The sequence below is a fragment of the Candidatus Frackibacter sp. WG13 genome, assembly GCF_900114655.1.
GTDB lineage: Bacteria > Bacillota > Halanaerobiia > Halobacteroidales > Acetohalobiaceae > Frackibacter.
Genome location: NZ_FOTT01000008.1, coordinates 1 through 57671 on the forward strand (window position 1 = coordinate 1; position 57671 = coordinate 57671).

Annotated in this window: 50 protein-coding genes and 1 riboswitch (1 of these 51 running past the window's edge); of the genes, 45 read left to right on the plus strand and 5 right to left on the minus strand. The window is 33.5% G+C overall.

Annotated elements, in window-relative coordinates:
- Positions 1–99: 99 nt before the first annotated feature.
- Positions 100–1338: an IS110 family RNA-guided transposase gene (locus BM077_RS05690; protein ID WP_089748655.1), complete on the minus strand. Its 1239-nt coding sequence runs from the start codon at positions 1336–1338 to the stop codon at positions 100–102.
- Between the two features lie 393 nt (positions 1339–1731).
- Here BM077_RS05690 and BM077_RS05695 point away from each other — a divergent pair, with 393 nt between their 5' ends.
- From BM077_RS05695 to BM077_RS05700, 3 genes are all read left to right on the plus strand, one after another.
- Positions 1732–3180 carry a Na+/H+ antiporter NhaC family protein gene (locus tag BM077_RS05695; protein WP_090003478.1) on the plus strand — a complete coding sequence of 483 codons (1449 nt, stop codon included), beginning with the start codon at positions 1732–1734 and terminating at the stop codon, positions 3178–3180.
- Positions 3181–3235: 55 nt separating this feature from the next.
- Positions 3236–3367: a P-type ATPase actuator domain-containing protein gene (locus BM077_RS14195; protein ID WP_445082263.1), complete on the plus strand. Its 132-nt coding sequence runs from the start codon at positions 3236–3238 to the stop codon at positions 3365–3367.
- Positions 3368–3485: 118 nt separating this feature from the next.
- A complete protein-coding gene (locus BM077_RS05700) occupies positions 3486–3986 on the plus strand; it encodes a tetratricopeptide repeat protein (RefSeq protein WP_089748657.1) in 501 nt (166 codons plus the stop codon).
- Positions 3987–4046: 60 nt separating this feature from the next.
- On the opposite strand, the gene BM077_RS05705 is transcribed toward BM077_RS05700, so the two are convergent.
- A complete protein-coding gene (locus BM077_RS05705) occupies positions 4047–5255 on the minus strand; it encodes an MFS transporter (RefSeq protein WP_176941640.1) in 1209 nt (402 codons plus the stop codon).
- A 263-nt stretch (positions 5256–5518) separates the two neighbouring features.
- On the opposite strand from BM077_RS05705, the gene BM077_RS05710 reads away from it, so the two are divergent.
- From BM077_RS05710 to BM077_RS05850, 30 genes are all read left to right on the plus strand, one after another.
- Positions 5519–8572 carry a DMSO/selenate family reductase complex A subunit gene (locus tag BM077_RS05710; protein WP_089748659.1) on the plus strand — a complete coding sequence of 1018 codons (3054 nt, stop codon included), beginning with the start codon at positions 5519–5521 and terminating at the stop codon, positions 8570–8572.
- Between the two features lie 60 nt (positions 8573–8632).
- Positions 8633–9121, plus strand: a complete 489-nt coding sequence (locus BM077_RS05715) for a 4Fe-4S dicluster domain-containing protein (RefSeq protein WP_089748660.1) — start codon at positions 8633–8635, stop codon at positions 9119–9121.
- Positions 9122–9272: 151 nt separating this feature from the next.
- Positions 9273–10007, plus strand: coding sequence for an AzlC family ABC transporter permease (locus BM077_RS05720; protein WP_089748661.1), 735 nt, complete (start codon positions 9273–9275; stop codon positions 10005–10007).
- The gene (locus tag BM077_RS05725) at positions 10007–10318 is read left to right on the plus strand and encodes an AzlD domain-containing protein (RefSeq protein WP_255361567.1); all 312 of its coding nucleotides are present in this window, start codon (positions 10007–10009) and stop codon (positions 10316–10318) included. Before BM077_RS05720 ends, BM077_RS05725 begins: the two co-directional genes overlap by 1 nt.
- Positions 10319–10694: 376 nt before the next feature.
- On the plus strand, positions 10695–12281 hold the full coding sequence (locus BM077_RS05730) for an ATP-binding protein (RefSeq protein ID WP_177188340.1): 1587 nt from the start codon (positions 10695–10697) through the stop codon (positions 12279–12281).
- Positions 12282–12527: 246 nt separating this feature from the next.
- Complete coding sequence (locus BM077_RS05735) at positions 12528–14573, plus strand: thioredoxin domain-containing protein (protein WP_089748663.1); 2046 nt, start codon at positions 12528–12530, stop codon at positions 14571–14573.
- A gap of 73 nt (positions 14574–14646) precedes the next feature.
- Complete coding sequence (locus BM077_RS05740; RefSeq protein ID WP_089748664.1) at positions 14647–15753, plus strand: DUF362 domain-containing protein; 1107 nt, start codon at positions 14647–14649, stop codon at positions 15751–15753.
- Positions 15754–15791: 38 nt separating this feature from the next.
- Positions 15792–16457, plus strand: coding sequence for a hypothetical protein (locus tag BM077_RS05745; protein WP_089748665.1), 666 nt, complete (start codon positions 15792–15794; stop codon positions 16455–16457).
- 256 nt (positions 16458–16713) lie between these two features.
- A riboswitch (glycine riboswitch) is annotated at positions 16714–16814 on the plus strand.
- 340 nt (positions 16815–17154) lie between these two features.
- On the plus strand, positions 17155–18258 hold the full coding sequence (gene gcvT, locus BM077_RS05750; RefSeq protein WP_090095169.1) for a glycine cleavage system aminomethyltransferase GcvT: 1104 nt from the start codon (positions 17155–17157) through the stop codon (positions 18256–18258).
- A gap of 179 nt (positions 18259–18437) precedes the next feature.
- Positions 18438–18824, plus strand: coding sequence for a glycine cleavage system protein GcvH (gene gcvH / locus BM077_RS05755; protein WP_089748667.1), 387 nt, complete (start codon positions 18438–18440; stop codon positions 18822–18824).
- A gap of 3 nt (positions 18825–18827) precedes the next feature.
- A complete protein-coding gene (gene gcvPA / locus BM077_RS05760) occupies positions 18828–20174 on the plus strand; it encodes an aminomethyl-transferring glycine dehydrogenase subunit GcvPA (RefSeq protein ID WP_089748668.1) in 1347 nt (448 codons plus the stop codon).
- Entirely contained in the window at positions 20171–21631 is a 1461-nt protein-coding gene (gene gcvPB, locus BM077_RS05765; protein WP_089748669.1) for an aminomethyl-transferring glycine dehydrogenase subunit GcvPB, read from the plus strand. The genes gcvPA and gcvPB overlap by 4 nt, the downstream gene beginning before the upstream one ends.
- On the plus strand, positions 21613–22494 hold the full coding sequence (locus tag BM077_RS05770) for a radical SAM protein (protein WP_090003477.1): 882 nt from the start codon (positions 21613–21615) through the stop codon (positions 22492–22494). The genes gcvPB and BM077_RS05770 overlap by 19 nt, the downstream gene beginning before the upstream one ends.
- Entirely contained in the window at positions 22491–22868 is a 378-nt protein-coding gene (locus tag BM077_RS05775) for a hypothetical protein (RefSeq protein WP_090095171.1), read from the plus strand. The genes BM077_RS05770 and BM077_RS05775 overlap by 4 nt, the downstream gene beginning before the upstream one ends.
- Before the next feature lie 105 nt (positions 22869–22973).
- Positions 22974–23453 (plus strand): hypothetical protein, encoded by a 480-nt coding sequence (locus BM077_RS05780; protein WP_090095173.1) that lies wholly within the window; start codon positions 22974–22976, stop codon positions 23451–23453.
- The gene (locus BM077_RS05785; protein WP_089748737.1) at positions 23446–24273 is read left to right on the plus strand and encodes a lipoate--protein ligase family protein; all 828 of its coding nucleotides are present in this window, start codon (positions 23446–23448) and stop codon (positions 24271–24273) included. Before BM077_RS05780 ends, BM077_RS05785 begins: the two co-directional genes overlap by 8 nt.
- A 24-nt stretch (positions 24274–24297) precedes the next feature.
- On the plus strand, positions 24298–24453 hold the full coding sequence (locus BM077_RS13700) for a hypothetical protein (protein ID WP_176941642.1): 156 nt from the start codon (positions 24298–24300) through the stop codon (positions 24451–24453).
- Positions 24454–24594: 141 nt separating this feature from the next.
- Positions 24595–25971, plus strand: coding sequence for a dihydrolipoyl dehydrogenase (gene lpdA, locus BM077_RS05790; protein ID WP_089748672.1), 1377 nt, complete (start codon positions 24595–24597; stop codon positions 25969–25971).
- 214 nt (positions 25972–26185) lie between these two features.
- On the plus strand, positions 26186–28003 hold the full coding sequence (locus BM077_RS05795) for a sigma-54 interaction domain-containing protein (protein ID WP_089748673.1): 1818 nt from the start codon (positions 26186–26188) through the stop codon (positions 28001–28003).
- Between the two features lie 476 nt (positions 28004–28479).
- On the plus strand, positions 28480–29112 hold the full coding sequence (locus tag BM077_RS05800; RefSeq protein ID WP_090003476.1) for a corrinoid protein: 633 nt from the start codon (positions 28480–28482) through the stop codon (positions 29110–29112).
- A gap of 93 nt (positions 29113–29205) precedes the next feature.
- Entirely contained in the window at positions 29206–30666 is a 1461-nt protein-coding gene (locus tag BM077_RS05805) for a trimethylamine methyltransferase family protein (protein ID WP_255361572.1), read from the plus strand.
- Between the two features lie 29 nt (positions 30667–30695).
- The gene (locus BM077_RS05810; RefSeq protein WP_090003475.1) at positions 30696–31328 is read left to right on the plus strand and encodes a corrinoid protein; all 633 of its coding nucleotides are present in this window, start codon (positions 30696–30698) and stop codon (positions 31326–31328) included.
- Positions 31329–31414: 86 nt separating this feature from the next.
- Positions 31415–32872 (plus strand): trimethylamine methyltransferase family protein, encoded by a 1458-nt coding sequence (locus BM077_RS05815; RefSeq protein ID WP_089748676.1) that lies wholly within the window; start codon positions 31415–31417, stop codon positions 32870–32872.
- 104 nt (positions 32873–32976) lie between these two features.
- Positions 32977–34947: a hydantoinase/oxoprolinase family protein gene (locus BM077_RS05820; protein WP_089748677.1), complete on the plus strand. Its 1971-nt coding sequence runs from the start codon at positions 32977–32979 to the stop codon at positions 34945–34947.
- Positions 34944–35588 (plus strand): DUF1638 domain-containing protein, encoded by a 645-nt coding sequence (locus BM077_RS05825; RefSeq protein ID WP_089748678.1) that lies wholly within the window; start codon positions 34944–34946, stop codon positions 35586–35588. The genes BM077_RS05820 and BM077_RS05825 overlap by 4 nt, the downstream gene beginning before the upstream one ends.
- Positions 35589–35615: 27 nt before the next feature.
- On the plus strand, positions 35616–36413 hold the full coding sequence (locus BM077_RS05830) for a methyltetrahydrofolate cobalamin methyltransferase (protein ID WP_089748679.1): 798 nt from the start codon (positions 35616–35618) through the stop codon (positions 36411–36413).
- A 210-nt stretch (positions 36414–36623) separates the two neighbouring features.
- The gene (locus tag BM077_RS05835) at positions 36624–38183 is read left to right on the plus strand and encodes a glycine betaine uptake BCCT transporter (protein ID WP_089748680.1); all 1560 of its coding nucleotides are present in this window, start codon (positions 36624–36626) and stop codon (positions 38181–38183) included.
- Positions 38184–38310: 127 nt separating this feature from the next.
- Positions 38311–39300: an ABC transporter substrate-binding protein gene (locus tag BM077_RS05840; RefSeq protein ID WP_089748681.1), complete on the plus strand. Its 990-nt coding sequence runs from the start codon at positions 38311–38313 to the stop codon at positions 39298–39300.
- Between the two features lie 13 nt (positions 39301–39313).
- Entirely contained in the window at positions 39314–40081 is a 768-nt protein-coding gene (locus BM077_RS05845) for an ABC transporter ATP-binding protein (RefSeq protein WP_089748682.1), read from the plus strand.
- Positions 40068–40916 (plus strand): ABC transporter permease, encoded by an 849-nt coding sequence (locus BM077_RS05850; protein WP_255361568.1) that lies wholly within the window; start codon positions 40068–40070, stop codon positions 40914–40916. The genes BM077_RS05845 and BM077_RS05850 overlap by 14 nt, the downstream gene beginning before the upstream one ends.
- 24 nt (positions 40917–40940) lie before the next feature.
- Here BM077_RS05850 and BM077_RS05855 read toward each other — a convergent pair whose 3' ends face one another.
- Positions 40941–42548: a thiamine pyrophosphate-binding protein gene (locus BM077_RS05855; protein WP_089748683.1), complete on the minus strand. Its 1608-nt coding sequence runs from the start codon at positions 42546–42548 to the stop codon at positions 40941–40943.
- A gap of 248 nt (positions 42549–42796) precedes the next feature.
- Here BM077_RS05855 and BM077_RS05860 point away from each other — a divergent pair, with 248 nt between their 5' ends.
- The 3 genes from BM077_RS05860 (at position 42797) to BM077_RS05870 (ending at position 48921) form a co-directional block, all read left to right on the plus strand.
- A complete protein-coding gene (locus BM077_RS05860) occupies positions 42797–44302 on the plus strand; it encodes a DUF445 family protein (protein ID WP_176941643.1) in 1506 nt (501 codons plus the stop codon).
- A gap of 151 nt (positions 44303–44453) precedes the next feature.
- Positions 44454–45716, plus strand: a complete 1263-nt coding sequence (locus tag BM077_RS05865; RefSeq protein ID WP_089748685.1) for a metallophosphoesterase family protein — start codon at positions 44454–44456, stop codon at positions 45714–45716.
- 1 nt (position 45717) lies between these two features.
- Positions 45718–48921: an AAA family ATPase gene (locus BM077_RS05870; RefSeq protein ID WP_089748686.1), complete on the plus strand. Its 3204-nt coding sequence runs from the start codon at positions 45718–45720 to the stop codon at positions 48919–48921.
- Positions 48922–49063: 142 nt separating this feature from the next.
- Here the strand turns inward: BM077_RS05870 and BM077_RS05875 are convergent, their stop codons facing one another.
- Entirely contained in the window at positions 49064–49351 is a 288-nt protein-coding gene (locus tag BM077_RS05875) for a hypothetical protein (protein WP_089748687.1), read from the minus strand.
- A 159-nt stretch (positions 49352–49510) separates the two neighbouring features.
- Here BM077_RS05875 and BM077_RS05880 point away from each other — a divergent pair, with 159 nt between their 5' ends.
- Entirely contained in the window at positions 49511–50392 is an 882-nt protein-coding gene (locus tag BM077_RS05880; protein ID WP_176941644.1) for a diacylglycerol/lipid kinase family protein, read from the plus strand.
- Between the two features lie 123 nt (positions 50393–50515).
- Here BM077_RS05880 and gloA read toward each other — a convergent pair whose 3' ends face one another.
- Positions 50516–50899 carry a lactoylglutathione lyase gene (gene gloA, locus BM077_RS05885; RefSeq protein ID WP_089748689.1) on the minus strand — a complete coding sequence of 128 codons (384 nt, stop codon included), beginning with the start codon at positions 50897–50899 and terminating at the stop codon, positions 50516–50518.
- Between the two features lie 161 nt (positions 50900–51060).
- On the opposite strand from gloA, the gene BM077_RS05890 reads away from it, so the two are divergent.
- The 8 genes from BM077_RS05890 to BM077_RS05925 form a co-directional block, all read left to right on the plus strand.
- The gene (locus BM077_RS05890; RefSeq protein WP_177188341.1) at positions 51061–52377 is read left to right on the plus strand and encodes a glutamate--cysteine ligase; all 1317 of its coding nucleotides are present in this window, start codon (positions 51061–51063) and stop codon (positions 52375–52377) included.
- On the plus strand, positions 52378–53730 hold the full coding sequence (locus BM077_RS05895; protein ID WP_089748691.1) for a circularly permuted type 2 ATP-grasp protein: 1353 nt from the start codon (positions 52378–52380) through the stop codon (positions 53728–53730). It abuts the gene before it with no gap.
- Positions 53731–53804: 74 nt separating this feature from the next.
- Positions 53805–54197, plus strand: coding sequence for a 6-carboxytetrahydropterin synthase QueD (gene queD, locus BM077_RS05900; RefSeq protein ID WP_218124653.1), 393 nt, complete (start codon positions 53805–53807; stop codon positions 54195–54197).
- 3 nt (positions 54198–54200) lie between these two features.
- Positions 54201–54851, plus strand: coding sequence for a radical SAM protein (locus BM077_RS05905; RefSeq protein WP_218124654.1), 651 nt, complete (start codon positions 54201–54203; stop codon positions 54849–54851).
- A gap of 39 nt (positions 54852–54890) precedes the next feature.
- Positions 54891–55559, plus strand: coding sequence for a 7-cyano-7-deazaguanine synthase QueC (queC, locus tag BM077_RS05910; RefSeq protein ID WP_089748693.1), 669 nt, complete (start codon positions 54891–54893; stop codon positions 55557–55559).
- A 174-nt stretch (positions 55560–55733) separates the two neighbouring features.
- Positions 55734–56843 carry a P-loop NTPase gene (locus BM077_RS05915; protein WP_089748694.1) on the plus strand — a complete coding sequence of 370 codons (1110 nt, stop codon included), beginning with the start codon at positions 55734–55736 and terminating at the stop codon, positions 56841–56843.
- Between the two features lie 137 nt (positions 56844–56980).
- Entirely contained in the window at positions 56981–57304 is a 324-nt protein-coding gene (locus BM077_RS05920) for a YkvA family protein (protein WP_089748695.1), read from the plus strand.
- A gap of 20 nt (positions 57305–57324) precedes the next feature.
- A protein-coding gene (locus BM077_RS05925; protein WP_089748696.1) for a hypothetical protein crosses the window boundary here: on the plus strand, positions 57325–57671 show its 5' portion. Its footprint extends 352 nt past the window's final position; only the first 347 of its 699 coding nucleotides appear in the window; it begins with the start codon at positions 57325–57327; its stop codon lies off the right edge, out of view.

Here is a 57671-nt window from a genome sequence, read left to right on the forward strand (position 1 = left end):
AAAAAATGGAAACTAATTTAAGCTAGAGATCCCCTAATGCATATGTATGAAATTTTTAAATAGTTAAAAGCAAGACCAGTAGTTACCAAGATGAACTTATTAACCTGCTTTATTTAAGACATCGTAGTCTGGAGTTTCAGGCAATTTATAAGCTGTTTTATCTCTCATCATAGCAAAAATAATATCAACTAAGCGACGTTGTAAGCAGACTAAAGCAGATTTGCCAGATTTACCTTCGGCTAATTTTTTTTGGTAGTAGTTATAAGCAACTGGATTTTTGGGTTTACCATTTCTAGTAGTACTGATTTGTTGTAAGGCCAGCATATAAAAGGCATTGTTAAGATTACGACAACCATACTTTTTACGAGATGTGTGGCTTGATTTACCTGAACTGTGTTCAGTCGGTGCTAAGCCTGAATATCTAGCTAACTGATTGGCTGAATTAAAGCGGCTAATATTACCGATTTCAGCAATGAATTGAGCCGCCAGGTTATAGCTAATGCCAGGCATGGTAGTAAGTTGATAAGGACTGTTATCAACCGCTTCTTGAAGCTCAGTCTTAATCTTTTCTAGTTGTTGGTTAATTAGCCGAAGTTGTTCAATTAGCATAACAATAAGTTTATTTCTAGCTCTTACAGAAACATCTTGTTCTTGGTCTTTATCAACTAACGAAAGGATTTTACTAGCTTTATCATTGGATATGTTTTTGGTCTGTTTTTTAAGGAATTTTTGTAATCTTTTTTCACCGTAATGCTTAAGTTTATTGGGATGAGGGAACTTTTTCCAAAAAGCTAAAGCAGTCTTTACCTTAAAAGGGTTGCTAAAAAACTTCTCATAGTTAGGATATTGTTGATGAATTAAGTTATGTAATTGATTTTTAATCTGAGTTCGTTGCTTAACTAGCCCACGAAGATGATTATTTAATTGCTTAATAGCTTTATGATTACCGTCTTCATGAATGGTGGGTAACTTATCCCATTGAGCTAGTAATACGTTGGCGATGGCTTCGCCATCAACTTGATCAGACTTATCAGGATTAGGACTATGTTGTCTTTCTCGTTTAGTTAAAGCAGGATTAACTTCTTTAACTTGATAATCCCTTTTAATTAACCATTGAGCTAAAGAGCGGCCTAATCCCTGGGTGTCTTCTAGACCAAAAACTAAAGTTTCCTGATTAGGAGTAAGAGTTTCAAGTTCTTTAATAAGTTCGTCAAAATTACTAGGGTTATTATGTGTTTCAACTACGCCAAGTTTTTGATGAAAGCAATTGATGACCACAGCAGTATGTTGATTCTTATGAGTGTCAACACCAACGAAGAGATAGTCTTGATAATTCATGAAAATCAACTCCTTTAAAGATTATTTATTAATAATCATCAGGCGAGTCCTGTTGTAGAAGCGTTGGTTCGCAGCGTCCTATCTATCGTCTCTGATGATTAAAAGGAGTGGGAGCCAGTCTTAATAAAAGCGTTACTTCAAAATCAATTGAAGCCGCAAGGAGGGATAAAGACTAACCCACTCCCTATTGATTGACTTTTTCAAAAATTAAAAAGCGAGTTGGAGTCCTCAATGGTACGAGCGTTACTCCTTGAAAAAGGAGTCGCAGAGGTACTCCACCTCGCTTCAGGGTAATTATAACAAAATTTTAGACAAATGTTAAGGTGGAGTACAATTATTTAACTTATTAGTAAGATTTCTTACTAATAAAATATCACAACAGGAGGGGTTAATATGCCAACAGAAATAGTAGCAGTGTTACCACCATTAATAGCAATTATCTTAGCTTGGATTACCAATCAGATTATTCCTGCTTTATTACTAGGATTGTTAGCAGGTTCATATATAATCTCCCCGGGAATAATTTCAGGAATTGCTAAGATGGTTGAATATATTGAGACTACACTTCTTGATCAAGGAAACTTAGATGTATTGTTATTCTTATATGTTTTTAGTGGTTTTGTTGGACTTTTAAAGATGTCAGGAGGAATTGAAGGGTTTGCTAGACTATTAGATAAGAGGACTAAGACTAAGAAGGGAACTTTATTGGCAATGTGGGCCATAGTACCTATAACATTTTTAGATTGTGCTTATCGGGTAGTAGCTACTGGTTCAATCTTTAAGCCTTTAACTGATAAACAAGGAGTGTCTAGAGAACGATTAGCATATATGCTGAATAATTCAGCTAGTCCAGTAGTGATTATGATTCCAATTGCTACGACTTTTGTAGGCTTTTTAGTAGGCACAGTTGGCAGTGGTTTAAAAGCTGCTGGTTTGGAAAGTTCGCCCTATATTACATTTCTAAGAAGTATTCCATTTAATTTTTTTAGTATTACATCAATTATAATTGCATTAGGCTCAATTCTTTTTAATCTAAATTTTGCAGCAATGGGTGCCTTGGAAGATGAAGGTAAGGAGGTAGAAAGGAATCAACATTTACGCCCTGCCCTAGATATGGAAGCAGGAACAATGGAGAAAGTAATGAAGCAAGATGATAATAATCAAGCAGGGAAGGCTTATAATCTAATTATTCCTATTTTATCATTATTGTTTTTAAGTGTTTATTTGATGTGGTGGACAGGACAAGATGAGCGAAGTACTTTTTGGCAGGCAATTATGAATGCCGAAGCTTCACGGTCTATGTTCTTAGCATTAGTTATTACGACTGGTATAGCTGCAATAATGTATCTTAGTCAGGGGTTTTCGTTAAAAGAATTGACCGAAAGCTTTTTTGAACAAGGTAATCAGATCATTCATACTATTGCTATTTTGGCAGTAGCTTGGCCTATTGCTGATATTACTAATGATTTGGGGTTATCAGAATTAATTACATCTACATTAGGCGATAGTTTACCTAATACATTAGTGCCAATCATTATTTTCTTAGTTGCTTCGTTAGTTTCGTATTTTATTGGCTCCTCTTGGGGAACGTTTGCTTTATTAATGCCGATTGCTATTCCGTTAGCTGCTATCACTAATGCGGCAATTCCTATTACTATTGGGGCAGTCTTCGCAGGTGGTACATTTGGAGATGTAACTTCTCCTTTATCAGGAATGACGGTGATGGCTGCAGATGCAGCAGAAGCTAAACATATGGAATACGTCAAGGCCCAATTGCCATATAATTTATTCGCTTTTGGTTTAGCCGCTATTCTATTTACAGTTGCTCCTTTGATTATTTAAATTTGTTTTCTAAAAAGAGTAATTTAAATTAAAGAAATGGTTAATAAACAAGATTATCGGTTGGTATGTAACTACAGGTAATCTAACGATAGCAATTTTAAATATGACTGCAGTCTTAGTAATCGCCTGCCCATGTTCGTTAGGCTTAGCTATGCTAATAGCAATTATGATGGAAACCGGTAAATGAAAAGGTGGAATTAGAAGATCTATAATATTAAATCATTTTAGCATTGACAAATTGGAAAAGGAATGTTATAATTTGGTTAATATACCATACTGGGGTACGATATAAGGAGATGGATTATATGTATAAATGGTTAAATATACTTAAAATTGCTTCTTTTACAATTTTAATTCTTGGTTTAATTAAACCAAGTTTAGTCATATGGGGGGAGCAAAAGCAAAGAACAAAAGTTTTACAGTTTTATGGTTTGGCTTTCTTATTTATTATTGCTATATCAGGGATATTAGCACAAGAGGCAACAGTAGGGAATATGGTTCTTAAGGCTAGGCATGATGTTAAAGAAAGTAACTACAAAAGAGCAGTAAGTTATTATGAACAAGTTCTTGAAAAATGGAGTAATAATAAGGAATATCAATTTAATAAGAAAGAGATTAATCAAGAATATATTAATGCTAAGAGAAATTATGTAGATGCATTAATACTTAATGCGGAGGTAGCTATCAAAAATAGTAATTTGGAAAAAGCAACAAAGTTGTTAAATGAAGCTAAAAAGTATGATAAAGATAATAGTAAGATTAAAAGATTTGAATCGCAGTTAAATGGTTCAATGAATAGGAATTAAGGATATATAGAATTGATATTGAGATGACTCCATGAAACAGGAGTCATCGTTTTTTATTATTTAAGACTTTTCAGTCTCTTGGATAAAAATTAGAGCGATAGGAATCGCAATAAGTGTAACTATAAAAGTAAATAGGTATGTATAGTTAGCTCCACCTAACTCGCCTAATATGCCAGATAGGGCTGTCTGGATGATCATTCCAATACCCATACAAAATTCAGAAAAACCTAAAGAAAAACCACGATATGCTTCGGATGCAGAATCAGAAATTAAAGTAATATTAACTGGTAGTATAATTCCTGTGCCAATACCTCCCCAAATAGCAGCAAAGATTAAGAATTCAAAGTTATTAGCAATTAAGAAGATTCCGGTAGCTAAAGTACTGCAGCCAAGACCAATGATAAGTAACTTCTTTCTTCCTATTATCATGGCAATTTTATCAGTAGTTAAAACTGTAATTAAACGCATTACCCAGAATAAGGAAAAGATGATACCTATTCCCCATAATGATACTCCAAATATATCTGCTACCTTAGATAATAACCCCCAGATTGAATATAAGAATCCTGAATAAGCAAAACCTACATAGCACATAGGCCATATTTTCTTTATTTCTTCGATAAATGCATTAGAATTTATAGAGTCGGTGTCTATGGTATGCATATTACTTTCAGTTTTCATTTCGGTAACTCCAGCCATGACTATAATAAGAGCAATAATACTTAAAATTGGATAAAAAGGAAAGACAGCAGTAAGATCAATGAACTGCATAATATAGCCTCCTGATAAGGTACCGACAGTTACTCCAGCACCATAGGCAGCGGTGAACCGGCCTATGGCTTTTCCTCTATCATCATAGTTAGTATTATCTGCTACTATCGTTTCAGCAATTGGCCATAAGATACCACGGCTCATACCTTCGAGAGTACGGAAGATAAGGAGGGTAGATGGCAAATTAGAATAATAGTAGCCAGCTGAAGCAATGACTGATAAAATAATACTCAGAAGCAAGAGATATTTACGTCCTATTTTATCGGAGATTCTGCCTGCAGTTACAGTCATGAATGTAAAAGCAATTGAATATCCTGTCATTAAGAAGCCGAGTTGTTTGTAAGAAGAACCTAAAAGATCACCATATAGTGGAATAGCTGGTGCAGTTAAACCTTCGCCAATAGACATTAGAAAGATAAATATACTCATTGATAATAATGTTTTAGATTGAGTTTCTTTATTGATTTTTCTTTGTTCTAATTTATTAATTGGTTGCATTTGATTACTCCTTTGCAATATTGATACAATTATGAAGACTATTGTATAAATTAGATATAAATTTTAATTACCCTCTTTAATATTGCGAAAATTGAGTTTTTCAGCATTAATTATTAAGGAAATTATAATCTCTTATAAGTTATCTATAACATATAATAACTTTATCTTGACAAGGGATTTTAATTCTGCTATCCTTTTCAACAAGAGTTGAGACTAATTATGTAGATTTTAATAGAAAATTGCAAGGAAGAGGATTGGTATTTATGGATAGTGCTAAACAACAAGTATCTTTAGAAAGTATATTAGAGATTAGACAGTGGTTTTATCATATTTTAAGTAAGTATTTCTATCAAGAACCGACTCAGCAGGAATTACATCAGTTAGGGCAAACTAACTACTTTTGTGAGCTAGCTAAAATTCAAGATGAAAGTAATAATGGAGTAAGATTAATAGCTGATTTTATTAAAAGCTTACCTAACTTATCGGAATCTAAATTAAATAAGATTCAAGAAGAATATCAAAGAATATTTATAGGGACAATTCCTTCATCTCCTTTCCCTTGGTCATCGGTTTATTTGAATGGAGATGGAACTATCTTTAATGAATCTACTTTAAAAGTAAGAGAATTTTATCGACAATGGGGTGTGGAGTTAGATAGTGATTATAAAGAGCCAGATGACCATATTGGCTTAGAATTAGAATTTGTAGCTTTATTAACTAAAAGGCTCTTAGATTGTGAACAAAATGATGAGGCTAAATTATTAAGGTTAATGAAAGCACAAAAGGAATTTTTAGAAGTCTATTTAATTAGTTGGGTGGAAGAATTTGCTAACAAGTTAGTTCAAAGTACAGAGACTAATTTTTATAAAGGGTTAGCCCTATTTATGCCTAACTATCTAAGGATGGATTTAGATTTATTAGATGACTTAATTTTAAATTTAGAGACTTCGAATGAGCTTGATTTATGTTTAAAACAAAATATTAAGTATGATTCATTGTTGAAATTGAGTAAGAAAATCGATGGAAGTATTTCGTTTAATAACTATAAGAAGATTGGCTTACAGGAAGTAAAGGATAAAAAGAGAAATTTAAAAATAGAAGAGAAGGTTATTCCTACAGGTGGTACTAATAACTGCGGAGGGCGTTGTGTAATTAAAGCTCATGTTAAAGATGATATTATAACTAGATTGAGTACTGATAATAAAGCTGATTCTTTTGAAACTCCGCAGATGAAAGCTTGTGTTAGGGGCAGAGCTTATCGACAAACTTACTTTAAAGCAGAACGTTTAAAGTATCCATTGAAAAGAATTGGGAAGCGTGGAGAAGGAAAGTTTAAGCGAATCTCCTGGGAAGAAGCTATTGAGACAATTGCTAATGAACTAAATAGAGTGAAGGAAGAGTATGGACCTAGTAGTCGTTATGTAAATTATGCTTGGGGTTATAATGCTCAAATTCAAGCTATGAAGCTAGCTGAAAGATTACTTGCTTTAGATGGAGGCTATTTAGGTAGATATAACAGTTATAGCAGTGCTTGTACTAAGTACGCTACACCTTATACTTATGGAACAAAGGATACAGGCAATACTCCTGATGATTTGGTTAATTCTGAATTGATTATTCTTTGGGGACATAATCCAGTGGAAACTCAATTTGGGACAATGCTACATTATCTACAAAGAGCAAAGGAAATGGGAGCTAAGATTATAGTTATAGATCCTAGGTATAGTGATACTGCTGCTGCCTTAGCTGATGAGTGGGTTCCGATTTTACCTACTACAGATAATGCAGTAATGGATGCAATGGCTTATGTAATGATTACTGAGGATTTATATGATAAAGATTTTATTGATAAGTATTGTTTAGGTTTTGATAAGAATAATATGCCAGAAGGAGTAGTAGATGAAGAATCATACAAGGAATATATCTTAGGTAAAAGTGATGGAGTAGCAAAGACTCCTGAATGGGCTGCTGAAATTTCTAAAGTAAGTGCAGAGACTATTCGAAGATTGGCTAGAGAATATGCAACGACTAAACCAGCGGCTTTAATTCAAGGTTGGGGGCCACAGCGTCATGCTTATGGAGAACAGCCTGTTCGTGGAGCTACTGTATTAGCAGCAATGACTGGTAATATAGGCATTAATGGTGGCTGGGCTTCTGGAATGGGGAGTGTTAGTCGGCAGTCCATTCCTAGTGTGCCGATTCCTCAAAATCCATTTCCGGGAAAAATCCCGTCTTTTTTGTGGACTGATGCAATTGTACGAGGAAAAGAGATGGGAGGAGAAGATGGAGTTAAAGGGGTTAAAAGTTTACCTAGTAACATTAAATTAATTATGAATTTAGCTGGTAATTGTTTAATTAACCAGCATGCTAATTGTAATAAGACAGCAGAGATTTTAAAAGATGAGGATAAAATAGAGTTTATTGTGGTTAGTGAGATCTTTATGACTTCTAGTGCTAAATTTGCGGATGTTTTATTGCCAGGAGATACATTCTTTGAGCGAAATAATATTTCTACTCCTTGGGCTTACGGAGACTATGTTATCTATAATAATAAAGCAGTTGAACCTCCGTTTGAATGTCGCAATGAGTATGATTGGTTAAAAGATGTGGCTGATAAATTAGGAGTTAAAGCTGAATTTACTGATGGTAAAGAGACAATGGAAGATTGGTGTAGGTGGATTGTAAAAGAGATTCAACAAAATCACCCTGAATTTCCAAGCTATAAAGAGTTTAAAGAGCAAGGGATCTATAAATGGTCTTATGATGAGCCTTATGTAGCATTTAAAGACCAGATTGAAGATTTAGAAAATAATCCGTTTCTTACACCGTCAGGTAAGATTGAGATATTTTCTAAAAGATTATATGATCTAAATAAGCCAAGTGAAATTCCAGCAGTGCCTAAGTATATTGATGCTTGGGAAGGGTCTAATGAGTCTTTGCAAGAAGAATATCCTTTACAATGTATTGGTTGGCATTCAAAACATCGCTGTCATTCCACTCATGATAATAATGTTTGGTTAAAAGAGGTGGTTCAACAGACAGCATGGATGAATCCAAAAGATGCTGATATGAGAGGAATAGCTGATGGTGATAAAGTGAGAGTTTATAATAGTCATGGGGAGATGATTATTCCAGTCAAGGTGACACCACGGATTATACCAGGAGTAGTTGGAATTCCACAAGGTGCCTGGTGGCAGCCCGACGAAGATGGAATAGATAAACGAGGCAATATTAATACGCTTACTAGTCAAAACCCAACTCCACTAGCTAAAGGGAATGCCCAACATACTAATTTAGTTGAGATATCTAAAGTATAATAAATAGTAAACCATTATTGAATAAATTAAAGAGTATATAATTAAAGGAAGGAAAGAAAAATGGACCGACGACTAAAATTTGATTTTGAACAGAATAAGTGTATTGGTTGTAAGACTTGTCAAATTGCGTGTAAGGATAGGAATGGGTTACATGCCGGAGAGCTTTGGCGTAAAGTTAGTGAATTTACTAGTCACAAGTATAAGGAATATAATGAAAAAAAAGAAAGAAAGAATTTGCAAGTTGATGTCTATTGGATAAGTAAGAGCTGTCATCATTGTAAAGAGCCAGCTTGTAAATCAGTTTGTCGGTTTGGTGCAATAACTAAGACTGAAGAAGGGATTGTGCTTATAGATAGTGAAAAATGTACTGGCTGTCGTGAGTGTGAGAAAGGTTGTCCGTATGAGGTATTACAATATAGAAGCAATAAGAATAAAATGAGCAAGTGCAATTTTTGCTATGATTTAATACAACAAGGTGAAGAGCCTGCTTGTGTAGCAGCTTGTCCTATGTATGCTTTAGATTATCATGGTGTTAAGAAAATAGATTAATTATTTTTTAAGAAGTAAAGTTCAATTTATTGAACTCTGGATTTGAATCCAGAGTTCTTCTTGTATGCTATAATATATTCTGTTATAATTAATCACGTGATTTAATAATAATTCGTAGGATGTGAGGTACTATGGGAGGATGGATATTAAAATGGAAACAGCAGATGTAAAAACAAATGCAGCCAAAGATTTATCATTTTTTGCAGGAACTAAAGAAGGAATTCCGATAGCTTTAGGTTATATACCGATAGCAATCGCTTTTGGTTTATTGGCAAAGTCGGTTGGGCTCCCAAACCGTATTAGTATTATCATGTCATTATTAGTCTTTGCAGGAGCTAGTCAATTTGTAGCCGTAAATCTATTAGCTTTAAGTAGTAGTTCTTGGGAGATTATATTGACTACTTTTATCGTTAACTTACGTCACTTATTGATGTCAGCATCTATTTCACAACGAATTGAGAATAGGGTTACAAAGGGATGGCGATTTTTATTATCTTTTGGAATTACTGATGAAACTTTTTCCATTGCATCATTACGTCCAGAAGAAAAGTTAAGTCCAAATTTTATTTTGGGTTTAAATTTAATAAGTTATAGTGCTTGGGTAGGTGGGACAGCAATAGGAGTCTTTTTAGGTGCAGGGCTGCCAAAAGTTGTACAGAATAGTATGGGAATTGCTCTTTATGCTATGTTTATTGGGTTACTAATACCAAATACAAGAGATTCCCGACAGGTATTTATTTTAGTAGTGTTAGCAATGATGATTAATTCGTTATTAAACTGGGTATCATTATTTAACTTTTTATCTGCTGGTTGGAATATTATTATTACTACTATCGTAGCTGCTATGTTGGGGGCAATATTTTTTCCAGAGGATGGTGAAGAATAATGCAAAATATGAATCTGTGGTTAATTATAATTGGAATGGCAATTGTAACTTATATTCCACGTATGTTACCTATGGTTCTGCTACAAGAGATAAAATTGCCTCCATTAATTAAGAGATTTTTAGAGTTGATTCCGTTTGCAGCTTTAAGTGCACTGATTTTTCCAGGAATTTTATCATCGACAGGCTCTACTACTTCTGCAGTTATAGGAGGAATTATTGCTGTTCTTTTAGCATTTTTTCGTTTGAATTTAATAGTAGTTGTTGTTGGGAGTATATTAAGTGTATTTTGTTGGGAAACTCTTTTAGTTTGAGCTCATTAGTAAATTTAATATTAAGCTTCTTAAAAGTCATCTAGTATATTATAATTAGATGACTTTTTAATTGAATGAGTTTCATAATTAAATTTCAAGCATAACTATTTAGCGATTTATTATGCAAGAGCCTTAATTATTAAAAGTGATATTAACTATAGTTATATGTGAATATCATTCTCAATATGCAATAATGTTAAAATTAGTCATATAATATAGTTTTATTTTATAATAGTGTTAATATTAAGAATTAATAGCATTCCTCTTATTATATTTACATTTGTTCCAAAATATGTTAATATAATAAGAGTTGACTTAATGATAGATGTTAATTCACAATCTTAAGTTGAGTTTTAAAGTGAAGGGGAGGATGATAGTGGATGATATTTTAAAGACTTTTATAGACCAGTTTTCAGGAGCAGTTAATATTGTTAATAGTAACAAAGAAATTTCTATATTTAATAAAAAATTCTGTGAGTACTTTCAACTGTCGGTAGATGAATTGAAAGGTAAGAAAGTTTTTGATATTTTTCCTGAATGTGAGGAAGAATATTCTCCAATAACTTATGCTTTAGAAAGTGGTAAGCCTATTTCTAATTATAAATATTTTAACAGAGGTAAATATAAGTTTGGTTATGTGTGTTGCAATATTCCTACCATTTTGAATGATGGACAATATGGAGTAGTTTCACTAGGCTTTAAGTCGAATAAATCACTTGGATTAATGACTTGTCAGACTAAGAAAGAATACGTATTAGAAACGATTAAGAAACGTTTTATAGATTCCGATACTTTGATGGTAAGTGTTGTAGATAAAGAAGGTAAAATATTAAATATAAATTCTATTGCTTTAAAACAATTTAATCTAAAAAAGAATGAAGTACTTGGTAAGAGTATGACAAAAGTTTTACATAATAAATTAGGGAAAAATATTAAACCTTTAGAATTAAATGTTATGAAAGAAAAAGAGATGATTCATACACAAAAATTATTTGAATTCGAGAAAAAGAAGAAATATTTCGATATGATCGCTTTACCGATAATAGTAGAGCAAGAAGTCATTGGGGCAATATGTTTGTCTATAGATAATACTGAAAAGATGCGATTAAATAAGTATTTAGAGCGTTCTGAAAAGATAAAGAATGCTGGAGAGATGGCATTTAGAATTATACATGAAATACGCAATCCTTTACAGTTAGTTAAAGCTTCAGCTCAATTAGGAAAGAATACGATCGAAAATAAAGAAATTAATCTATCCAAATTGGAGCAATATTATCATAAAATTGATCAAGGTATAGAAGAAGTTATGAATGTTTTAGATGAAGTATTAAAACTCTCTAAGATGGAAAAACCTAATCTGAAAGTTGTTAAAATGAATGATTTACTGACAGAAGTAAAAGATTTGATTGCTTATTATTGTGTTGAAAATAATATAAGATTAAAAGTAAATATAGAGCAAGAATTAAAAGGTTTAAATTTAGAGTTAGACCCTAAATTAATTAAAGAAGCCATTTTAAATGTAATTCAAAATGCTATTGAACAGTTAGAAGTCTGTAGAGTTCAAAAGATGCAAAGTAATGAAATAGATGCAGGACAAGCAGATGTATGTTGTAAAGGCTGTCAGTGTGAAATAACTATTAGATCATGGATTAATCAAAGAAATTTATATATAACGATTAATAATAATGGCCCTGTTATTTCTCGTGAGATTAGAGAGACACTTTTTGACGTCTTTACTTCTACAAAAGGTCAGAATGGGACAGGCTTAGGGCTTTCAATTGTACATCATATTATCCATCATTTACATCACGGTAAAGTATGGTTTAATTCTAATTTTGAGGAAGGAACTACGTTTTATTTCGAACTACCTTTGCAAAAGAAAGAATCTGCTCAATTATATTCTAGTTTGATAGATAAAGGACTTTATTATAAGAGAGATAAACAGATCAACTGCATGACATAAGAGATTATGAACTAAAATTCAATTTATAATTTATGGTTAACTTCTAGAGGAATCTAGAGGTTTTTTATTTTTAAATTAAAGTTTTGTTATTTATCCTCTTAAAACTCTTGATGAATATCTAATTTAAATTAGCAAATAATAAATTCAAACTTGATTTAATTAGGGGTTTGCATAATCAAGTGGTGATGTCTAAAATTCATTATTAATTATACTTGGAATTTAATTAGGAGTTGAAGGAGGATTATAATGACTGAAGCTAATAAATTAATTAATGAAAAGAGTCCGTATCTTTTACAACATGCTTATAACCCAGTTAATTGGTATCCTTGGGGAGAAGAGGCCTTTAAAAAGGCAGAAGAAGAGGATAAACCTATCTTTCTATCAATAGGCTATTCGACTTGTCATTGGTGTCATGTGATGGAACGAGAATCATTTGAAGATGAGGAAGTAGCACAGGTCTTAAATGATAATTTTATTTCTATTAAGGTAGACCGTGAGGAGAGACCTGATGTTGATAATATTTATATGACAGTCTGTCAGGCTTTAACTGGACGTGGAGGATGGCCGCTAACTATAGTTATGACGCCCGATAAACGACCTTTCTTTGCTGGTACTTACTTTCCTAAAAAATCAAAACGGGGACATTCTGGGTTATTATGTATCTTAAATAGAATACAATCTGCTTGGAAAAGTAATAAAGCATCATTATTAGAATCTAGTGAAGAAGTCATTAGTGTATTAAGACAGGCAGATGAAAGAAGGAGTACAGAAGAATTATCAGTGCAGGAGATTCATGACTTAATAGAGAAGATTTTTCAAGATTTTAAAGATCTCTTTGATGAAAAATATGGTGGGTTTAGAACAGCACCTAAATTTCCTACACCTCATAACTTAATGTTTTTATTAAGGTATTGGAAATTAACTACTGACCATGATGCTTTACATATGGTGCAAAAGACTTTAGATTATATGTATCGGGGTGGAATATATGATCATATTGGCTATGGTTTTTCAAGGTATTCAACTGACCGCCAATGGTTAGTGCCACACTTTGAAAAAATGCTATATGATAATGCGTTACTAGCTATAGTCTATTTAGAGCTATATCAGATTACTAATAAAAAAGATTATGCTAAGATAGCAAGGGAAATTTTAGATTATGTTCTTCGTGATATGACTTCACCACAGGGAGGCTTCTATTCAGCTGAAGATGCTGACTCGGAAGGGGAGGAAGGTAAGTTTTATGTTTGGACGCCACAAGAAGTTAAGGATGTATTAGGTGAGAAGGATGGCAGTGAGTTTTGTGAACTATATGATATTACACCTGAGGGCAATTTTGGAGAGAAGAGTATTCCAAACTTGATAGGAGTCAAAAAAGGCAAAATAGAAATAGATAAGAAGTTTGCTAATTTGCGGCAACGACTTTTTGAAGTAAGGGAAGATCGAGTACATCCGCACAAAGATGATAAGATATTAACTTCTTGGAATGGATTAATGATTGCAGCTATGTCTATAGCATCACGGGTATTAGATGATAAAAAATATTTACAAGCTGCGGAAGGAGCAATAGATTTTATCGATAATAACTTAATTAGAGAGGATGGAAGATTATTAGCTAGGTATCGAGAAGAAGATGCAGCTTACTTAGGATATGTTGATGATTATGCCTTTTTAATTTGGGGATTAATTGAACTCTATGAAACTAACTATAAAGCTAAATATTTAAGTATGGCCTTAAAATTGAATCAAGATCTTTTAGAATATTTCTGGGATGAAGAGGAAGGTGGATTATATTTTTATGGTAAAGATAGTGAGGAACTACTTGTAAGACCGAAAGAAATTTATGATGGGGCAACTCCATCAGGCAATTCTGTAGCTACTTTGAATTTCTTACGTTTATCTAAGTTAATGGGCAAAGAGGAATTAATGGAAAAGGCCGAAGAACAATTTAAGTTCTTTGGCGGTCAAATCAAGAAGAATCCAACTGCTTATACTTACTTTTTATCAGCGTTATTGTTTATGCAAAGTAAGGGTAAGGAAGTGGTAATTGTCGGTGAAGAAGATCAGGTCAATACTAAGAAAATGTTAACAACTATCAAGAAAAAGTTTTCTCCTTTTACAGTTACATTATTAAATAACAAAGTAGAAAAAGATGAATTAGCGAACTTAGCACCTTTTGTATCAGATCAAAAACAGATTAAAGGAAAACCTACTGCTTATATCTGTGAAGATTTTACTTGTCAAGCTCCTATTACTGATCTGCAAAAGTTTACTAAGAGACTAAATAGTTAGTTAAAAAGGAGGTGTTGAGTGACCTCAGCACCTTTTTGCACTTTTAATTGGAAAGGAAGGTTGGGGGGATTAGATGGATAAGCTTTATAACTTATATGGCTCGCAAGGTAGAGAGATGGCTTTAGAGATATTAGAAGAGGTTCCTTTAGAATTAAGTTCTAATATGAAAGTAGGGATTAAACCAAATTTAGCATTAGCTAAAGAGAGTCAAAGCGGAGCTACTACTGATCCAGAATTAGTAGCAGGAGTAATCGAATATTTACAAGCCCAAGGCATAGAGGATATTATTATTATAGAGAGTTCTTGGGTTGGAGATAAGACTAAAAGAGCATTTAAAGTCTGCGGTTATGAAGATTTGGCCAATCAATATGGAGTAAGACTATATGATTTAAAAGACGATTCATTCCAAACTTATGTAAGTGGTGATTTAGAGATAAAAGTCTGTCAGAAACCATTAGAGGTAGATTACTTAATTAATATGCCGGTACTTAAAGCCCATTGTCAAACCAAAATTACTTGTGCCTTAAAAAATTTAAAGGGATGTATACCAGATAGTGAAAAGCGTCGCTTCCATACTTTAGATTTACATAAGCCAATAGCTCATTTGAACCAAATATTAAGATCAGATTTAATAGTAGTTGATGGTATCATCGGAGATTTAACCTTTGAAGAAGGTGGAAACCCGGTGCGGATGAACCGTGTTTTAGTAGGTAAGGACTCAGTTTTAATTGATGCTTTTGTAGCACAATTATTAGGTTTTGATATAGATGAGATTCCTTATATTAAGATTGCAGAAGAATTAGGACTAGGTTCTACAGATTCAACATCTGCTGAAATTAAATATCTCAACAATTCAAAAGATTTAATACAGGAAGAGAATAAATTGGTTGATACTGATATTAATGCTAGAAAAGTAGAAAGGCTTGCTCAATATATTGTTGAAAAGGAAGCTTGTTCAGCTTGTTATGGTAGTTTAATTCATGCTTTACAGCGAATTGATGATAAGTATGGTCTTCCCAAAGATACTCAAGTATATATTGGTCAAGGCTGGCAAGAAGAAAGCATATCTGGAATAGGAATTGGAAGATGTACTGGTCAAGCTAAGGATCATATATCTGGTTGTCCCCCGGAAGCAAAGCGAATTGTTGATAAGTTAATAGAGATTTGGGGTTTAGATTAATTAGATATATATAGTTATATAAAACAGGAGGTATAATTATGGAGGATATAATTGAAATTACAAAAGACTATCTTAAAAAATATCATATTGAAGATGTGCTTCATGAAGAATCAGTTATCTTATTTATTTTAGAGTCACCACATACCCAAGAGATGAAATATGGTTATCCTGTAGCTGGTAGTTCAGGATTGGATATGACAAGATTTATCTATGATAAAGGTAGCAATGATGCTTTTGGTAAGATTGTTAGTCAGTCGGGGAAATATGAGACAGAATATGATGATTTAAGAAAATTTGGCATATTGAATGTATCTCCAGCACCGATGCAAGTTGGAGGCTTAAAGGCATATGATTTGACTTCGTCTGAGCAAGATATAGTAGAAATATTAGAAAAGTTACGAGTGAATTATAAAACTAAAAAACATAATAAGCAAGACTGGAATCAAGTTAAGAAGATTGTTCTTAATGATTTTAAGGAGCGTTTAGTTTCCACTTTAAAAGAATATCCAAGAATAAAATACATTGTTCCTTGTGGTAAACTAGCAGAAACTTATTTAAATTTAATTAGCGATGAAGAAATTATTGCAGGTAAAAGGATTATTTCAAGTATACCACATCCTTCATTTAATCAATGGAGTCGTTATGATACAATGGATAAATTAAGAGAGATATTAGTAGAATTAGGGATAAGCGGACAAGAGTAGTGAGGAATATAGGAAAGGGTGAAAAGTTAGCATTTCAAATTGAAGATATAACCAAGAGTAAGATTACTGATTAAAATTGATTATAATTAATTAAGTTCTAAATATATCGTAGGATATTAAAGAATAATAAAAAATTATAAAAAAGAAGGAATTATTAACTAAAGTATATAATAATATATAATATAGTCAGGAACATTATTGGTATTAAAGAATAAACTGTTACATATAGGTTGAAAATTAAATAAAGAAAGGCCGGATGACTTTTAAGGGAGAGACCTAATTTTAAATTAGGCGCCGAAGGGGCAAGAAAGATTAACGTCTTTTTAAACTCTCAGGCAAAAGGACTTTAAAAGGACGGGCTTTGGACTAATTATCTTAGGACAGAGGAGAGTATAAAGTTAACGAGTATGTTAACTTTTGCTCTCCTTTTTTAATTAGAACAGAGGGGAGTTTGAGATTAATAAGTTATATTAATTTCTGCTTCCCTCTTTTGTATAATTAGAACAGAGGGGGGAAAGATTAGCTGACTGAACTAATCTTGTCTCCCTCTTCTTTTATTAATGATCTATTAGTGCAAATTACAATATCTTAATTATCTTAATGTTTTGAATAATTAAAGAAGGGAGGAGTAATAATAGGAGTTTTAAAGTAAAATATTAATGAGAATCTTTCAGAATTTAAAAGGAGGGATTAGATAGTGAGTGATAATTTAAAGAGAACGCCTCTTTATCAATCACATGTTGATACTGAAGGAAAAATAGTTGAATTCGGCGGTTGGGAAATGCCGGTTCAATATAGTGGAGTCATTGCTGAACACCAAGCAGTTAGAAATCAAGCAGGGATTTTTGATGTTTCGCACATGGTAGAGATTAGAGTTAGCGGGGAAGATGCATTAAAATTTTTGCAGAAATTATTAGTTAATGATTTATCTGAAATAGAGGATAATCAAGTCCAATACACTATGATGTGTTATCCAGATGGAGGAGTTGTAGATGATTTATTAGTTTATCGTTATAATGAAGACGATTATTTATTAGTAGTTAATGCATCTAATACTGATAAGGATTACAAATGGATTAAGGACAAAGAAGAGCAAGGAGTAAGAGTTGTTAATCAATCTGATGAGATAGCAGAAGTGGCATTACAAGGGCCATTAGCCGAAGAAGTGCTGCAAGAATTAACGGATTTTGATTTAAGTACTATAAAATACTTTTGGTTTGAAGATAGTGTAGAAATTGCTGGAGTAGAAGCAATCGTCTCACGAACTGGATATACTGGAGAAGATGGTTTTGAGATATATACTGCTAATGAAGGTATTGAAAAAATTTGGAATGCAATCTTAGATGCTGGTCAAGATAAAGGAGTTGTGCCAGTTGGTTTAGGAGCTAGAGATACTTTGCGTTTTGAGGCTAATCTTCCTTTATATGGACATGAGATAGGAAAAGAGAAGAATCCATTAGAAGCAGGTTTAAGATATTTCGTTGCTTTAGATAAAGAGGAAGAATTTATTGGTCAAGACGCCTTAAAAGAGATTGAAGCTAATGGTTATCAACGAAAATTAGTAGGTTTAGAGATGATTGATAGAGGAATACCAAGAGATGGTTATGATTTATTGAAAGATGACGAAAAAATTGGAGTAGTAACTACTGGTTCTTATGCCCCAACTTTGGATAAGAATGTTGGGTTAGGTTATGTTAAAACAGAATATGCTGAGGAAGGAACTGAGATTGAAGTGCAGATTAGGCGCAGGAAATGTAAAGCAAAAGTGGTTGCATTACCGTTTTATAGGAGAGAAAAATAAAGTAATAAAATTAGACACAGACTAACACAGACAAGACACAGACTAAAAAATAAGATTAAGACTAAGATTCAATTGGTACTGATTTTTGAAACTAAAAAGTCTTGTGTATAGTCTTGTGAAAGATTTGTGTCAAAGGAGCTAAGTAAGCTGTGTTAAAAATTAAAATGGAGGGATAACTAATGGAAATTTTAGAAGGTTTGTATTATTCAGAGGATCATGAGTGGGTAAGAGTAGAAGGAGACAAGGTGTATGTTGGTATTGCTGATTATGCTCAGAATGCGCTAGGAGACATTGTTTTTGTTGAGTTTCCTATGGAGGGAGAGGAGTACGAAGCAGAGGAATCAGTAGGAGTAATTGAGTCAGTTAAAGCAGTAGCAGACCTGTATACTCCAGTTAGCGGTGAAGTCTTAGAGATTAATGAAGATCTATATGATAATCCCCAGAAGCTAAATGAAGCACCTTATGAAAATTGGATGATAGCGGTTAAATTAGCTGATGAAGAAGAGCTAGATGATTTAATGACAGCAGAAGAATATAAAAAATTCTGTGAAGAAGAGGAGGAATAAAAAATGTTTCCCTATTTACCTCATACTAAAGAAGAACGCGAGGAACTATTAGCGGGGATTGGGATTGATTCTATTGATGAGCTATTTACAGACATTCCCGATGAAGTCAAGCTAGAACGAGAATTAGATCTTGGCCAACCCCTTTCAGAATTAGAAATTAAGAGAAGAATGGAGGAATTAAGCGGTAAGAACCAAGACTTAAGTGAATATACTTCCTTTTTAGGGGCAGGAGTTTATGACCACTATATTCCAAGTGTTGTTGATCATATCCTTTTGAGGTCTGAATTTTATACTGCTTATACTCCTTATCAACCAGAGATTAGTCAAGGTTATCTGCAAGCTATCTTTGAATATCAGACTATGATCTGTGAATTAACTGGGCTAGATGTAGCAAATGCTTCGATGTATGATGGAGCTAGTGCCACGGCTGAGGCTGCTTTAATGTCTACGGCTGTTAAACGGCGTAGAAAGGAGATTGTAGTTTCGACTACTGTTAGCCCTGAGATTAGAGAAGTATTAGTAACATATTGTAGCGCTGCTGACTTGGTTCTAAAGGAAATAGATTTTAATCAAGGAGTTACAGACCATGATAAGTTAAAAGAAGTTATTACTGAAGAGACAGCTTCGGTGATTGTACAGAATCCTAACTTCTTTGGTCAACTAGAGGATTTAGCTCAATTAGCAGATTTGGCCCATGATGTAGATGCTTTATTTGTAGTAGTTGCTGACCCTATTTCATTAGCTATTTTAGAAGCACCAGGTAACTTAGGGGCAGATATTGTTGTTGGTGAGGGTCAAGGCTTAGGCAATCCACAGAGTTTTGGTGGACCACATTTTGGATTCTTCGCTACTACTAAGCGTAATATGAGAAGAATTCCAGGGCGAGTTGTAGGAGAAACAGTAGATGATGAAGGTAATCGTGGCTTTGTTTTGACTTTACAGACACGAGAACAACATATTCGTCGTGAACGGGCAACTTCTAATATCTGTTCTAATCAAGCATTAAATGCATTAGCTGCTACGGTATATCTAACATTGATGGGCAAACAAGGTTTAAAAGAAGTAGCAAAGCAGTCATTAAAGAAAGCACACTATGCAGCTGAAAGGATAGCTAAGCTAGATGGTTATGAATTAGCATTTGATGGTCCGTTCTTTAAAGAATTTGCCATTCAAACGGAAGAATCAATTTCTGAAATAAATCAAGAATTGCTGGAGGATAAAATAGTTGGTGGCCATGATTTAGGGAACGACTATAGTGCATTAGATAATACTATGTTATTAGCTGTAACTGAAAAACGAACTAAAGAAGAGATTGATAACTTAGTAGAAGGATTGGAGGGGATCAAATGAGAAAGGAAAAAGAGTTGATTTTTGATTTAGGCAGAGAAGGTAGAGTTGGCTTTTCTCTCCCCGAAGATGAATTTAGTGATATGAATATTGAAGATGAAATTCCAGCTGATTACTTACGAAAAGAGGAACCAGCACTACCAGAGGTTAGTGAATTAGAAGCAGTGAGACATTTTACAGAATTGTCAACTAGAAATCATGGTGTAGATAGTGGATTCTATCCTTTAGGATCCTGTACTATGAAGTATAATGCTAAAGTAAATGAAGATGTAGTTAGATATTCTGGGTTTACTAATACTCATCCTTTACAGCCGGAAGGTATGGTGCAGGGTAACTTAGAATTAATTTATGACATGGATCGAAAGTTATCGGAGATTACCGGTATGGACCGCTTTACTATGCAGCCGGCTGCTGGAGCACATGGTGAATTAACGGGATTAATGATTATTAAGTCCTATTTAAAAAAGCAAGGTGCAACTGAAAAGACAGAAGTAATTGTGCCGGATTCAGCTCACGGAACAAACCCAGCTAGTGCGTCTATGGTTGGCTTTAAAGTGGTAGAGGTTAAATCTAATAAAAAAGGTTTAGTTGATATTGATGCTTTAAAAGAAGTAGTTAGTGAAAAAACTGCTGGACTGATGCTAACTAATCCAAATACTTTAGGGTTATTTGAAGAAGATATTACAGAAATGGCTGAAATAGTTCATGATGTGGGAGGATTACTCTATTATGATGGAGCTAATGCTAATGCTATCATGGGTAAATCGCGACCGGGAGATATGGGGTTTGATGTAATTCACCTAAATCTTCATAAAACTTTTGGAACGCCACACGGTGGAGGAGGTCCGGGTTCTGGGCCAGTAGGTGTTAAAGAAGAATTAGTCGAATTTTTACCGAAGCCTTTAGTAGAAAAAGAAGAGGATAAATATTACTTCAACTATGATATGCCAAATTCAATTGGGAAAGTACGTTCTTATTATGGTAATTTTGGAGTAGTAGTTAAAGCCTATGCTTACTTATTAGCTCTAGGAGCTAAAGGAGTAGAAAGAGTTAGTGAAGATGCTGTTTTAAATGCTAATTATTTAAAAGAAAAGTTAAAAGAATATTATGAGTTACCGTATGATAGGGTTTGCAAACACGAATTTGTTCTTTCTGGTAAGCGTCAAAAAGAAGGTAAGGTTGCTACTTTAGATATTGCTAAGAGACTATTAGATTTTGAAGTACATCCACCGACTATCTATTTCCCATTAATTGTAGAAGAAGCGTTAATGGTAGAGCCAACAGAAACAGAGACTGTTGAAACATTAAATCAATTTATAGATACTATGATTCAGATAGCTAAAGAGGCAGAAGAAAATCCAGAAGTAGTCCAGGAAGCTCCACATAATACAGTAGTAAGTAGGCTAGATGAAGCTACTGCTGCTAGAAAGCCAAAGTTACGATGGAAATCAGAAGAATAACTTCTGCTTTACAAAAGAAAGTAAAAGAGGCTTGGGAAGTTCGTAAAGAGAACTTCCCACCTTTCATTCAATTTGATTATCCAACCGAGACTAAGCCGGTTAGCTTAACCGGGAATCAGTGTCACCTGGACTGCGCCCATTGTGGGGGCCATTATCTAGAACATATGGATTCTTTAGATTCTTTAGCTAAACAAGAGAAAAATAAATATTCTAGTTGTTTAATTAGCGGTGGTTGCGATTCTAGTGGAAAGATAGATTTTGATGCTCATTTAGAAGAACTAAAGCATATTAGTAATGATAAAAAGCTTAATATGCATGTAGGCTTAGTAGATGAGGAAGAAATTCCTAAAATTAGTCAAATAGCAGATTCAGTTTCTTTTGATTTCATAGCAGACCAAGAAACAATTAAAGAGGTTTATGGTTTAAATAGAACAGTAGACGACTATATTAAGGCTTACCAAAACTTAAGAAAAGAGATGACCGTTCTACCTCATATCTGTATTGGTTTAAAAGGTGGAGTGATTGCAGGAGAATATAGAGCTTTAGAAATTTTAAAAGAATTAGGGGCAGAGGGCTTAGTTTTTATTGTATTTATTCCTACTAAGGACACAAGATATGAAAACTGTAGTCCACCAATTTTAGAAGAAGTTATCGAGGTTTTGACTACAGCTAGGATAAATTTTCCTGATATCCCAATTCATCTTGGTTGTATGCGGCCTAAAGGTAGATATCGAGCTGAACTGGATTATTATGCTGTGGCAGCCGGGGTAAATAAAGTAGTAGTTCCTACGAGCTTTGGTATTAAAAAAGCAGAAGAATTAGGGTTGGAAATAAAAAAAGGAGAGGAGTGTTGTATTTTATGATTAAATTATCAGCCGGAACGGCTCATGTGCTAGGAATGAAGAGGTTAAAGACCGATGCTCCTCCTACTACTGCTTATTTAATGGCTGGAGAAGGGTGTAGTAATGATTGTAGTTTTTGTGCTCAAGCTACTAATAGTGATACAGATAAAGATAACTTATCAAGAATTAGATGGCAGAAATTTAAGCAAGAAGATATTATTGATAATTTATCTTTGGCAGCTAAGGATAATAAGTTAAAAAGAACCTGCATACAAGTAGTAGACACTCCATCAGAAAAGAAATTATCAGTTGATTTTTTAAGACAGTTAAAAGAAAAAGTAGGTCTACCAACTTGCGTTTCTAAAAAAGTTAATTCTTTAGCAGAAGTTAAATAATTATTATCTGCAGGTGCTGATAGAGTTAATATTGCTTTAGATGTAGTTAGTCCTGTTAAATATCAGGAGATTAAAGGTGGTTCTTATTACGAAAGGTATCAACTATTGATTAGAGCAGCTAAAAAATTTCCAGGGAAAATTTCTACTCATATAATTGTTGGTCTAGGAGAAAACGAGGCAGAAATAATAAAATTATTAGTTGAATTGAAAGAATTAAAAGTAAAAACGGGTATTTTTGCTTTTACTCCTTTATCAGGAACTAAGTTAGCCGATCATCCACGTCCAGACATAGGCAAGTATCGACGGGTTCAAATAGCTAATTATTTAATTTATAAGCATAATTTCAAATTAAATAACTTTATTTTTAGTAACGGCAAGTTAATTAATATTGATATACAGAATGAAGAGCTAAAACAGTTGTTAAGTGATGGTAAAGCGTTTGAAACAATAGGCTGTCCCGATTGTAATCGGCCTTATTATAATGAAAAACCAGGTGGTATTATTTATAATTATCCTCGTTCATTAGAATTTGAAGAAATAGAAGAGGCGGTAAATGAAAGTCAGTTGGTGTTTAATAATGAGTAAAATGAAATGGCGTTTATTATATACCGGTTATTCTGATGGGGCAATGAATATGGCTTTAGACGAAGCTGTAATGGAAAGTATTAAAGCTGGTGAAGCTCCTCCGACTATTAGGTTTTATGGGTGGGAGCCAGCAGCTATTTCTTTAGGTTATTTTCAGAGTTTAGAGCAAGAGGTGAATACTGTTGCTTGTGAAGAAGAAGGAATAGATATTGTTCGACGTTTAACCGGAGGAAGAGCAGTTTTACATGATGATGAATTAACTTATAGCTTATTAATTGCTGAAGAATTTGACTTTTTGCCAGATTCGGTAATTGAATCTTATAAGATAATTAGTCAAGGATTGCTAGCTGGATTACAAGAATTAGGGGTTAATGCTGAAATGATATCTTTAGCTGATAAAGAGAAGAAAGAAAAGAGTCAGAGTGCAGCTTGCTTTGATGCCCCATCTTGGTATGAAATAACAGTTGATGATAAAAAAATAGTTGGTAGTGCTCAAACAAGAAGAGATGGAGTCATCTTGCAGCACGGCTCAATACTTCATACTCAAGATATAGATAAATTATTCTCTCTTCTTAATTTTAAAAATGAAAGAAGAAGGAAAAGATTTAAAGAGATATTTACTAAAAAAGCGACTACTATTCATGAAGCTAGTGGAAAGAAGTTTAATTTAGAAGGTTTAATAGACGCTTTTAAAAAAGGTATGGAAAAAGGACTAGATATTACTTTAGAAGAAGGTAGGCTAACTGATAAAGAGTTAAAATTAGCTCAAGAGCTAGCAGAAAAAAAGTATAATAGTAAGGAATGGAATTATAAAAGATAGGGTGTATTAGTTGACAGTTGATAGTTGACAGTTGACAGTGAAGCCCAGAAAAGAGCTTTTGAATTAGAAGTAGAGTTTAACATAGGCTTGCGCCCAGCCTTGACTTGTAGGCTGGGCGAGACAGTGAAGCCCAGAAAAATGCAGGTTAAGGCTAAGGTTAAGGATGAGGAAATTAAATAGGCGATAGTGAAGTTTGGTAAAAATTATTATATTAAGAGCATTGTGAAATTTTTGGTGTTAGCAATTAGTCATACAAGATTATTAACTACAAGGATCGGATATAAGATTGAATTATAAGTTTATAAGGAGGCTTAAAAAATCATGCAAGAATATGATATTGCTATTATTGGGGGTGGGCCAGGAGGTTATGTAGCCGCTATTAAGGCTGCTCAATTAGGTGCAGATGTATGCTTGATTGAGAAAGATGAATTAGGTGGAACCTGTTTAAATCGAGGTTGTATTCCGACTAAAGCTCTAACTGCTACCTGTGATGTAATAAGTAATGTTAAAAATGCTCGGCGTTTTGGTGTTAAAGTTGATGATTTTGAGATTGACTGGCAGAGTGTTTCTAAGAATAAAGATCGTAAAGTTAGTCAGTTAGTTAAAGGTATTGAGTACTTAATGAAGAAGAATGAAATTGATGTTATTTCTGGAACTGCTTCTTTTCAAAGCAAAAACTTATTAAAGATAGATGGTAATGATGAAGTTACTAACGTTAAAGCGGATAATGTAATTATTGCTACTGGTTCGCAACCGATCATTTTAGATGACTTCAATTATGATGGTGATAAAGTGGTTACTAGTAAGGAAATATTAAATCTAGATGAATTGCCTAAAAGTTTGTTGATCGTAGGTGCTGGAGTAATTGGGTGTGAGTTTGCTTCAATCTTTGCTACGGCAGGAGTTAAGGTTACTCTTGTAGACGTAATGCCTAGATTATTACCAACAGAGGATGAAGAGATTAGTCAAAATTTAGCTCGTGCTTTTAAGAGAGCTAGGATTAAATTTAAACCGGAAACTAAGATTAAAGACATCAAAACTATTGAACAAGGAATTGAGGCTAACTTAGTAGAGGGTGATACTTTGGAAGCAGAGATGGCACTTTTGGCTATTGGCAGAAAGCCTTATGTAGGTGGATTGAACTTAGAAGCTATTGGATTAGAGACTAAAAACAGTGCTATTTCAGTTGATGAATATTTAAAGACAGAAGTTAATGGAATTTATGCGATTGGAGATGTTACTAATAAAATTCAATTAGCTCATGTGGCTTCTAAACAAGGGATAGTAGCAGTTGAGAATATTTTAAGTGAAGAGAAAGAGATGGAATATAGAGTGGTACCTAATACTATTTTTACCCACCCTGAGGTAGCTAGTGTCGGAATAAATACTCAGGAGGCTGAGGAACAAGGCCTGGATGTTAAAATCGGTAAATTTTTCTTTAAAGGAAATGGTAAAGCAGTAACGCTTAATAAAACACAAGGATTAGTCAAGATTATTGCAGATTCCGAAAGTAAAGTGATTTTAGGCGGACATATTATGGGACCCCATGCTTCTGATTTGATTCATGAAATTGCTTTAGCAGTAAAGAAGAAATTAACTATAAATGATATAGTAAATACAATTCATGCCCATCCAACTTTAGCAGAATCAGTTTTAGAAGCAGCTGAGGATATATTTGGTATGGCAATTCATGGATAATTTAAAATAATAAAGATTAAATTAACTCTAGCTCTTGCTTATATTACTAGATATAAGTAAGAGCTTTTTATATTTAGAAAATCTATGTTTTACTCGACTCTTATTAATCAAAATTTAGGTAATAAAGGAGTTTATTAAGTATTTGTAGAAATTGAACTGTAAGGTAAATTTCTTTTGAATATTCATAATTTTTTGATAAAAAGGAGGTTTTGATATGGTTCAATTAAAAGATGTGAAGCTTTTTATTCAACAAGTAGCTGATGCTTTTGCAGCTGTTTTAGATTATGAAGTGGCGATAATCGATAATGATTTGGAAGTAGTAGCCGGAACTGGAAAGTATCAAGGAGAGGTAAGTACTCAGTACCAACCGGGGTCAATGACTCACTATTTACTCAATAATCCAGATAAAGCTTTAGTTGTTGAAGATACTAAGAACAGTGAATTATGTAGCAACTGCAAGGATGACTGTCCAGTATGGTCTGTGATTATGTGCCCAATTAATTTCGAAGATGAAACGATAGGTTCTCTTTCCTTAATGGCTTTTAATGAGAAACAGCGTCAAAATTTAATTGAGGAGCGTTTAAGTTTAATTACTTTTTTAAGAAAAGTTTCACAATTTTTAGCTAGTAGTTTAGGAGAAAGAGAGATGAAGAGTAGAATTACAGTTATAGCTAATAAATTTAGAGCAGTAATTAATTCGGTACATGAGGGAATTATTGCGACTAATGCTGTGGGAAGAATAACGCATATAAATCAATCAGCTAAAAAAATCCTAAATATCAGTTCAGCACAAGTAGGAGAACATATTAATACTTTCTTTTCGGAGTTAGATTTAGATAAGGTGTTTAATAATATGGAGGAAGAAGAATCCAATTATTTTGAGATAAAGACAGAATATACAAAAGGGAATACGAAAATTAATCTTATCTGTAATGTTACTTTAATTAAAGATAATGGTAATGTTTTAGGAGCTACTATTTCTTTTAGAAAATTAGATGAAATGAAGCGTTTAGCTAATGAAATTATTGCTGAGAATAAAAAGACTACTTTTGATGATATTAAAGGAACAAGCAATCAGATCATTAAAGTTAAAAAACAGATGCAGCGAGTAGCTAAAACCGATTCAACAATCTTAATTCGTGGCGAAAGTGGCACCGGGAAAAGTATGTTTGCTAAAGCGATTCATGAAGAAAGTGATCGAAGTTCAGGGGCTTTTGTTAATGTAAATTGTGCTGCTATCCCTGAGTCATTATTAGAATCAGAGTTATTTGGTTATGAAGAAGGAGCCTTTACTGGAGCTAAAAAGGGAGGGAAGCCTGGAAAATTTGAAATTGCTCATAAAGGGACGATCTTTTTAGATGAAATTGGGGATATGCCTCTACACTTTCAAGTTAAATTGTTAAAGGTGATTGAAAGTAAGCAGATAGAAAGAGTAGGTGGAGTTAAATCTATTGATATTGATGTAAGAATTATTGCAGCGACTCATCAGAATTTAGAAAAGATGGTTGAAGAAGATGAGTTTAGAAAGGATTTGTTTTATAGATTGAATGTTATTCCATTTTATATACCACCATTGAGAGAACGAGAAGAAGATATCTGTTTATTACTGCATTCTTTTTTGAAGAAGTATTCTAATTTGTTAAATAAAGAGATTACAGGTTTTACAGAGGAGGTAAAGCGGGAATTAGTTAATTATTCTTGGCCTGGAAATGTTCGCGAGCTAGAGAATACTATTGAGTATGCAGTTAATCTTGAAACTGCTAGATATATTACGAAAAAAAGTCTTCCCAAAAGAATTAAAAGCAATCAAGCAGAAAATAGTAATTTTTCTAATATTCCTACTATTAATGAGTTAGAAAAAAGAGCAATTATTGAAGCATTGAAGAAGTTTGGTATAACTAGTAAAGCCAAAGAGAAAGCAGCTAAAGCTTTAGGTATTGGAAGAGCTACGTTATATAGAAAACTAAAGAAATTTAACATAGAAGAATCTCAAATCGATATAGAATCTCAAAAAGAGAAGAAAGTTCTTTAAAGCCTCTATTGTTAAGCATAACTGAAGATTTATTTGTGAATGATATCTCAAAGCGAGATGTCATTTTTTTATTTTTACTAAAAAATACATTCTCATTATGAGATTTTATTTCAAAATGATAATAGTTATTATATATCTTGATATAATAGGCTTGACCTTTAAGTAAACACGATTAATTCTCATTTTGATATATAAATTTTAATTTTTTGAACTTTTAATGATAAGATAAGAATTTGATAACAGGTTATACTTCCTATGATTACAACTATTTAGCAAAAAATCTATTTTATTATTATTAAGTGCTAAAGATGGCATGGAATTTGCACTTAAAATATTATGAGATAAATTTTATATTTGCAGATTCAAAAAAGAGAGGTGAATAAAGCTTAAAATAATTAAAAAAGTTTGAAAATTATGATTATAGTTAATTTTAAAGTAAAGGAATCAATAACTCAAATCAAAAGGAGGAATGAATAATGGCTGATTTTGAAAAGTTAAGTAATTCTGTAATTAAGGGTAATGTTGAAGAGGTAACGGAACTTACTCAGACAGCTATTGATGAAGGAGCAGAACCTACGGATATCATTAAGAAGGGTTTAATTGGTGGTATGAAGGTAGTTGGTCAGCGATTTAAAGATGGAGATATGTTTGTACCCGAAGTGATGATGGCTGCTAAATCAATGAAAGCCGGGGTAGAGTTAGTTAATCCTTTACTCGCGGAAGGAGACACTTCATCAGAAGGCAAAGTATTGTTAGGTACAGTTGCTGGTGATTTACATGATATCGGTAAGAACCTAGTAGGCATGATGATGGAAAGTGCTAGTTTAGAGGTAATAGATTTAGGAACAGATGTAGACCCGGAAGAATTTGTAGAAGCTGTCAAAGAACATCAACCAGATGTAGTAGGAATGAGTGCTCTATTAACAACAACTATGTTAGAAATGCAGAATACGATAGAGCTTTTAGAAGAAGAAGGATTAAGAGATTCAGTAAAAATTATAGTTGGTGGCGCACCAGTAACACCAGATTTTGCTGAAGAGATAGGTGCAGATGGTTGGTCTGCGGATGCTGCTTCAGCTAAAGATAAAGCCCTAGAGCTAATCGGTTAATAGTTCAAAATTAGAAAGAAGATTAAAGGATTAAATATAAATACTTTGTTTAAATTAGATAAACTGTGAAAGGGGAGATCAGTTGTGGAAAAGATGGTTAGGTCAAATTCGATTGTGAATAAAACAGTTAACTTTTCTTCATTAAGTGAAGAAGAAAGAAAGGCTATTTATTTGGCTGCTCTTGAAATTTTAGAGAAGACTGGTGCTATTGTTCACGATGAAGAAACACTTGAAGTGCTAGAAGACGCTGGATGTTGGGTTGATGGCAATCGGGTACGAATTCCTTCAGGTGTAACACAAGAAGCGGTCAATTCAGCACCTGAAAGAGTAGTCTTTTATGACCGTAATGGAAGTCGAAAGATAATTGCCGAGGGACATAATACTTACTTCGGTCCAGGACCTACAAATAATTATTATAGGGATCCCGAAACTGGAGAAAGAAGAGATCCTAAAAAAGAAGATAAGGCAGATGTAGCTAAGGTCTGTGATTACTTGCCGAATATTGATTATGTAATGGATTTGGGAACTCCTAAGGATGTGGAAACAGGTATTTCGGATATTCATTCATTTGATGCTATGGTACGCAATACTACTAAGCCGATCTTCCACTGGGGTTTTGATATAGATCAGTATGAAGATATTATTGAGATGGCAGCAGTAGTAGCCGGTGGTATGGAAGAGTTACAAAGGAAGCCTTTTATTGCACTTTATTCAGAGCCAACGCCACCATTAGTTCATTCGGAAGAAGCGATTGCTAAAGCTACTTATGCTGGTAAGCATAAACTACCTATTATTTATACTCCTTGTATTATGTCAGGAGGGACTGCTCCAGCGACATTGGCATCTACAATAGCGTTAGGTGTAGCTGACAGTTTAGTTGGTTTAGTTGCTAATCAGCATTTAAATAAAGGGAATCCATTTATTATGGGAGGAGTATATACGATTGTAGATATGAAGAGTACTGTCTTCTCATATGGTTCGCCAGAGTTTTTAGCTTTACAGGCAGGAATTGCTGAAGTTGCACACTATATGGGAATTCCGGTCTTTGGAACTGCTGGTTGTACAGATTCTTGTACGCTTGATGGTCAGGCAGCAGCTGAATCAGCGATGAGTATTTTAATTGCTGCAGAAGCTGGTGCAAATGTAGTTCATGATGTAGGATATACTGAATATGGATCTACAGGTTCATTATATCAGTTAGTAATGGGTAATGAGATAATCGGTATGGTTAAGCGATTTATGAGAGGAATTGATGTCAATTATGAAACATTAGCTACAGATGTAGTAGACGCTGTAGGCCCAGGTGGTCATTTCCTTGGTCAAGAACATACTCAAAAACACTTTAAAAATGAAACTTGGTTCCCGGAGTTAATCAATCGCCAACGATATCCTGGATGGAAAGCTGCAGGAGCAACTACTATGGGTGATAGAGTTATTGATAAGACACAAGAAATTCTTGTTGAACATAAACCAGAACCACTTTCAGAAGAAATTCAAAAGAAATTAGATGAAATAGTTAAAAATGCTGTTAAGCGAGAAATGAGTAAACAATAAAAGAGACCAATCAAAAGGAGGAATGAATAATGGCTGATTTTGAAAAGTTAAGTAATTCTGTGATTAAGGGTAATGTTGAAGAGGTAACGGAACTTACTCAGACAGCTATTGATGAAGGAGCAGAACCTACAGATATCATTAAGAAGGGTTTAATTGGTGGTATGAAGGTAGTTGGTCAGCGATTTAAAGCTGGAGATATGTTTGTACCCGAAGTGATGATGGCTGCTAAATCAATGAAAGCCGGGGTAGAGTTAGTTAATCCTTTACTCGCGGAAGGAGACACTTCATCAGAAGGCAAAGTATTGTTAGGTACAGTTGCTGGTGATTTACATGATATCGGTAAGAACCTAGTAGGCATGATGATGGAAAGTGCTAGTTTAGAAGTAATAGATTTAGGAACAGATGTAGACCCGGAAGAATTTGTAGAAGCTGTCAAAGAGCATGAGCCAGATGTAGTAGGAATGAGTGCTTTATTAACAACAACTATGTTAGAAATGCAGAATACGATAGAGCTTTTAGAAGAAGAAGGATTAAGAGATTCAGTAAAAATTATAGTTGGTGGCGCACCAGTAACACCAGATTTTGCTGAAGAGACAGGTGCAGATGGTTGGTCTGCGGATGCTGCTTCAGCTAAAGATAAAGCTCTAGAGCTAATCGGTTAATAGTTTAAAATTATAAAAATGATTTAAAAATTTAAATGTAAATAGTTTGTTTAAAGCAGATAATTTGTGAAAGGGGAGATTTGTTTATGATGAGAAGTAACTTTAAGGCCAATAATTCGATGGTTTTAGAAGTACTTACCGAAGAACAATGCCAGATGATCTTATCAGCAGCAATGGAAATTTTAGAACGTACCGGAGTTGTGTATCACTATGATGAAGCATTAGAAATTTTAGATGAAGCTGGATGTTGGGTTGATGGCAATCGCGTAAGAATTCCAACTAAGTTAGTAGAAAAGGCTTTAAGAACGGTACCTTCACGGGTAACTTTATATAATAGTAGAACTAAAGAGCCAGCATTAAGATTAGAAGGAAGTAATGCTTATTTTGGTACTGGTTCTGATACTCCACATTTTATTGACCCATATACTCAAGAAAGAATAAAGGCTAGTGAAGAGACGGTAAGCATGGCTACTAAAGTAATTGATGCTTTACCTAATCTTGACTTTGTTATGTCCTTAGGAATTGTACAGGATGTACCACAACCAATTTATGATCGTTACCAATTTCGAGCTCAAATCTTAAATACATCTAAGCCAATAGTTACAACTGCTACTGATGTTGAAGGTTATGCAGATATTATTAAGATGTGTGAAATAGTCGCCGGAGGAGAAGAAGAATTAAGGCAGCGACCATTTATGACTCTTTATGCTGAACCGATTTCTCCGCTTCAGCATGATAATGATGCATCGACAAAATTAGTATTAGCGGGTAAGAAATCGTTACCTGTTGTTTACACACCTTGTATTATGGCTGGGGGAACAGTACCAGCAACATTAGCTGGGGCAATGGCTAATGGTTTAGCTGAAAGTTTAAGTGGGTTAGTACTTAATCAACAAACAAATGAAGGAAATCCATTTATTATGGGTGGAGTATTTACAATAATGGACATGGAAACTACTATTTTCTCTTATGGTGCACCTGAATTTCATTTAATGCAGGCTGCTTTAGCTGATATGGCTCACTTCCTGCAAATACCAATGTTTGGAACCTGTGGTTGTACTGATTCAAAAGTAGTTGATGAACAAGCAGCAATTGAAGATGCCTTATCTATCTTAATCACTGCTCAATCAGGGGCTAATTTGAATCATGATGTTGGTTATATTGAGCATGGGAATACTGGTTCACTAGAGAATTTAGCAATTTGTGATGATTTAATTGGTATAGCTAGAAGGGTAGTTAAAGGAATAGAAGTTAATGAAGAGACTTTAGCATTAGATGTAATTGATGAAATTGGGCCTGGAGGACACTTCCTAGCTCATGAACATACTATGGAGAACTTTAAAAAGGAGACATGGTACCCAGACTTATTACAACGCAAGCGATATGGTGAATGGCAAAAAGATGGTAAGAAAACATTAACGGAACGAGCTAATGAAAAAGTTATTGATATTTTAGAGAATTATGAACCAGAGCCGCTTTCTGATGAAGTTGTACAAAAGCTTAATGAGGTTGTACAAAAAGCTGAAGAAAGTTTAGATCTTTAAGGAAATTTCAAGCATAATTAATCGATGCAAAGACTCTATTATCTAAGATTCTTAATTAACTAGGGAAGATTAGCTTTCTATCTGTAAATTGAGGAGGATGGTTTATGGAAATAGCACTGGGGATTGACACTGGTGGGACTTATACTGATGGCGTAGTTATGGATGTTGATGAAGGGGTTATATATGACAAGGCTAAGGCCCTTACTACTCGTCAGGACCTATCAATAGGCATTAATGAATGTATTAATAACCTTGAAAAGATAGATTTTAATGATATTAAGATGGTATCTCTTTCTACCACTTTGGCTACTAATGCTACTGTTGAAGGACAGGGATGTGAAGTAGGGTTAATCCTAATTGGATTTGAACCTGACCGTAATCTACCGACGGAACATGTTGTTCAGGTTAAAGGTGGTCATAACATAAAAGGTAAGCCTAAGGAAGAGTTAGATTTAGCTGAAGTTAAAGAAGTAATTAATTCTATCCAAGGTAAGGTAGATGCATTCGCAGTTTCTGGTTATCTCAGCGTTAGAAATCCTGAGCATGAAGAGAAGGTTAAGGAATTAGTTCAGGAGTTAACTGATTATCCAGTGGTTTGTGGTCATGAATTAACTTCTTCACTGGGTATGCATGAAAGAACATCTACAGCTGTGCTGAATGCTCGTTTAATTCCAATTATTGCCGAATTAATAGATGCAGTGAAGAAGAGTATGGCTGACAAGAAGATAGATGCTCCTTTAATGATTGTTAAAGGTGATGGAAGTTTAGTTGGCGAAGAGATAGCTAGAGAAAAACCGATTGAGACTGTACTCTCTGGGCCGGCATCTAGTCTAATTGGTGCTACTTACCTTACTGATATAGAGGATGGAGTTGTAGTAGATATGGGCGGTACCACTACTGATGTAGCACTTTTGGAAGAAGGAAGACCAAGCCTTAATCAAGATGGAGCTATGGTTGGTGGTTGGCTAACCCGGGTTCAAGCAGTGGATATCGCTACTATAGGTATAGGTGGCGACAGTTATGTGCAGGTTTCTAAAGATGGTTTACTTCAGGTTGGTCCCCAGCGTGTATTTCCTCTTTCCTGGATTGTAGAGGAATATGAACATTTAGGAGAACAGCTATTTGAAATTAGAAAGGAAGAATATTTTCCAATTAATTCACAGCCATTTGATATTCTAACCTTTATTAAAGAACCATTAAATATAGACTTAACTAGGACTGAAGCTAAAATGCTTGATATAATTAAGGAAGAACCTCAATCTCTATACCATTTAGGAAAAAGGTTAGATAAAGACCCTAACTTATTACCGTGGGAACGTTTAGTTAATGTTGGTTCTATCCATAGAGCTTCTTTGACTCCTACGGATATATTACATGCAGCAGGAAGATTAGACAGATGGGATAAACAAGCAGCTAAAGTAGGAGTAGAGATTGCTGCTAAAAGGTACAATGTTGAAGTTAAGGACTTTATAGAAGCAGTTTATGAAGAAATTTATTACAAGATAGCTTTAGTAGTTACAGAAATGTTCATTAAAAATCAAGGAATAGATTTTAAGTGGCAATCAGGGTCATTAGTAGAGTTTTTATTAGAGGAAATGTTTAAGAAAGGTAAGGAAGAGACATTAATTGATTTTTCAGCATCAATTAAAGTACCTATTATTGCTATTGGTGCACCAGTAGAAGCTTATTTTCCTCAAATTTCAAAACGATGTAATACATCATTAGAGATACCAGAACATTCTGAAGTAGCTAATGCAGTAGGAACTGTTACTAGTAAAGTTATAGAAAGAATTAAGATTTTAATTAAACCAGGAGCCGAGATCGGCTATGTAGTTCATGCTCCGTGGGAGGCAAAAGGTTTTGTTGAATTAGAAAAAGCAGTTGATTATGCTAAGAATAAAGGAGAAAAATATGTTAGACAACGCGTTGAGCTTTCAGGAGTTACAGATATCAAAGTAATGCTAGAACATGAGGATGTTTATAGTAGTTTTTCACAGGTTGATAGAGTTAATGATGATCTATACTTAGAGAGTAGGATTGAAATTGTTGCTATGGGGAGACCGAAACTAAGATGACTAAAATAATTGCTTGTCAGACTATTCAAGATGAAATTTTATCAATCTTGCCTAATAATGTTGAGACTAAATTTTTAAAATATGCATTACATCGTCAACCGGGACGTCTTAAAGAGAAGTTGCAGGAAGCTATTAATGAAACACGAAATCATAACACCATCTTATTAGGTTATGGTCTCTGTTCAAATAGTATTGCAGGGCTTCATAGTAAAGATAAAACCTTAGTTATACCAAGAGTTCATGATTGTATTAGTATTCTTCTCGGATCTAGAGAAGAATATAATAAAAAATTTAGACAGAGCCCTGGGACTATTTATCTAAGTAAAGGTTGGATTGATCATGGAGGAGATCCTTACGCAAATTATCAAGATTATGCTGAACAATATGATGAAGAAACAGCCCAATGGATAATTGAGGAAGAGTATAAGAATTATGAACAGTTGGTATTTATTAATACTGAAGTCGGTGATTTAAGTAAATATAAGGACTATTCTCGTAAGGTTGCTAACTATTTGGACTTAAATTATAAAGAAGTGAATGGTTCGCTTAGAATGGTAGAAAAGTTGTTGAATCAAGATTGGGATCAAGACTTTATCACTGTTCCACCGGAACAAATGGTGATTAGAAACCACTTTATGTAAGGAACTATGGCAAGGAGGTTAAAGCTAATGATAATTATTGGAGAGTTGATTAATACTAGTCGTGATGAAGTGGAGCCAGCAGTTAAAGAAAGAGATGCAGACTTTATTCAGAAGTTAGCTAAAGAACAGGAAGAGGCTGGGGCTGCTTTTATTGATGTTAATTGTGGAACTTTAATTAGAGAAGAAGCAGAAGCTTTAGAATGGTTAGTTGAGACTGTACAGGAGGTTGTTGATGTCCCACTTTGCATAGACAGTCCAAGTCCAGAAGTACTTAAACGAGGCTTAGCAGCTCATGAAGGGAAGGCGATTGTTAACTCAATTACAGCTGAAGAGGAGAGATATAATGAAATTTTACCATTACTCAAAGAATATGATGCAGCGGTAGTTGCTTTAGCAATGGATGATAGCGGTATGCCGAGTGATGCTGATGATAGAATTAGAGTGGCTTCTAAGCTGATTGATGATTTAACAGCCGATGGTATTTCTTTAGAAGATATCTATGTTGATCCAATTATTCAACCAATAGGAACAGATGGAGAAATGGGTCTGCATATTCTAAATGCAATTGAGGAGATTGCTACTAAATATGAAGGAGTACATATTACTTGTGGGTTAAGTAATATCTCTCATGGATTACCAGAAAGACAGCTGTTGAATCAAGCTTATTTGGTATTGGCAATGAGTAGAGGCTTGGATAGCGCGATTATGGATCCATTAGATGATAAGATTATGTCACTTGCTATAGCATCGGATACATTACTTGGTAATGATCAGTATTGTACTAATTATATTAAGGCAGCCAAGAGTGATAGGTTAGTTATTTAGCTGCATCAAAGATAGAAATATACAATAAAATCTTTTTTTACCATAAATTTTCAGAAAATTTATGCAATATTAAGGCTAAGGCTAAGGTTAAGATTAAGGCTAAGACTAAGATTAAGACTAAGGTTGAAATTAAGAATGGTTACAAATTTATGATGACTACTAACACTGATTACTGATAATTTTCAAATAACTTAAAGGAGTGATGTAATTATGCCAGGGACAGAGAAAGAAACTAATGTTTCAAGTCAAATGATTAAGATAGATTCAGCGGTTTTTTGGCCTTCAGCGATCATTTCGGGTATCTTAATTATTTGGGGTATCGTGGCTAATGAAAGTTTTGGGAAGGCGGTAAATGGTGTATTTGACTTTTTAGTTGGTAAGTTTGGTTGGCTTTATCTCATATTCGTGTCGGCAGTCTTAGTTGTGACATTAGTAGTAGGATTAAGTAAGTATGGAGAGATTAAGCTAGGAAAACCAGATGAAGAGCCAGAGTTTAGTAAAAGGTCTTGGTTTGCTATGTTATTTAGTGCTGGTATGGGAATTGGACTTGTATTTTGGGGAGTAGCTGAACCTATTTATCATTATGCTAGTCCTCCGTTTGGTGAAGGGCAGACAGCTGAATCAGCTTTGTTGGCGATTCGTTATGCTTTTTTCCATTGGGGCTTACATCCATGGGCGTTGTATTCTCTCTTTGGGATGATGATTGCTTATTTTGGTTTTAGAAGAGGGATGCCTCAATTACCTAGTTCTACATTATATCCTTTGGTAGGCAAGAAAGGTGTAAAAGGATTAACAGGTAAAGTATTCGATATATTGGCTGTGTTTGCGACTTTATTTGGGATTGCTACTTCATTAGGATTAGGTGCACAGCAGATTAATAGTGGTCTTAATGTTTTATTTGGTATTCCCAATAATAATGTGACGGCAGTAATTCTTATAGGAATAGTAACTGGAGCTTTCATTCTTTCGGCTGTAACAGGGCTAGACAAAGGGATTAAGATATTAAGTAATATAAATATTTCTTTAGGCTCACTCTTATTACTATTAATGATCATTGTTGGTCCTACTATCTTTATCTTTGATCTTCTTGCTCAGGGTATAGGCGGGTATTTTCAAAATATCTTTGATATGAGCTTCTTTACTAGTCCAGTTAAGCAGAATCCTTGGCCAGGCTGGTGGACTATCTTTTACTGGGCATGGTGGATTGCATGGACTCCATTTGTAGGTGGATTTATTGCTCGAATTTCTAGGGGACGGACTATTAAGGAGTTTGTTATCGGTACATTATTCTTACCTACAATTGTAAGTTTTCTTTGGTTAGCAGTTATGGGTGGCTCAGCTATCTGGCTTGAACAGTTTGGTGCTGGTGGAATTGTTGGTCCGGTTAAGGCTGATATAGCTTCTGCTTTCTTTGTGACCTTAGGTAAATTTCCACTAGGAAGCATAATGAGTCTAATAGCAACTATATTAATCGGCACATTCTTTATTACTTCTGCTGACTCAGGAACTTTTGTAATGGGAATGTTAACCTCTCATGGTACTTTGAATCCTTCAACAAAGGTTAAGGTAACCTGGGGAGTGGCGGAAGGTTTAGTAGCAGCTATTTTGTTATTAGCTGGTGGTCTTTCAGCATTACAAACGGCATCAATTGCTGGAGCTTTTCCATTTATGCTCTTTATGATCTTTTCTATATTTGCCTTTTTTAAAGCACTTAGAAATGATTATGAATTTCTTGAAAAAGGAGAGTTTATTGGTAGCGTGGATCTTTAATTAGATATTTTAACTGAATAGAAATGTTAGGGCAAGCAGATTAAATCTGCTTGCTCTTTTTTATGCACAGATAAAACTTTCTTGCATAATATAAGTATAGAATTATAAAAAAGAAGGAGGAGATTAGATGAAAAGAGTATTAACTATTGGTTTAGTCATTGCTTTACTTTTAGCATCTAGCATGGTCGGTATTGCTAAGACTAAGGTTAGATTAAGTGAAGTAGTGCATTCAATCTTTTATGCACCACAATATGTAGCTTTACATAAAGATTTTTTTGGAGATGAGGAATTAGAAGTTGAATTATCAACGGCGTGGGGTGGTGATAAGGCAGCTACTACCTTAATGGCTAATCATGCTGATATAGCACTTATTGGTCCAGAACCTACGATTTATATTTATCAAGAAGGAGCAGATAATTACTTAGTTAACTTTGCTCAGCTAACGCAAAGAGCAGGTTCTTTCCTAGTGGCAAGAAAGCCGATGCCTAATTTTAGTTTAGAGGATGTAAGGGGAAAGACAATCATAGGTAACCGTCCTGGTGGTGCACCAGAGATGGTTATGGAATATACTCTGCGCCATAATGGGATTGAACCTTTTGAAGATGTTGAAATTATTACTAACTTAGACTTTACAGCTAATGCACCAGCCTTTAAAAATGGTTTAGGTGATTTTGTTCAATTATTTGAGCCAAAAGCTTCTCAACTAGAGAAGATGGGTGCTGGGCATGTAGTAGCTTCTTTCGGAGAATTAGGAGGGAATCTTCCATATACTGTATATATGGCACGTAAAAACTATATTGCTGAGAATCCAAAAGTTATTCAAAAGTTCACTGATGCTATCTATTGTGCACAACAATGGACTTATTCTCATACACCAGAAGAAATTGCTGAAGTTATCAGACCTTCTTTTCCTAATTTAGACTTTGATATCTTAGTAAAAGTTATTAAGAGATATAAAGACCAAGATACTTGGGCTTACAATCCATCATTAGATCGTTCAGAATTAGATTATTGGCAAGATATTATTATTGAAGCAGGTGAGTTAGAAGAGAAAGTAGATTATGATAATATTGTAAATCCAGAGTTTGCAAAGAATACAATTAAGAATTCAAAGTAGAGGAGGAGCAGAAATGAATAAAATCGAGTTTAAGGAGGTGGGGATGAAGTATCATACCCAAGTAGAAGAGACCGAGGCATTACGAAATCTTTCCTTTACTATTAAAGAGAACGAATTTGTTAGTTTAGTAGGGCCAAGTGGTTGTGGGAAGACGACATCACTGTCACTGCTAGCTGGTCTGTTATCTCCATCCAGTGGGCAAGTAATAGTTGACAATGAACCAATTAATGGGGTTAACGAGAAAATAGGCTACATGCTACAAGAGGACTATCTTTTTCCTTGGCGAACTATTTTAGATAACGTGTTATTAGGGTTAGAACTGAAAGGGGAACTTAATGCTAAGACAGAGAATAAAGCGAGAAGACTATTAGCTGATTATGGCTTAGATGGATTTGAAGATTACTATCCAACTCAACTTTCTGGAGGCATGAGACAACGGGTTGCTTTAGCTAGGACATTAGTATTTGAACCAGAAATTCTACTTTTAGATGAACCATTTTCTGCTTTAGATTATCATACTAAATTAGCATTAGAAGACGAAGTCGCCCAAATTCTTCGTGATGAAAAAAAGACAGTAGTCTTAGTTACTCATGATATTGCTGAAGCAATTGCAATGTCTGATCGTGTATTAGTCTTTACTGAACGACCTGGCAAGGTTAAAGAAGAATATAATATTGATTTAACAATTGATGGAAAATATTCTACTTTTAAGGCACGAGAAGCGTCAGAGTTTAGTAATTACTTTAACTCTATTTGGGAGGAGTTGGATGTTTATGTTTAAAAGATTGAAGGACATCTATAATGAAGTTCTAACCAAAGGAGCAGTTACTGAGGAACATGGTGAATATTTAAAAAGAATGAGATTAAAGGACTTTAGCATTAAGGTTCTACAATTAATGATTTTAATAGTATTCACTGTTGGGTGGGAACTAGCAGCTAAATACCGGATTGTTGACCCTTTTATCACAAGTTACCCAACAGAAATCATGAAGACAATTTATAAGATGGCTCTTAATGGTCAATTATTTAAACATGTATGGACTACGGTCTATGAAACCTTAGCCGGCTTTTCTATTGGTGCCGGCTCTGGTTTATTAATTGCTATTACTCTTTGGTGGTCTGATTATCTTTCCCGTATCTTTGAACCATATATCGTTGTACTTAATGCGTTGCCTAAAATGGCTTTAGGACCAATATTAATTATTTGGCTAGGCAATGGTAGTCAAGCTATTATTGGTATGGCTCTCTTAATTTCGGTAATTGTAACAATTATGATGGTTTATAATGGTTTTCGTGAAACAGATAAGAATAAGGTTAAATTACTTAAAACTTTAGGAGCTAGTAGGTTACAAATATTTAAGAAAGTTGTCTTGCCTGAAAACTTACCAACTATCTTTGCAGCTTTAAAAGTAAATATAGGGCTTTCATTAGTAGGAACCATTGTTGGAGAATTTCTTGTTTCCCAAGCAGGACTAGGTTACTTAATTGTCTATGGTGGTCAGGTCTTTAAGTTAAGCTTAGTAATGACCAGTGTAATTATTCTTTCGATTTTGGCTGGAGTACTATATTATCTAATTGTTTGGCTAGAAAAAAGAGTTATTAAATGGGAGCAATAAGAATATATTTTACTCCCGTATCTTTTATTGCAGCTTAAGACCAGGAGCAATTGGGGTGGCGGTTGGTATATCAATTAATACCGGTTGTTGAGGTTCTTTTGTTTGTTCAAGAATTTCATTTAATTCATTAATACTTGTTGCTCTAAGCCCCTGTGCACCGCATGTTTTTGCTAATTTAACGAAATCTGGGTTAGTTAAATCAACTTCTTCAGGTTGAAGATTAGCAATAAGCATGCGGTTTTTTTCCATAGATAAGGTGCCATTATTTAAAACTATAATTCTAACTGGTAATTGATATCTGACTGCTGTTAAAATCTCTCCTAATACCATGCCAATTCCACCATCACCGATGATACAGGTAACAGGATCTTGAGGACGATTAATTTTAGCGACTAAAGCTGCTGGAAGCCCAAATCCCATAGTTCGCCAAGTACCAGAAATTAATATATCTTGGCAATGATTTGCAAAATATTTTCCAAACCAAATAACATTATCGCCAGAATCAAGTGCAATAACTTCATTATTTGCTATCTGCTGACTAATAGATTGAATAATTGATTGGGGTGATAAAGGAGGTTCAGTAACTTGAATCTTTTCTTCTAGAGATTCCAACCAAGCTTGGTGAGCTTTATTAATTCTTTTCTTCCAGGCTTGCTTATTTTGTTGTGGAATCTCTTTTATTAATGATTGAAGAGAAAGTTTCAAATCGCCAACAATACCTAAATCAACCGGGTGGGTTGCACCAATATTCTCTTTAATAGCATCAAATTGAATTATTTGTGGTCTTCTAGGGACATAATCCATTGGCCACCAAGTTGTTCCTAAGGTAATGATTAAATTAGCTTGCCCTAATAACTCTTTTGTTTTTTCATTACCCCCTAATCCTAAGCCCCCTAAAAGAGAGTTGTTTTTATATTCTATGATACCTTTTGCTGGGAGTGAGTGAATTAAACCAGCATCAATTTTATTAGCAATTTGCTTTAGCTCTGGACGACAATTTTTAACTCCACGACCATATAAAATAACTGGTTGAGAAGCTTGTTCTATTCTCTGAACAGCATCTTTAATTAATTCTTGATGTGGGATTTTTTTCTGTATAAGGTGTGGCGGATATTCCCGAGGTAAAGCATTAGTGTTAGCCTCCCACATGTCCATAGGGATTACTAAATGGCTAACTCCTCCTTTAACAATCGACATCGTCATTGCTTTAACTAATAAATCAACTATAGCATCTGGATTAGTAACGATGCTAGAGAAGACAGTGAGGGGTCTAGTTAGTTCTAATTGGTTGACAAATTGCTTATAGTTAGTACCAATATTCCAGCTAGGAACTTGACCAGTAATTAAGAGAACAGGGACACGGTCACTATAAGCATCAGCAATACCATTAATAATGTTTGCCGTTCCAGGACCGCTATGTGCGACACATACTGCTAATTGATCTCTTAATTTTGCTTCAGCAGAAGCCATCATACCAGCAGTGCTTTCATGTTTAGTAGTATAAAGCTTAATTGGTGAATCTTTTAAAGCAGAAAATAATCTTAAAATCGTATCACCAGCATAACCATAGATATTACCAACGTTCCATTTGTTTAACTGTTCAATAAAAATATCAACTAACTTTTTATTCATAGAATCACTCCAATTTTCAATTTTTGGTTTTGTTATTCTAGTTCTTATTATTAGCAATAAAGAGGTATATATTAATATAAACAATCAATAAGTTACTATTTCATTATATAAAGGATAATAGTTTTTAATATAGAAATTAAAATAGTAGGTAATTGATTTTTATATAAGATCATCAGTGAGAAAAGGAATTAATCTTAAAATGTAGAAAAGAATATTGAGTATGAACTAATAAGGGGAGGATGAATAAGATGAACTTAACTTTTATTGTGAGCCCGATTGTGGGTTCAATAATTGGATACTGTACTAACTGGGTAGCAATCAAAATGTTATTTAGACCATTAGAAGAAAAGAGGATTATGGGGATTAAGGTACCTTTTACCCCGGGAGTAATTCCGAGACGAAGAGGAAAGTTAGCTGAAAGTATTGGTGATACAGTAGGGAGACAGTTATTAACTCCTGATGCTTTTCATCGGATGTTACAGGGAGAAGAGATGAAAGGTAAGGTTAGAAAATTCATTCGTGAAAGGATAGAAAGCTTAGAGCAAGAAGAACGAAGCATAAATGAACTCTTAACCGAAGTGATTGATGACCCAGATGAAAGAGATAATTTAAAACTTGAATTTAAAAAGCTAATTTCACAGTCAATTGGAGGGCTATTAGATAATGAAAAGATAGTTGATTTAATTAAAAAAGAGTTAGAAGATATAGATCCTAGCAGAGTAGAAGAGTATTTTAACTCTGATCAATATAAAGAATTAAGAACGAACTTAGAGGAATTTTTAATAGATAATCTTCATAAAGAAGAGACTAAAGGGCGCTTAAGTGATTTTTTGAAAAAAAAGTTAATGTCTGTCAAAGAAAGTGAACAGACAATAGGTGATTTATTACCAGAGGGAGTTAAGAAGAGCTTAAAAGAATGGTTAAATGGACAAGGACCAGAATTTGCTGAACAATTAGTTGAATTTTTAAGTTCAGAGTCTACTAAAGAAAGAATTAATAATAAACTTGAGGGGTACTTAAATAATAATCCATTAATGCAAATGATTGGAGGATTTATAGATAAAGAGAAGATAATTAACCAGTTTGTAGATTATGTTGTTAAATTTTTAAATGAACCAGAGAATCAAGTTGAAATAGTAGCACAAGTTGAGAAGTTTATTAATTCTACTTTAGATACTAAGGTAGCAAATCTAATAGAAAGAGTAGATGAAGGAAACATAAATGAATTGTCAAATTTTGTCTTAAATAAATTTGGTTCAAGAGAGATGGTCGATAATCTATTAACAGGACTTGAGAAGTCTATATTAAAGAAAGTTAAGAGCTCTCAAGAATTAAACTCAGAAGAAAAGATTAATATTAGTGAAGTAATTGGCGATCTAGCAGGTGAGCTGTTGCAGAGCAAATTCGTATTTGATCTGTTAGAATCTTGGGCTTATGCCCAATTGGACAGTTTAGGTAATCGTCCAGTGACTTCTTATTTTGATAATTTAGATGGAAGTACAGTTCGTAAGTTAGAAGCAGGAATTTTAGCTAGCTTACAGTATATAGTAGAACATCACTTAGGTAGAGTCTTAGCTACTTTAGACTTTAAAGAGATGGTTATTAAAAAAGTCAATAACTTCGATATTTTAGAAGTAGAAGCACTATTATTAAATGTTATTGAAACTGAATTAAAAGCCATCACTTGGTTTGGGGCAGTATTAGGATTGATTATGGGATTAATCACACCGCTTATTTCTATGGTAATGGGCTAAATGTTTGATTCTTAATAAAATAGTTTAGGTACATTGAGAGTATCTTTCGATGTGCTCGATGTAACTTATTCATATTTAAATCATAAAATTATTTGACCACCAGAATAGTAACTGGTGGTTTATTCTTAACAATAAGGTAGGTGATAACCAGATGTCTACAATAAAATTCATTCATGCGGCTGATTTACATTTAGGTAGTTCTTTTCAAGGGGTCAAAGAAGTAGATGAAGACTTACATCAGCTTCTATATAACTCGACTTACCAAGCTTTTAGAAATATAGTTGACTTAGCATTAGAAGAGGAGGTTGATTTTATATTAATAGCCGGCGACCTCTATGATATAGCTGATATGAATATTCGAGCTCAAATCTTCTGTCAAAGAGAATTAAAGAGGCTAGCAATAGAAGGGATTCATACTTTTATTGTTCATGGCAATCATGACCATTGTGGTGGGTGGAGAGCAAAGTTAGATTGGCCTGAGGAAGTACACTTCTTTTCTCCAGATAAGGTAGAGAAGTTTTCTTTTCTCAAAGATGGGGTTGAGGTAGTAAAAATTCATGGTATTAGCTATTCAGAACGTAACATAAAGGAAAATTACTTACCGAAGTTTGATATTGATGATGAAACATTATATCATATTGGTCTTTTACATACGAATGTCGATAGTAATAGCAATTATCAAGATTATGCTCCTTGCCGTTTAAGTGAACTGATTAAAAAAGATTTCGATTATTGGGCTCTAGGTCATATTCATAAAAGACAGGTGCTATATGAAGCTAGTCCAACAGTCATTTACCCAGGAAATATTCAGGGTAGACATCCTAATGAAACAGGAGTTAAAGGGTGTTATTTAGTAGAAATATCAGAAGAAAGAATAGTAGATTATCAATTTATGGCTACTGATGTTGTTAGATGGTATCAAGAAGAGATAGATTTAACAGGGGTTAATGAAGAACAAGTCCTACTGGACAAGATTCAAACTCGCATTAATGAAATAAAAGAAAGAGATAAATCAGCAGTAGTTAGATTAAAGGTTAAGGGAAGAACAGAGTTACATAAGAAATTAAAAAAGGATAATTACTGTCAAGAGATCCTATTAGCTTTACGAGAGAATTGGCAGCATCGAGATAGATTCTGTTGGCTAGACTCTTTAGAGGTTGCAACTAAGCCTGATGTTGATAAGGAGAGGTTAAGATGTGAAGAGACTCTAGTTGGAGACTTTTTACAACTTGCTAAAGAGAGTAGAGAAGATGATCTACTCTTAGATGAATTGAGGAGAGCAATTAAGCAAGTCTACAAGGAAGATAATCGGGCAAGCAAGTTATTAAAAGCACCTTCTGATGAACAGTTAAAAGAATTAATTTTAAAAGCAGAAGATTTAGGGCTAGATCTTCTGTTAGAAGGCGGTGATTAGAATGAGAATTAAGGAATTTCATATAAATGGTTTCGGACTCTTTAATGATTTATATATTAATGATCTTTCCTCAGGATTAGTCTTATTTAGTGGTAATAATGAAGCAGGAAAAACAACATTAATGTCGTTCATTCGTGCTGTTTTGTATGGATTTCCCCGGGATATTAGTAGTAATAATCGTTATGAGCCCCTAAATGGTGGCAAACATGGTGGCGCATTAACTTTTCTAGACCAACAAGGGAATGAATATAGAGTCGAAAGAAAAGAAGGACGATTAAGCGCAGGAGAGGTAGTAGTCTATGGTCCTAATGGGAAGACTGAAGGCGACAAGGCATTAGAAATTTTACTAAGAGGGGTTTCCGAGCAACTTTATAAGACTTTATTCTGTTTTGGGTTAGATGAGTTACAGAAATTAGAGAACCTACAGCGAGATGAGGTTAATAATTTTATCTATAGTGCCGGAATGAGCAGAGGCACAAGGTCAATAATAGATGTTAGAGAAGAATTAGTTGCTAAAAAGGAAGAACTCTATACTCCACGCGGCAGGACTAAACCGGTTATTAAGAATTTGTTAAGTGAACTAGATGACGTAGAAGAAGAATTACAAGATTTAATGAGATTACCCCAAGAGTATAATCAATATCAAGCAGAGATGGAGAATTTAAAAGAAGAAATTGTCGAAGGTGATAAGGAGTTAAACAGGATTACAGCAGAGATCGATTGGTTAAGAAAGCTTAAAGATGCCTTAGAGCCTTGGAAGAAGACTAAAATATTGGAAAAAAAGCTATCTAACCTGGCTGACATCAATTTCTTTCCCGAAGCAGGAATTGATAGATTAGAAGAGCTAAAAGAAGAGATTGAAGAATTAAAGCAAAGAATAAAGGTCGTTGAGAAGAAGCGAGAACAGAAAGAGACTGAATTAGGAGTCATTAATATTGATAAACTAATATTAGATAATGATACCGAGATTATCAACTTAAATGAAAATAAAGAATTATATTTACAGAAACTAGATAGAACTAAAGAGTTAAAGAATGATTTAAAACATGTGCAAAAAGAATATAAAGATGGGTTATCACATTTAGGCTCTAACTGGGATGAAAAAAAGATTGATGAGTTTGACTTATCTGTTCAATTTAAAGGTAAAGTAAGGGAATACAAACAAGCATTAGAAGATGCAAAATTGAACTTAAATCAGATTGAAGCTAGAATTAAAATGCAAAAAAACAATTTGCAGGAAAAGGAATTCGCAGTAGAAAAGTCTAAAGGAAAGATAGAAGAACTTAAAAAGGATACTTTAAGAGAAGAAGCATTATTACAACAAGAAAATGAACTAGAAAGATTGAAAGAGGTACAAACTAAACTAGAGTTTAAAGAAGAGGTATTAAATACTAAAATAGATGAGAGGAAACAATTACAGGATAGACTAAATTACATAATGAACGAAAGAAAAGAAATTGATAATATTCAACAAGAAACAGATTCTTTTATTTCAAAGAATAAAGTACTTAGTCTATTCTTAGCAAGTACTGGTTTCTTTGGTTTATGGCAAGCAGATTATATATTAGGTGCAGTGTTAATAGTGATTGCTTTTATCTTACTATTTATGTTTAAAGAAGAGAAGGATGATAATATTAACTCTAATCTCCAGCATATTGAAAACGAAAGAGAACGCTTAGAAATGCAACTTGGAGAATTAGACAGAGTGGTTGCAGATTTAAAAGAAGAAATAAATAATTTACAAAAAGAAGTTAAACGAATAATTGGGCAATGGGATATAAATGAAAAAAGAATTAAAGAGTGGGAAATGAATATTAAGCAAGAACGAAAGAGGTTAGATGAGTTAGAGTTTTTACAAAAAGAGTATTCTGAAAAAGAAGAAGCATATAGACGTACTAAACAACAACATAATAATCTAAAAGATAAATTTCTGGCAATAAAGAAGCATTTAAAAGATTTAAAGTTAGAATGGAAGGATTGGTTAAGGAACCATAATCTATCTGAGGAGATTAGTCCTGATAATCTATTAGATTTAACTAGAGAAGTAGAGAAGGTAAATGAAAGGCTCAAAAGCAAAAGGAAGATTGAAGATAAATTGGATCATTTAGAAAAAGAATTAGAAGAATATCAGACTAAGGTTGGTGACCTAGCAAAGAAGTGTAATCTACATAATAATAAGAATGTAGAGTATAAGGTTACAGAACTAATTAATAAATTAAAGGATAATCAAGAACGTCAAGAGCAAAAAGAAGAATTAAAAGAAGAGATAAGCACTTTAGAATTAGAGTTAATTAAATTCACAGAGAGTTTGACAAGTAAGAATAAAAAAAAGAATCAGTTATTGAGTCAAGGAGAAGCAGAAGATGAAGAAGAATTCAGAAAGAATGCAACTGATTATATTCAACGTCAGAAATTATTAGACGATTTAAGTGAAGAAGATGTAAAGATTAAGACTTTGGTTAAAACTGAAGAGAAAGAAGCTAGATTAGTTAATGATTTAAATACTTACGATTCATTACAGATTGATCAAAAAAGAGATGAGTTAGAGCAGGCTAAACAAGACTTAAAACAAGAAACTGGAGATAAACAGGAACGGTTAGGTGAACTAAGAGAAAAGATAACGAATTTAGAATCATCTGATAAATTGATAAGATTGAGAAATAAACAAGAAAGATTATTAACTAAATTAAGAATCAATACTGAAGATTGGGCTATATATGCTATCTGTGAAAGATTAATAGAAATGGCAAAGGAGAAGTACGAAGAAGAAAGGCAGCCGGCAGTATTAAAAAGGGCATCAGAATACTTTAGAGTTATGACTAAAGAGAAGTATCAACGGGTCTTAAAGCCATTAGGAGAAGAGGAATTAGAAATAGAAAGGTATGATGGCAAAAGGTTAACGACCAATGTATTAAGTAAAGGAACTGCTGAACAGCTATACTTAGCTATGCGGATTTCTTTTGTAAGAGAGTACTCTAAAAGAGTAGTACCATTGCCGTTAATAATGGATGATATTCTTGTTAACTTCGACCATGAACGCTTAATGACTACCTTAGAAGTTATCAAACAAGTTGCTAAAGAACAGCAAATTATCTTCTTTACTTGTCATTCTCATTTAGTAGAGGTGGTAGAGAAGGTAGTTGAGGACTATCAACATTATAGGTTAGAGTCGGGAGAAGTATTAAATTCGTCAATTTCTGTTTAAAGCCAATCATAGTTTGATATTAAATTAAGTATAATTAAGCAAATTTCATAATCAGATTTTAAGCACAATTAATATAGAATCTTTGGGTGTGAGCAATTAATTATGCAGGATTATTATTTATCAAACTATGATTGAATATTATTTATTGTTCACGAATTATCTTTAAAACATCTCTAACTTTATCATGGTCGTAATTTCTAAGTAACTTTAAAGTTATCTTTCTATAAATTGTCTTTTCGTAACGACTAAATAAGACTGAAAAACCTAACCAACCAAACAAGCCACTAAGAAATGCCCATTCGTATGCTCCATAGATAATAAAACTAACCATAGCTGAGGAAGCAAGCATTCCGATAAAGAATGATATCAAATTTACTAATTCGTGCCCAAAATGAACTTTGCTAATGAGTCTACTTAAGCCTTTAAACATTACTATTCACCACCTTACGAAGATTCTTCGTAGTCGTATAAAGTCTTCTATGTAAATGATAAAAATCCTTTAATTTAATAGTTATTCTTAAAATTATTAATTATGCAAAAGCTTTATATGTTGTAAGATGGAGGAGATAATTAAGGAGGAGTGATAGAGTTGTCTATTAGATTTATTGTAAATCCTTGCTCAGGTCGAGGTCGAGGCAAGGATGCTATTAAAATTATAGAAAATGAATTAGAAGGGAGATGTTTAGACTTTGATATTAAGGAGACTACATATCATAAAGCAGGAATTGAATTAGCTAAACAAGCTGTAAAAGATGGTTGCTCAAAAATAATTGCAGTAGGAGGAGACGGGACATTAAATGAAGTGGTGACCGGTATTTTAAGAATGGACGCTCCATACCCTAAACTAGGCTTAATTCCAGCTGGTACCGGGAATAATTTGGCTCGTAGTATAGGGCTGCCCTTGAAATTAAAAAAAGCTTGTCATAGGGTTATTAATAATAAGACTATGAAGATTGATATCGGGCAAGTAAATGACCGTTATTTTATTACTTCAATGGGTATAGGTTTGAATACAACTGTAGCTGATGAGGCTAACCGAAACTTTAATCATTTACGCGGGACAATTGTATACATATTAGCGACTTTAAAAGTTATGCCTGAATATCAAAGTGTAGATTTAGAGGTTATGCTTGAAACAGGAGAAAAGTTTACTGGAGAATACTTATTATTAGTAGTAGGAAATAGTAAAGTATATAGCAAGACTTTAGAATTGATTCCTGAATTTTCTCTTGATGATGGGCTATTAGAACTATGTCTAGTAGAAAAGATGTCTAAACCAGAATTAATGGCCAAAGCACCGTATTTCTTATCTAGCCGTCACCAAGAATTAGAAGAAGTAGTAGTAAAAAAAGTCAAGGAACTTCGGGTTCAGTTGAAGAATACAGATACTTTTCATGTTGATGGTGAAGTATTAAAAGGCAATGACCTAAAGATAAAGGTTCTACCCCAAGTATTAGAATTAATAATTTGATATAATATTTTAAAAGTGATATAATGTATCTATGCTCGGTATAGGGGGGCAGGGTATATTAAGGAAGAAAAAAGAAAGGTCTCCTAAGTTTAGAAAAATTAGGAGACAATAATGACTTTACCATTAGTCTTGAATAATTTCAATTCTATACCCATCAGGGTCAGTTAAGAAGTAGTAACCGCCTTCAGCTTCTTCGTCTAGGCTCTTTAATTCACTAACTTCATAACCAGCATCTTGATGTTTTTTATAAGCAGATTTCAAATCATCAACTGTAACAGCAAAATGACTGAAACCGTCACCAATGGTGTAAGGTTCTTCTTGGTCATAGTTATAGGTTAATTCTAATTCGAAGTTATTATTATCATTCTTCATATAGACTAATGTAAATTCATATTCAGGGAAGTCTCTTTCTCTAGCTATTTTTAAGTTTAGTGCGTCCTTGTAAAAATCAATTGATTTTTCTAAATCCATTACTCGAATACAAGCATGTACAAAAGTATAATTCATATTAAAAACCCCTTTCCATAATTATATGTATTTTGATTCTCTTTTTAGAATACTAATTTTAAGAGCAAATGTCAATTCTTATTAGAATTATTTTAAAAAAAGAGCAAAATTATTCTTAAAAAAGATATTAATTAGCTATAAGCATAAAAGAGGTGAAAATGATGAAATACCAAAAGCAACTAGATAAATTTGAAAATTATTTTCGTAATAGTGAAAAAGAAGCAGGAAATGAAGCAATAGGTTTAGAAGTAGAACATTTCGTAGTCGATAGTAAGACTTTAGAAACTATTTCTTACTCTGATGAACAAGGGATTGAACAGATTCTTTATCAGTTAGTATCTAAAGGTTGGAAAGAGAAGAAAGAAGGTGAATCTTTAATTCAAGCTAATAAAGATGAAATGGTAATTACGTTAGAACCTGGAGGACAATTAGAAGTAAGTATTAGTCCCCATTCAACAATAGCCGATTTAGAGGAAAAATACTTCATGTTTTTAGATGAATTAATTCCAATTTTAAATCAAAATAAACAACTACTGCTAGCTACTGGTTATCAGGTTGAAAATAAAATTTCTGAAATTGAATGGAATCCTAAAAAACGTTATAAGATTATGTCTAATTATCTAGGTGAGAAAGGAAAGTATGCTCATAATATGATGAAAGGTTCAGCTTCGATTCAAGTAGCTGTTGATTATATAGATGAAGAATATTTTATTAAGAAATTTAGAATTACTAATGCTCTAGCCCCAGCAGTTGCTGTTTTATTTGATAATACTGCCTTTTTTGAAGGAGAGGAGTATAAAGACCATACTATTCGAACTGATATCTGGTCTAATTGTGACCCAGACCGAGCTGGGACTATTGAAGAAGCATTTGCTTCCGATTTTGGGTATCGAAAGTATGCCGAATATATTTTAAATAGACCGCCTATCTTATTAAAACAAGACTCTAAATTCATATCTACTGGAGATATGACCGGGAGAGAAATATTTAAAGATCAAGAATTAGGCCAAGAAGAGTTAGAGCATCTTTTGACTATGTTCTTTCCTGATGTAAGAGCAAAGAACTTTATTGAAATTAGAATGATGGATTCTTTGCCACCAGAACTTAATTTTGCTACTGTTGCTTTTTGGAAAGGTTTATTATATGACAAAAGTAATTTGGACGAGGTTTATAAAATGATTAGTGATTTAACTTACCAAGAAGTCTTATCAGCACGAAAAGATGTAGTCAAGAGAGGTTTAGAGGCTAATTTAGGCAAGTATCAAATTTTAGAATTAAATAAAAAATTAATCCAGATGGCTAAAACTGGATTGTCTGATGCAGAAAAAGAATATATATGCCCTATTGAGAAATTAATAAATAAAAATAGCAATCCTGTGGGAGAGATTAGAGAAAAGATAGCACAAGGAGCTAATAAACATGAGGCATTAAGTTCACTAATCTTAAATTTTGAGGTAGAAGACAGAGGTGAAGAATAGATGTTAGAGAGAGTTAATAGTGAGTATCACGAAGTATTAGCTAAACGACCCAAGAAGTATCAGCAAGACTTAAATTATATCTATCAAAAGTTGGATAGTAACGAAGTATACTATGAAGGGGAAGTAATTCCCATCTTATATCAGCCATTATTCTTTAATCAAGCAATTATAGATCAATTAACCGAATTAACAGAAAGATTGGGTTTAATATTGAAGAAGGTTATTGAACAATACTTAGATGACCCAAGTTTTAGGGCCTATTTTGGCTTTTCAAAAGCATTAGAAGAGTTAATCCTAGTTGACCCTGGTTATTCTAATTCGGTACCGATGGCTAGATTTGATATATTTTATTATGGGAACGGTAACCCAAAGTTTTGTGAATTAAATGCTGATGGATCTTCAGGCATGGTTAAAACTAATATTTTAGAGAAGTACTTCTTAAAATCAGAAGCCATCCAGGATTTAGTTAATAAATATGAATATGAGTTTACACATTGTGAATTATTAAATAGTTGGATAGATAATATGTTAACTAATTATAATGAATTTTATTCAAATGATGACTCTAGTTTAAGGGAAGAGAAACCGAATATAGCAATTATGGACTTTGATAATCTAGGCATGGTGAGTGAATTTAAACACTTTGAAAAGCTATTGAATGAGCAAGGATATAAAACAGTAATTGTAGACCCACGAGAATTGAATTATCAGCAAGGGAACCTTTATTATCAAGATTTAAGGATAGATTTAATATATCGACGGGCTGTCACTACTGAATTAATGGAGCGATACTCAGAAATTAGCGATTTACTAACAGCATATAAAGAGGGAACAGTCTGTATAGTAGGCCCTTTGAGATCACAAATAATCCATAATAAGGTTATTTTTTCTATTTTACATGATGAAGAAAAGACTGAGTTCTTGTCAGAAATTGACAGGGAGTTTATTAATAAGCATATTCCTTATACTGCTATTGTAACTAATAATCAAGAGCAATTAGAATATATAAGAAAGAACAGGCGAGATTTGGTATTAAAGCCACTAGACTTTTATGGAGCACAAGGAGTATATATTGGGCGCGATTTAGAGCAGAGCAAGTGGGAATCAGTAATAAATAATATTGATTTTACTAAGCAAAGGTATTTAGTACAAGAATTCTGTTTGGTACCAGAATTAGAGATGGCTTTACTATCTGATCAACAATTAAAAATCGAATCTTTCAAATATACTTTAGGGTTATTTATGTATAACTTGAATTTTGCGGGAATTTATACTAGGGCGGGAAAAGACAATGTAATTGCTAGTTCTACCGGCTGTGTAACGCTTCCTAATCTTATACTAAAAAATATTTAAATTTTATGCAGGTTATAATTGCTTAAACCCAGAAGAGTAATAAAGGTATTTCTGAAAGAAGGAGGCAGTAAGTAATGAAGAAGCCAATAGTCCTAACTAAAGAGTTTGAATTTGATGCAGCACACTATTTAGAAAATTACGAAGGTGATTGTGCTAATTTACATGGGCATCGATATAAATTAGCAGTTTCTATTTTAGGCTATGTTAATGAAGAAAAATATTTAGCGATAGATTTTAAAGATTTAAAAAGAATCAGTAAAGAATTAATAATAGATAAACTAGACCATCAGAATCTAAATGAAGTCTTAAACTTTAACACATCTTGTGAAAATATAGTCTATTGGATTTGGGAAACTTTAGAGAATGAATTTGTTAAGTATGATTGTAAATTATATGAAGTAAAGTTATGGGAAACTCCAGATAGTTATGCTGTTTTAAATCATCAAATTATGAATGAGGGGATATAATTGTTGGTTAACAATATCTTTTCTAGTATTCAAGGAGAAAGTATATATAGCGGTTTTCCAACGACATTTATCCGATTTACTGGTTGTAATCTTAAGTGTGATTACTGTGATACGACTTATGCGTATGAAGAGGGAGAAGAGTTAAATACTGAAGCAATAATGGAACAAGTTGAGAAGCTAAATAATAATTATGTCTGCTTAACCGGTGGAGAACCATTATTACAAGAAGATGTCCAACAACTAATTAATGAACTAACTAATTACGGATATCAAATTAGCATTGAAACTAATGGAACGGTTGCTTTAGACCAGTTTAATCTTGAGGAAGTAAAAGTGGTAATGGACCTTAAACTCCCAAGTAGTGGTGAATATCGTTCTGAATTGAATGTAATAGATAATAATATTAGAACTCTTAATAATAAAGATGATTTGAAATTTGTAACCGGTTCGAGAGAGGATTTTCAATTAGCTAGAGATTTAGTAATAGAGAAAGAGTTGCAGGAGAAAATTAATATTATCTTTTCACCAGTTTTTGGTCAATTATCTCCTGAAATATTGGTTGAATGGTTAGTAGAGGAAACAAAATTAAACCAGTGTCGTTTACAATTACAGCTACATAAAGTGATTTGGGATGAAGAAACTAAAGGAGTATAATCATACAACTACCTATATTTGTAGGAAAGGAGTATATTTATGACTAAAAGAGCTATTGTATTAAGTTCAGGTGGTTTAGATAGTACTACATGTCTTAGTATTGCTTTAGACGAAGGTTATGAAGTCTATCCTTTAACATTCTTATATGGACAGAAGCATAGTAAAGAAGTAGAACAGGCCAAATTAGTAAGGTCAGAACTAGGCATTCCTGAAGATAATCATCTATTTGCGAGAATAGATAATATCGGTCATTCGGCTCTGACTAGCGATGAGATTGAGATTCCAGACGGAGAAGGTGAAGGAATTCCAGATACCTATGTTCCAGCACGTAATATCTTATTTTTAAGTTATGCAGTTAGTTTAGCAGAAGGAATTGATGCCGAAGTAGTTTATATTGGTGTATCAAGTATAGATTATAGTGGTTATCCAGACTGTAGGCCAGAATTTATTAATGCTTACCAGCAGGTAATCAATGTAGGTACTAAAGCAGGAGTTGAAGGAAATCCTATAGAAATCAAAACTCCATTAATAGATAAAACTAAAGCAGAAACGATAGAAATAGGCTTGAAATTGGATGCGCCATATTATTTAACAACCACCTGCTATCGAGGGGATGAGAAAGCCTGTGGTAGCTGTCCCGCTTGTGAAATTAGGTTAAAAGCTTTTGCAAAAGTAGGGGTAGAAGACCCTATTGAATATGAAATATAGAACTATTATTAAACGAGCCTTGGTTAGGGCTCGTTTTTTATGTGAACATTCTTTTAAATTTACACCTTTTAGCGAATATTTAAAGGATAATAAGCGATCTTTGTAGAAAAAAATCATGAAGACGTGATAATTGTAGAAAAGTATATTAGTAACTTTTAATTGGAGGAATTTAAGATGGCTGAATTGCAAATAGATATTAATCAAATGATAGAGATCGATGCTGAATCTAAATATTTTGAAGAAGTATATAAAAGTAAAGTCTTAGCAATTAATTCAGACCATTTATTAATAAAGATACCGTATCATAAAAGACAACCGATCCTGTTTGGAGTCGGAACTAAGATAAAAGTTACTGCTAAAAGAATTGGTGATGATTTTAATTTTTACTCAGAAATAATAGATAGAGATTTAGACCAAGAGACATTTAAAATAATTAGACCAGATGGAATTTCTAGATATAAAAGAGAATATCAAGAGGGAATGACTAAGGTAATAGCAGTTACAAGCGGAAAAGGTGGAGTTGGGAAATCAACTTTTACTAGCAATTTAGCAGTAGCATTAGCTCAAAAAGGTAAAAAAGTAAGTCTGATAGATGCTGACTTAGGGACAGCAAATTTAGATATATTATTGAATATACAGGCGGAATATAATTTGCGAGATGTAATTGAAGGTGAAAAGGCATTAATCGAAGTAGTTCACGAAGGACCAGAAGGAATTATCTTAGTACCTGGTGGTTCTGGATTTCAAGACTTAACTAAGATGGGAGAAGGACAATTTAGTAAGTTGATATCTAGTTTTAATCAGCTAGATAACTATTCAGATTTAATACTAATTGATACAGCAGCTGGTGTTTCAGAGAATGTAACTAACTTTTTATTAGCAGCTGATGAAACAATTGTGGTTACCACTCCAGAGCCGCATAGTATTATAGATGCTTATTCGATCATAAAGGTAGTTGCACAGATTGAAAAAGATATTAAGATTAAGTTAGTAGTCAATAAAGCTGATAATGAAAAAGAAGCTCGTCAAGTTGCTGATAAGATGAAGTATGTGGTAAAAGAGTATATAGGCTTGGATCTTGAATTTATTGGTTATGTAACAATGGATTTAAAAGTATTAAAGGCAATAAAACAGAAAGAAATTCTTGTTTTATCTTATCCGCGTTCGAAAGCAAGTAAAGGGATTAAAGAAATAGCAGTTAATAATTTCTTAGAAAACAATCAAGAAGATAATCCTGGTGGATTAAAAGGTTTTATGAACAAATTAAAGAGTATTATTTCATAACAAAGGAAGGGTTAATCTAAATGATTATCGAAATAAAATTATATAAGTCAAATTTATATTAGGGCTAGATTATAGTTATTTTCTTTAAAGCAGGATATAATAGAAGAAAGCGATAATCATTTTGGAGGCTAATATATATGAAAGGTAGATTATCAATTTTAAAGTGGGGTAAGTTACTAAAACGGTTAAGTAAATTTTTGCAAGATAAAGATGTCCCTAAATTTAAGAAAATCCTTCTCATTTTACCATTGATCTACACTATTTCACCGATTGATTTAGTAAGTGATTTCTTCCCAGTAGTAGGCTGGTTAGATGATGCAGCTATTTTGACTGTTGCTTGGAACTTCTTTTTAGAAGAACTAAAGAGTTATGAACAAGAATCGGGAACTATTGATGATGAAAGTCAGTCTAATAAAAAAGCTGATTATACTTTAAATCAAGATGATTATGAAGTTGATTAAAAGTTTGAAGGGGAGAGTTAATGAAGAAGAAATTACTCGTTATTCTTTTAATAATAACAACAATAATAATGTTTAATACATTTGTTATGGCTAACAATGTACAAGAACGGGAAAATGAAATTAAGCATTTAAAGGTTAAAATTAAGAAGGTTAAAGACGTTAAGAGAAAGGTAAAGATTTTAAAGAGATTAGGGATTTTATATCATCGTGAAGCAGCTTTAGGTAATGAAGAAGCCGTGGCTAAAGCTATTGATTACTTAAAAGAAGCTAAAATGTTAAGTAATTCTCCAGCAATTAGAGCTTGGTATGGTAGTGCTCTAACTCTCAAGGGTCGTTATGCCTTTGCTTTTGGTAAGTTATATTATTC

Coding starts and splice junctions, on each gene's coding strand:
- BM077_RS05690 (WP_089748655.1), bottom strand. CDS start 1,338: ATGAATTATCAAGACTATCTCTTCGTTGGTGTTGACACTCATAAGAAT.
- BM077_RS05695 (WP_090003478.1), top strand. CDS start 1,732: ATGCCAACAGAAATAGTAGCAGTGTTACCACCATTAATAGCAATTATC.
- BM077_RS05700 (WP_089748657.1), top strand. CDS start 3,486: ATGTATAAATGGTTAAATATACTTAAAATTGCTTCTTTTACAATTTTA.
- BM077_RS05705 (WP_176941640.1), bottom strand. CDS start 5,255: ATGCAACCAATTAATAAATTAGAACAAAGAAAAATCAATAAAGAAACT.
- BM077_RS05710 (WP_089748659.1), top strand. CDS start 5,519: ATGGATAGTGCTAAACAACAAGTATCTTTAGAAAGTATATTAGAGATT.
- BM077_RS05715 (WP_089748660.1), top strand. CDS start 8,633: ATGGACCGACGACTAAAATTTGATTTTGAACAGAATAAGTGTATTGGT.
- BM077_RS05720 (WP_089748661.1), top strand. CDS start 9,273: ATGGAAACAGCAGATGTAAAAACAAATGCAGCCAAAGATTTATCATTT.
- BM077_RS05725 (WP_255361567.1), top strand. CDS start 10,007: ATGCAAAATATGAATCTGTGGTTAATTATAATTGGAATGGCAATTGTA.
- BM077_RS05735 (WP_089748663.1), top strand. CDS start 12,528: ATGACTGAAGCTAATAAATTAATTAATGAAAAGAGTCCGTATCTTTTA.
- BM077_RS05740 (WP_089748664.1), top strand. CDS start 14,647: ATGGATAAGCTTTATAACTTATATGGCTCGCAAGGTAGAGAGATGGCT.
- BM077_RS05745 (WP_089748665.1), top strand. CDS start 15,792: ATGGAGGATATAATTGAAATTACAAAAGACTATCTTAAAAAATATCAT.
- gcvH (WP_089748667.1), top strand. CDS start 18,438: ATGGAAATTTTAGAAGGTTTGTATTATTCAGAGGATCATGAGTGGGTA.
- gcvPA (WP_089748668.1), top strand. CDS start 18,828: ATGTTTCCCTATTTACCTCATACTAAAGAAGAACGCGAGGAACTATTA.
- gcvPB (WP_089748669.1), top strand. CDS start 20,171: ATGAGAAAGGAAAAAGAGTTGATTTTTGATTTAGGCAGAGAAGGTAGA.
- BM077_RS05770 (WP_090003477.1), top strand. CDS start 21,613: ATGGAAATCAGAAGAATAACTTCTGCTTTACAAAAGAAAGTAAAAGAG.
- BM077_RS05775 (WP_090095171.1), top strand. CDS start 22,491: ATGATTAAATTATCAGCCGGAACGGCTCATGTGCTAGGAATGAAGAGG.
- BM077_RS05785 (WP_089748737.1), top strand. CDS start 23,446: ATGAGTAAAATGAAATGGCGTTTATTATATACCGGTTATTCTGATGGG.
- lpdA (WP_089748672.1), top strand. CDS start 24,595: ATGCAAGAATATGATATTGCTATTATTGGGGGTGGGCCAGGAGGTTAT.
- BM077_RS05795 (WP_089748673.1), top strand. CDS start 26,186: ATGGTTCAATTAAAAGATGTGAAGCTTTTTATTCAACAAGTAGCTGAT.
- BM077_RS05800 (WP_090003476.1), top strand. CDS start 28,480: ATGGCTGATTTTGAAAAGTTAAGTAATTCTGTAATTAAGGGTAATGTT.
- BM077_RS05805 (WP_255361572.1), top strand. CDS start 29,206: ATGGTTAGGTCAAATTCGATTGTGAATAAAACAGTTAACTTTTCTTCA.
- BM077_RS05810 (WP_090003475.1), top strand. CDS start 30,696: ATGGCTGATTTTGAAAAGTTAAGTAATTCTGTGATTAAGGGTAATGTT.
- BM077_RS05815 (WP_089748676.1), top strand. CDS start 31,415: ATGATGAGAAGTAACTTTAAGGCCAATAATTCGATGGTTTTAGAAGTA.
- BM077_RS05820 (WP_089748677.1), top strand. CDS start 32,977: ATGGAAATAGCACTGGGGATTGACACTGGTGGGACTTATACTGATGGC.
- BM077_RS05825 (WP_089748678.1), top strand. CDS start 34,944: ATGACTAAAATAATTGCTTGTCAGACTATTCAAGATGAAATTTTATCA.
- BM077_RS05830 (WP_089748679.1), top strand. CDS start 35,616: ATGATAATTATTGGAGAGTTGATTAATACTAGTCGTGATGAAGTGGAG.
- BM077_RS05835 (WP_089748680.1), top strand. CDS start 36,624: ATGCCAGGGACAGAGAAAGAAACTAATGTTTCAAGTCAAATGATTAAG.
- BM077_RS05840 (WP_089748681.1), top strand. CDS start 38,311: ATGAAAAGAGTATTAACTATTGGTTTAGTCATTGCTTTACTTTTAGCA.
- BM077_RS05845 (WP_089748682.1), top strand. CDS start 39,314: ATGAATAAAATCGAGTTTAAGGAGGTGGGGATGAAGTATCATACCCAA.
- BM077_RS05850 (WP_255361568.1), top strand. CDS start 40,068: ATGTTTATGTTTAAAAGATTGAAGGACATCTATAATGAAGTTCTAACC.
- BM077_RS05855 (WP_089748683.1), bottom strand. CDS start 42,548: ATGAATAAAAAGTTAGTTGATATTTTTATTGAACAGTTAAACAAATGG.
- BM077_RS05860 (WP_176941643.1), top strand. CDS start 42,797: ATGAACTTAACTTTTATTGTGAGCCCGATTGTGGGTTCAATAATTGGA.
- BM077_RS05865 (WP_089748685.1), top strand. CDS start 44,454: ATGTCTACAATAAAATTCATTCATGCGGCTGATTTACATTTAGGTAGT.
- BM077_RS05870 (WP_089748686.1), top strand. CDS start 45,718: ATGAGAATTAAGGAATTTCATATAAATGGTTTCGGACTCTTTAATGAT.
- BM077_RS05875 (WP_089748687.1), bottom strand. CDS start 49,351: ATGTTTAAAGGCTTAAGTAGACTCATTAGCAAAGTTCATTTTGGGCAC.
- gloA (WP_089748689.1), bottom strand. CDS start 50,899: ATGAATTATACTTTTGTACATGCTTGTATTCGAGTAATGGATTTAGAA.
- BM077_RS05890 (WP_177188341.1), top strand. CDS start 51,061: ATGAAATACCAAAAGCAACTAGATAAATTTGAAAATTATTTTCGTAAT.
- BM077_RS05895 (WP_089748691.1), top strand. CDS start 52,378: ATGTTAGAGAGAGTTAATAGTGAGTATCACGAAGTATTAGCTAAACGA.
- queD (WP_218124653.1), top strand. CDS start 53,805: ATGAAGAAGCCAATAGTCCTAACTAAAGAGTTTGAATTTGATGCAGCA.
- queC (WP_089748693.1), top strand. CDS start 54,891: ATGACTAAAAGAGCTATTGTATTAAGTTCAGGTGGTTTAGATAGTACT.
- BM077_RS05915 (WP_089748694.1), top strand. CDS start 55,734: ATGGCTGAATTGCAAATAGATATTAATCAAATGATAGAGATCGATGCT.
- BM077_RS05920 (WP_089748695.1), top strand. CDS start 56,981: ATGAAAGGTAGATTATCAATTTTAAAGTGGGGTAAGTTACTAAAACGG.